Source organism: Domibacillus aminovorans, from assembly GCF_001643235.1.
Taxonomy (GTDB): Bacteria; Bacillota; Bacilli; order Bacillales; family Domibacillaceae; genus Domibacillus; species Domibacillus aminovorans.
In genome coordinates, this window is record NZ_LQWY01000017.1 from 1 (window position 1) to 47,071 (window position 47,071).

Here is a 47,071-nt window from a genome sequence, read left to right on the forward strand (position 1 = left end):
CTTTTTCTGTTTATTCATTTACACAAGATATTTTACGCTCTCACAGGTGGAAATAGATGCTTTAAAAGACACACATAAAAAAGTAAAAGTAATCATTTTTGGTGAATACATGTTTGAAGAGCTTGAAAAAGTGTTGAAACCTTAATGAACAGCACGATAAAAAGCAACTATTCGAGGATAAGAATAGTTGCTTCAAAGAGCGAGGCTTTTAAAATAGGAGGGAGAATGAACTCCTATCTGTTCTTAGCATATTCAGTGACGATTCAAGCAGTGAAAATGTAATCAGTTAAATGAACAATCCATCGATATTACAGCACAAAAAGCCGGGTTGCCCCGACTTTAAAAACCGGACACTAACACAGCAAAATGTTCCGGTTAACAACATTATTTCCATTTAATGAAAGTTTATACAAAAAAGCCGAGGGGAGCCAAGACCCTCGGCTGAGAGGAATGAAACTGTCATATGCAAGAGGGAATTCTCATGCAGTAACATTTTAACCAGTCAAGATAAATATATACAAAAAAGCTAAGGAAAGTCCCCAGCTCTTTAAATCGTGCTCGCAACTCTATTTTAACAGACTGGAGGCGTCCTGTGATATGAAGATTGACCATGAAAAAATGACAGCTGAAATAGATCTAATGAATGATAAAACAATGTACGTGGTGAAGGACAATCGGCTGATTCCTCATACGCTGTCGGATTATGGTGAAACAGTCGTCATTACAATGGGTGGAAAGGTGGACCGATTCGAGACCAAAGAGAAAAGGAAAGTGTAGCAATGGAACTCTTTTTCGAACATCCGTGGTGGACGAGGCTATGGATAATCCTTATTTTTGATCTTTTGGGCGAAATGAAGATCGGTACGAGGAAAGATGGCTGATCAACAGTAGAAATAAACTTTTGAATCAAGCTCGGGGACATGGTATTCTGTTTCACAAGAGAGGTCAACTTGTAAATCTTTGGTCGCTTTACAATTTATTGTTCATTTAAGAAATATTACTTATCATTAACACATATGATTAAATATTAACTCTTTATAGAAACAGGAGAACATAAGTGGGATTAAAAGTTGATAACGTATTGAGCTATAGGGGTAGGATTATAAGTGTAGTATTTATTGCCGTCATTTATTTGTTCATTAGGGGAATAGCGATAATGTACTTTGGACGAGCACTTTATCCATTTCCAATACCAGTGCTTATTCCATTAGTTATAGCCTGGTATTTTGGAAAGCAGTATGATAAATATGTGCATTTATCTATGAGAGATACTCTCACAGGATTATATAACAGACGCTATGTATTGGATAAGTTCCCTCGAGTAATGACATATGTTAATAGAAGAAAGTTAAATATCGCTATATTGCTGTTAGATGTTAATGAATTTAAAGCAATAAACGACAATTATGGACATGACTACGGAGATCAAGTGCTTGAGCATCTATCAAAAATTTTATGCAAATCTTTTGGACAAAAAGATATTATCGCTAGATGGGGTGGGGATGAATTCCTCATACTTTCCACATTTTCCGATGAAAAATTAGTAATAAATAAAATAAATCAATTTAAAAATGAGATAAAAAGGGAGGATTGGCAGCATAAAAGCGACATATCCGTTTCCATAGGTAAAGCGACATATCCTTCAGATGCTGACAGTTTAAAAGATTTAATGGCTAAAGCCGATTCTAATATGTATGAATTAAAAATGAGTGATAAACAAATGAGTGCAACAAAAAGGGAAGAATCCATGTTGCACTAATTTGGAGGTGCGTGCTTTTGTTACTCCTTTCGCTCTCATCACTCCTAAGTAATGATGAGTAATTATGTAATGTGATTCCTCTAATTTGTTCAACCGTATTGTGTTGGTTGGAGTTTTTTCTATCCACATTCGAATACCCATTTTAGCATAATAGATTGGCGGAAAAATCATATCCTTTTGCTTAGTAAGAAGTCAACAACAAAGCATAAAATCGTCTAGTGCTTAGAAAATTAATGCACAGCATGACAATAAGGTGAACGGAATATTTTAGCCTAACGGAAAAACCGAGGGCACTGGATGAACGCACAAGATGCGTTCGTTTGGTGCTCTTTTTTTATTTGCCAAAAAGGGATGATCGTGATGAATCCAAGTTTGAAAGAGCAGCTGTAACAATGGAAGAAGGATCACCAGGAAGTGAAGCAAGAACGAAAGAAAATCCGCTGCAGAAAAAGCAAGAGAAGTTGTCTGAGCGTGATTGGAAAGAAATCATGGGAATGGGTCGAACACGATTGAGTAGCGTCTGGTGGATTCTTCGTTAAATGAACCGACCGACCTCCTGTGAAATGAAGCAATTGATTTTATTGACGCGACATTATTCGACATGATTTAATGTATATAAATACTTAATGAAAAAGGCAAACTTATCGAAAGGTAAGGACGCAAAACTACGGGTCTAACATTCTTATGGATTATGACAGCCAGGTTGCCAAATAGGGCTTTAACTCCGTATTTGGACCAATAACTGTTTAAGGTGGGTGAAAAATGCGGGGAGAAACAAATGAATTAAAAATGAACGTTGAAAAGTTTTTTTTGTTATTGCAAAACTATCCCGATGACTTTGATTCGACATCAGTATTTGTGCGGTTTTTGCGCTCTTTTTTAAGGATAAATGTTCAAGAAAGAGTGTTACCTACTATTGAAGTAATAACATTAATAAAAGAACAGAAACCCAATATCTTCCGTTCGATAAGAAAACTTTCAGAAGAAGATAACATGTTAGCATTTTTGACTGGTTTATCGATGGATTCTCAAGAAGCAGAAAGCCGACTTCAATCCATTTACGAAGGTAGAAGGGGAGAACGATAAAAATGGGAGGCTAATAGTAAGGTTTTGAGCGTGTGAAAAAGAGTGAATATTCCGTGAGTACTCTTTTTTGTCGTACAGATGCCGCATATATGAGCAAGTAAAAAATAAAAGGATACAGGTGCTATCTTTACGGCAGTGTATTGTTTTGAAGGAACAGGATTCCCTTTATAGAAACGAGTGAAGGTTGATTAAAAAAGAGGCAAGGGGATAGATGGGTTACTATAGAGTACGATGATAACCTTTTATTTCCTGCATCAATGGACGAAGTAGTACCAGATAGAAGAAAAAATTTTTAGTAAATAAAAAACGGCGGGTTTCCCCGCCATTTCCCTACCCGTTTTTTGACGGGTTTTTATTTATTTTGAGGAGTGCTTTTTCAAAAAAATTGATATACCAGTGTTTTCAGATTAATCTTACCTAAGATTATTCCTCATCCATTATGATATTTATACATCCATAATACACCGGACTTCAAGAATCGTGCGACACGCCCTGTAATGGCGCGATCCGCTACAAACCCAAAGCCTTGCTTTTTGCCGAGTGAACCAAGTACGCCTTTTAGTTTCATTTCTGGCATTTTCTCAGGAAGCGGTTCACCTTTCCAACGTTTCTGTAAAACGTCGACGATTTGCTCAGCTTGTTCCTCAGCCAGCTGTGCGCTTGGTGCATGCGGCAAGCTTGCACAGTCACCTACAACATAAACGTGTTCATTGCCCGGCACATTATGATGAGACGTCAATATAACACGGTCGGATCGGTCTTTTTCAACATTCATTTCACGTACGACATGGCTAGGTTGAATACCCGCTGTCCAGACGATCGCATCCATCGGGTATACATCTTCATGATTGTAAAGGCGATTCGGCTCCACACGCGTAATATTTGCATCGCTAATGACATCAACACCGTGATCGGTAAACCATTTTTCAATGTAGCGGCTCAGTCTTTGCGGGAAGTCTTTCAAAATGCGCGGTCCACGGTCAAAGAGTTTAATGTCAAGATCTGGGCGGCTTTCACGCAGCTCACTTGCCAGTTCGATACCGGAAAGGCCAGCGCCGACAATGCCGACTTTGGAGCCTGCAGGCATGTTATTGAGTGTTTGGTACGTTTGACGCGATTTATGAATGGTTTGAATGCTGTGTGTATGCTCGGCAGCACCTGGCACGTTATGAAATTTATCTTCACAGCCTAGACCAACAATAAGATCATCGTAGGCAAGTGCACCGTTCGTTTCTAATACAATTTCTTTTTTATCGACATCAATTGCTGTAATTTCATCATAAATAAGCTTTAATTTTTCGTGTTCTGGAAATGACACACGCACTTCATGATCAGATGCAGTTCCAGCCGCAAGCGCATAATATTCCGTTTTTAAACAGTGGTATGGCACTCTGTCCACGAGTGTAATCGTGACATCGTCGGGCAAATGGTTCGGAAGCAGCCTGAGAAGCACACGCATGTTTCCATAGCCTCCCCCTAGCAAAACTAAATTTCTCATAGGTACGACCCCTTTATTCAATATTATATGTATATAAGCCTGTTCGTTTATTCACACCAAGTATAACCAAAACAGCATTATTATACAACCAGCACAGGGGAAACTTGTGGCTTTTTTCAAAATGAATTTGGTAGTACAATGAAACAGAAGAGGTGAACTTATAGTATGAAACCAATCATCGAATTTTGCGTCAGCAATTTGGCAAACGGATCGCAAAAAGCGTTTGAACAATTAGAGCGTGATTCTAATCTTGATGTGATCGAATACGGCTGTCTCAGCTACTGTACACGATGTTCGGAATCGCCATTCGCACTCGTCAACGGGGAAGTTGTCGGCGGAGAGACGCCGGACGAACTCGTTGCTAATATATATACATTTATAGACGAAACATGGCTGTTTTAAACGTCAAAAAACCGGGGTATATGCGGCACCCCGGTTTTTCTTAGGCTGATTGTCCCTGTGCTTTCATATGCTTGCGAAGCTCATGCCAACGTTCACGCGCCATTTCAATAACTTGCTTTTCATTCGAATTGCGTTGCCGTTCAATGACATTTGAGAAAAAGGACACGGCTTTGTCGAATTTGCCGAGCTTGTGATTTAACTCCCCGAGTAAATACAACACTTTGATTTCTGACATTTTCGCAGAAACATCTTCTTTAGAAAATGCTTCTTCATATTCACGAGCAGCAATGGACATAAATCGTTTTTCTTCTTTATTTCGTCCAAGATCGCGGTAAATCCATGCGATTCGAAGTGCAAGCCCTGCAAGCGTCAGATGCTTTTCCTTTTTCAAAACGCCTGAGTATAAAGCGAGTTTAAAGCTTTTAATCGCTTTTGAAGAGGTTCGTTCTCCGCTGTAATCTTGTTCCACCCAATGGTCGGATATAGAGGCACGTAGCACGTCAGCCGTTCCAGGCGCAAAATAAGGCGCAAAGTCTTCGGTAAAGGAATAGCCACAATGACGACAAACAGACACGTTGTAAAAGGAGGGGTTAATTTGGCCATCTTCATAGATCGGTTTTAAATCTGTGTCATGTCCAGCAACTTTAATGGTGCTTTTACGTACTTTCGTCGTATTAAATGTTTGTTGACACAATGCACATTTTGTTTCTTTATGATAAAACGGGTGGATATTTGTCATTTTTTAAGCCTCCTGATGGTTAATATAAGGTCTTTGTGCTTATTTTATTATACATACGAATAAGGTAAAAGGGATTACTTTTCTAAAAAAATCAGCAAACAGTTCAGTTGAGGATTCGGCTGATACACCGTATACTAGAGGAAAAGGAAAGGGGAGATTTCGTTTGTCTGAACAACAAATTGTAACCATTACGGAAGCGGCGGCTTTTCAAATAAAAGATATGATGAAACAAAATGAAGAAGAAGGTGCAAACTTGCGTGTTGCGGTGCATGGCGGCGGGTGCAGCGGTCTTTCATACGGAATGGGCTTTACGCCTGATGTGGAAGAAACGGATCTCGAACTTGACCAGTACGGCATTCACATTGTCGTTGCGAAAGAAAGTGTACCAATTTTAAACGGTACGGTCGTTGATTATAAAGAATCGCTCATGGGTGGCGGCTTTACAATTGAAAATCCGAACGCCATCGCATCATGCGGCTGCGGTTCTTCATTCCGTACAGCGACCAACACTGGCACGCCGGAGGAATGTTAACGTTAAGTAATCCGCTAAGTTAATCGGTGAGGCTTACGTATTCAATTTGCGGGGGCTTTCGTTGTAAGGCTAGCGCCTTGGCTATATCGAGCTATTTATTTTTACGCTTCTTGACGTATTTAACGATACGTTGGGAGGCGTTTTTTTATGTCGGAAGAACGATCAATCAAGCGAAGACGTACGAAGGTGGAAAAGAGAGCGAATCAGTCAACGGATATTCAACCGATGGTACTGGAACCGGCGTTTCATTATTTCATTAACGCGAAGATAGGAGAAGGCATCCGTGATCGGACCCGTGATGATTACTCGAACACATGGCGTTAAGTTCCGTCAGAGTGGCCTTAAAGAGTGCGATGTTAGAAGCGATGGAATGACGGAATTACAGAAAAGCGGTGTTCCCATTGCGTTTAAATCGATGTCTATAAACGTGTATGTCAGCGGTATTAATACGCCATGTGAACGAGGATCGAGTTGCGCCAAACGCAATGTTGGTGCGGGCTATGAGGCGCTGAGAGCCGTTGTAATAGCTACCGAAGACTAAACGTATCAAGAAGAGCCTACTGGGCTTCTATAATGGCGTGCTAGATCGTATATTAGATAATCTTTATCTTAAACAGCTGCAAAGTAATTAAACTTTGGAGGTAAGAAAATGAAGTCTATTTTGATTCGGGTACCTTTTAAAAATATAAAGTGCCGTTTAAACCACTCTACAAATAGTGATGTTTATCCGTATTTATGGGAGATAAATATTCCTATTTTGCCTGCCTTTTCTCTTGGATACTTCTCAGTTCAAACTGGTGCTTTGTCAAACGTATCCAATGAAGAGGGCAGAATGGAAGGTAACAAAATAATTATTGCAGCAGAATATCAACTAATGAGGCATGTAGATAGTCTGTTAATAGCTTTACATTATCATGGAATAAAGGATTACAGTTTACTCTTTCCTTGGGTAAAAAATAATTCTTTAAGAAAAAGACTGGGTAATTTTTATGAAGAAGCCGAGAAAAACTTTGAACAAGGTGCTTGGCTTTCATTTGCTCTTCTGTGCGGTGCTGTTTTCGAAGGAATGTTGCATGCTAAATTGAATCCTCCTGAGAACGGAAGGACGTTTGAGGATATGACATCCGACGCATTTGCCAAAGGAATTTTGAATAAGGCACAACATGACATAATGAAAAAAGTGAGGAAATCTAAAAATTTGGTTCACCCAAATATGATTAATATTCCTTATGTTACGAGAAGAGACGCGATGGACATAAGAGTAACTTTAGACAAATTAATAAAGAATTTTAGTGGGCTAAAGTAAGTTTTAAACGATGCTAATAAAGGATCAAGGTTGCGCCAAACGCAACGCTGGTGCGGGTTCAAGGCGTGTTTACCTTTTGCGGAATGATACGGTAGCAGTATCAAAATGCGAGAAGGAGCGCGCCGATATGAGTAAGAAAAAGAAGAAGCAAAAAAAGGGGAGCAAGAAGACAATATCATTCCTAAGACAAATACGGTTATTAATAATACGTATAAGTCTTCGCCGTGCCGACCGTTTTACCGTCGTTTTAAAGAGTTCATTTCGAATACTATCGGCGGCGATAATCAACCGCTCATTAGCCGTCTGTACGGAGTGTATAAGGCGCATTCTACGCCGTTAACTAAGTACGGATCATTCGAACGGGCAGACGTTGAACATGCCGGATATGAAGCATTGCGGGCGTCAATAATGGCGATGAAAGCGAGCGTGTTCTTGCGGAAATGTAGGCCGCAAATCGACGACAAAAACACATGGCTGTATCGGTATTAGTCGGTTTGATGGCCGCACAATTAACGCGATACCTCTCTGTACAATATATTGCGTAATACAGACAGGAGCGCCATTTCAGCGATCGAGAACTCCCGGGGGAATCGTTGAAATGGCGCCTGATCATTTAAATTAGTATTTCATGAATGAAGCACCAACAATGATTAAAAGAATGAACAACACTACAATCAGCACAAAGGTGCCGCCGTAACCACCGCCGCCGCAACCGCCGTAACCGCCTTGGTAACCACCCATATCATTTCAACTCCTTTACAGAAAGGTAGCGAAGCAATTATATAAATCAATATCTCTAATATCTTTTAATTGATCTATAATAATTGGATCTATCTTACAAGATATGAGCAGAGAAACGTATTGGATTAAGCATTTGTCCCCACTGATAATCTTTTTTTGTGAAGAGAATAATAAGTTGATTCGTTTTACCGGCACCAAGCCTCTAACGGACAAGCCTCGAAACACTTTGGCGATGCAGTTTAGTTCAGTTTTTACATGCACACGGTTCCAAACGTAGAGTCATCGGGAATTTTTGAACGCCGAAATAATACGTTGTCAGCCTTCCGATTTCGTAATATTTCAGTATGATCCGTTGTGATTTTCATCGGCTGGATGGTCGCTGGACAGACGTGCTCCAAAAACTCAGGGGGGTGCCGATTATTTCCGATTTTTAGCGATCATCGGGGGCTGCTATTTCGTCCATTCTAACCATTTTCATTTCCTCCTTATCCTGTGTAAGTTCCGATTACTACAAGTACACTTATATTATTACAAGTATAGTATAAATTTATAAACTAGTTAGATAATGGTAATGTTACTTTTGGTGTCGGAGATGAAAAAATATTATCCATGGAATCAATAGAAAATGAAAGAAAGGAGTAATTTAAATGTCTCTATCTCTATATTTACCACTTGCCCTCGCCGTGTTGTCGTTCGTTTTATACAATATCTTCCAAAAATCTATAGCTCCCAACGCCGACCCATATCTGTCTCTTATAGTTACATATATTGTCGCTGGAATAACAGCTGCCATTGCTTATTTTGTGTCAAAAGGCGATGCGGTAAGGGTTTTTCAGGATTTTCGACAACTAAACTGGGCCACCTTTGCGTTGGGGTTTGCCGTAGTTGGCATTGAACTCGGCTTCTTGTTTGCTTACCGCAACGGCTGGAATATCAGCGTAGCCAGCCTGCTGGTTAATGTTTCTGTGGGCCTGATATTAATCCCTGTGGGCCTGCTTTTCTTTCGGGAACATATTGCCCCAGCTAATTACATAGGTATTGTTCTTTGTATAGCTGGACTTATTCTGATTGCGAAAAATTAACAGGTAACCAAATTGGAAAAGAAAAACTGGCTGAGGTGTGGACTATATACGGAAAATAGCATTTATCTCACCTATCATCCATGTGTGTTTGTTTAACAAGAGTATCCTTTTTTTTGGATCCTTTTTTATTGTCTAAAAAACGAACGATTTATCAACTCCGTCAAAACACCGCAAATCCACGTTTATAAACCCGTACGTTTGTTTATAAAGTCGTTTATAATTCAAAGTTAACTTCTTCATAAGCAATGGGGCGTGCTATGTTCGGAATGATAGGGGTAATGGCGGAATTAGAGAAGGATATGATCGTAGAGCGTACACAGGCAGGCTTACAGACTGCACGAGCACGTGGCCGTAAGGGTGGAAGACCGGCAGCCAATCACGATGTACGATAGCAACGATTACCCAATCGCTCAGATAACGGAAGCAACAGGCATCAGCAAAGCGTTATTATATAAAGAATTAAATAAGCGTAATGAGTGATATTAAACAAAACTTCGAATCTATGTTACAGGCATTTGAGCAGACGCAGGATATTTCATCAAGACAGCCAACGCTCGTCGCCAGGACAGTACAAACAATGTTCGACGCAAAACAAAAAGAGCCGTACCTGGCGAAACAGATTGCCGATGAGTTTGCTGGCCTTGCAACGAATGTTATCAATGGCTCGGGGAATAGCCCGCAGGTAAAGCAAAAGTTGAGTGGCGTGTACCAAGCTGTTTCGGAAAAGGCGATGATGCCGGAACAACAAAAAGCGCTTGAAATCGCTGGATATGTCAGCGAGGCAGTCGGCCGGCTGTTATTCCGTGATAAATCAATCGAGATTGAAGCGCTTGACCGTATCATCGGACCGGAATTTACGCGCCATGCAAATAAGCCGCATCTGTACGTTGACCTGGAAGCAAAAGCAGAGTAAATAAACACGCGCGATTGAATGGCAGCTGAATGAAAAAAAAACAGACGCAAACAGTCGTAGCCTCAACACCGGGCGAATATCTTGTAATGACCGGCATGTCCAGCTCAGACGCAGCATCGGAAGTGGGGCATGTTCAGCCGGAATTCGAAAGTGCGGAAGGAGGGCTGAGGCATGAAACAACGGTGGAAAAGCTACGGACTGTGGATCGCATTGGCGGCGCTTGTCGGTATGGTACTGCAGGATTTTGGTGTAATGGTCCCATCGGAAAGGTACGATGCTTACGTAGACATCTTGCTAACGATCGCAGTGCTGGCCGGTATCATCAACAACCCGTCAGGATTAAAGGGATAAGAAAAATAACGAGCGGCCTCCGGGCGGCTCTTTTTTATTTAACTGGGAAGGAATGATAAACGACGAAAATTGATAATAAGGCACTGGCGCGTGCGAATATGCTTGTAAAATTCGGGCTGATTTTAAAGAACTTATCTCCGGCCACAAAGCCTCAAAAAGTCGAGCGATTCCGTCCGTATCTTGAACGGATGTGTGATCAAGGCATCCTGCACGACATAGCTGTAAAACATTTAGAGGTACTGGATTCGACGTTAAAGTATATTGAGAGTGGCGATGAATCTCATTTAAAACAGGGCGAGGCCCATTACGAAGAGGCTGCTAAATTAATGGATGCGCTGTCTGAGGAAGTGTTGAAACATGATTAACCTTGTCGCACAGCTTAATATGCAGAACAACATGACCGGTCCTTTGCGTCAAGCTACGCGACAGATGAATCAACATTCCGTACAGCGAAAGTAGCCGGTACATCAGAGAGTTGTTAATTGAAGAATGATCTTTAAAAACAGGCAGATGATACATTCTGCCTGTTTTTTTACCTTTAATAGCGTTTTTTAGTGGAAGCTGAGTAAAGTGAACAGAAGTTGAGTAACGTGGATGAAGAGGGAGTAAAGCAACATACAAATAGACAAAAACCGGCAGAAGCCGGTTTTCATCACACTTGTTTCAACGCTTCGCTGATTGGCACACTGCCCGCCACTAGTTCAAATACACGGCCTTCTGTTTCCGGTGACAATAGGCATTGGACAATCACTTCTGCGACATCTGCACGGGAGACGGTGCCGGTTCGATCAGGAACTTGGACAGCAGCGGTCACTTTTCCAGTAGGCGGATTATTCGTCAATTCACCAGGCCGGACAATGGTGTAGTTCAATCCACTTTTCATTAAATGAGCGTCAGCAGCTTGTTTCGCTTCCAAATATGGCTGAATAAACGCAGGGAAGGCGTCGGGCTGATCGGCTCCAATTGAACTGAGCATAATAAACCGTTTAATTCCATGTTTGACAGCGAGATCAACCGCTTTGACAGCTCCATCTAGGTCAACAGCAATCGTTTTGTCATGGCCGGTTGAAGATCCTGAACCGGCTGTGAAAATAACGGCGTTTACATCATTCATAGCATAGCTGAAATCCTGTTCCAAATCAGCGAGTATTGGCTTTGCGTCTAATTTTTCCATCTCGCGCATTTGATCTGTTTTTCGCACCATTGCTTTAACATGGTGCTGAATGTTTTCGGCTAAGCTTTTGACGACGAGACGGCCTATATTGCCGGCCGCACCGATAACGAGTACATTCATAATGGGATCACCCTTTTTAATAAATACTTTACCCGCACCAATGAAATTAAAACAAGGAAGTGCTGTGAAGCGGCTGTACTTTCGCTGACGGATCAATGTAGGATTTGGCATTATTAACGGCGGTCGGTGCTTCTCCAAAACCGGTCGCAATCAATTTGACTTTCCCATCATAGGCGGCGATATCACCTGCTGCATAAACGCCTTCTATATTCGTTTCCATGCGTGTATTGACGGGAATTTGATTTTTGACGATATTTAGACCCCAATTTTTCATCGGGCCAAGAGATGAAACAAATCCATAATTTACAATTAAATCATCAATTTCCAGCGATTCAGTACGGTCGCCTTTCACTTCATCAAGACGAAGCACCGTCCCGTCAAACGAAACGGGTATAAATGGTGTCACAACCCGCACGCTTGAGTTATTCAGCTGTTCGACGCTATGTTCATGTGCACGGAATTTGTCGCGGCGGTGGATAATCGTCACTTCTTTCGCAACAGGTTCAAGCATCATCGCCCAGTCGACCGCTGAATCGCCGCCGCCCAAAACGGCAACACGCCGCCCAGCAAATTTTGTTAAATCCGTCACAAAATAGTGAACATTCGGTAAATGTTTAGTCCCTTCAATCTCAAGAAGACGTGGCTGAAATGCCCCGTTTCCAGCGGTAATAATAACGGCTTTCGTAAAATGTTCTCCTTTATCCGTCATAAGACGTATGCTGCCGTCTGTTTGTTTCTCTAATACTTCAACAGATTCTTCTAGACAAATTTCGACTGGAAACCGGTTCATCTGTTCGACGAGCCGATCAACTAGCTCCTGCGCCCGTACAGTTGGAAAACCAGCCACATCATAAATAAACTTTTCAGGGTAAAGGGCTGAGAGCTGTCCGCCCATGTGAGGTAGACTATCGATAATCTTAACAGATGCCCCGCGCATTCCAGCGTAAAATGCAGCAAACAGTCCAGTAGGACCAGCACCAATAATTGTAATATCTGTCATTGATTTATCCCTCCTTTTTCTCATCATACAAAACTTTTCACCTCCTGTCGCGTCGGAAAATTCTTGATGAAATAGCTTGAAAAAAGGAATGAAAACGTCTATGATTAAAACAGTTATGCAAATATAAACATTTTGTGACAAATGAAAGATGTTTTTTACAATCATACGTGAAGAGTATCACATTCTTTACGCTAATATTTTAAAATAGAGGTGGATAAATAACATGACAGTGAAAAAGCCGAAAATTGTAGTATTAGGCGCCGGTTATGGTGGTCTCGTTACTGTAACACGTCTTCAAAAAGCGTTATCCGTCGATGAAGCAAACATTGTACTCGTAAACAAAAATGATTACCATTATGAAACAACATGGCTTCATGAAGCATCGGCAGGTACATTGCATCACGACCGTGTACGTTACGATGTAGATTCTGTTATTAACCGCAGCAAAGTAGAATTTATCCGTGCAGAAGTACAGGATATTAAACCTGATGAAAAGAAAGTCATTTTAAACACAGGTGAAGTGGAATACGATTACCTCGTTGTAGCACTTGGCGGTGAAGCGGAAACATTTGGAATCGAAGGACTAAAAGAACACGCTTTTACCATCTCGAACGTCAACACGGCGCGTCAGCTGCGGGATCATATTGATTATCAATTCGCTACATATGCACTGGAAGAAGATAAAAAAGACGAGCGCTTAACGATTGTTGTCGGTGGTGCTGGTTTTACAGGCATCGAATTCCTTGGCGAGCTTGCGAACCGCGTTCCTGAGCTTTGCAAAGAATACGACATTGATTATTCAAAAGTTCGCATTTATTGCGTAGAAGCTGCACCGATGGTTCTTCCTGGTTTCGATCCGGAACTTGTGAAATATGCGGTTGCATTGCTTGAGAAAAAAGGCGTTGAGTTCAAAATCGGTACGCCGATTAAAGGCGCAACTCCAGAAGGCATCATTGTTGCCAAAGGTGAAACAGAAACAGAAGAAATTAAAGCCGGTACCGTTGTATGGGCCGCTGGTGTTCGTGGAAGCAGCATTATCGAAAAATCAGGTATCGAAAATATGCGTGCTCGCGTAAAAGTAAATCCTGATCTTCGTGCGCCAAATCAAGAAGACATTTTCGTCATCGGTGATTGCTCACTGATGATTAATGAAGAAATTAACCGTCCATACCCACCAACTGCGCAAATTTCGATGCAGCAAGGTGAAACAGTTGCCCGCAACATTGTGAAATTGCTCAAAGGCGAAGGTGATCTTGAAACATTTACACCAGATATTAAAGGTACTGTATGTTCACTTGGTGATGACGATGCGATCGGCGTTGTATTCGACAAGAAACTGACTGGTACAAAAGCATCATTCATGAAGAAAATGATTGATAACCGTGCGCTCTTCATGATCGGTGGACCATCTCTTGTATTGAAAAAAGGTAAATTTAACGTACTTTAATAAACAGAGGGCTCTGAATTTTAATTCGGGGCCTTTTTTTATTTTTAGAAAGGAAGAGATCACGTGAAGAGGGGCAAAGTATGGTTAGCAGCAGCTGGGGCTGTCATTGACAGTCAAGGACGCTGGCTCGTTGTGAAAAAATCATATGGCGGATTAAAAGGGCAGTGGTCATTGCCAGCGGGGTTCGTTGATGCAGGGGAGCGTGCGGACGAAGCGGCTGTGCGTGAAGTGAAAGAAGAAACGAATATTGACGCTACTGTATGCGGTGTAGCAGGCATTCGTTCAGGGGTCATTAAAGGTGATGTCAGCGATACGATGATCATTTTTCATATGACACTTAACGAAGAGAAAGAACCGACTGCACATGCGGGAGAGCTGTTTGCTGCGCGCTGGATGACCGTAAAAGAACTGGAAGAAAGTGCGGACACATCGGTTTTGCTTCGAAACATCGTTACTTTATTCGAAACAGCCGGTCTCGGCTGTACAGAAATTCCCGATCCTGGTCCTCAATTTGGCTATACGTCATACCGGTTTTTCATTTAAAATGGGTATTTTAATGTACAATAATGGAAGTTTTGAATTAATAAAAAAGTAATCATGGAATAAAAAGAGATGAAATTGGATATACTATTTAAGAAGAAGTTTATTTCCGCCTTCGTTCAAAGAAGAAATGGAAATGCTTTTGTAAAGCATCGGCAACGATTCCCCCTCGTTGCCGGTGCTTTTTGTCACAGTTTCGTTGATTGACCTTTTTTGTATCGTTCAGTAAACTAGTAAGGAATGAGTTTAGGGGGAATCGTTTCATGCATATTGCAACTGTACTCGTGTCGTCACTACTCTTTTTTGTACTCTTTTTCGGCATCGGGTTTATTTTAAACATGCTGCTGCGTATGACGTGGGTCATGGCGGTTATTTATCCGCTCGTTACGATCGCGATTGTCGATGGCATTAGCACATTTGACTACATATTTAAGACGAATGAATCATTTGGCATTCTTGGCGAAAGAATCGTTGGACTGCAGCCTGTTGACATTACCATTTTATCAATCGGTTTTCTCGGTGCTGTTACGAGTGGATTTGTCATGCGTCTTTTGCGTGCAAAAGGGTACCAAATGTTTTAAGACGATCCTGCTGGGGTCGTTTTTTTATTTTCCGTTTAAAACGTTGTCCAATTGTTCAAGCCCGACAAGTAGCTGAGGCGACGGGCGGCAAAAGTATTTTTCTTCCATTACATAAATCGGCACGCCATCATACCCTGGCCGTTTCTTTACAACATCCGTATTCACTTTGTCTGTCATCACACCAACCCACGCAAGCAACAGGACATCAGGCTTTTTCGACACAACCGTTTCCCAGTCTGTCTGTACACTTGCTTCTTTATGATCTGCAAACACATTTTCAGCTCCGCACAACTCGCTCATTTCTGTCAGCCAGTTAGCGTGTCCAGGTGTAAACACCGGCTTCGGCCACCATTCCCAGTATACGCGCACTAAGCGATTCCAATTACGTGAACGGTACGTGTCAAGCGACTGCTGCCACCGCTGCTTAGCTTCTGATCCATTTACACCGCACGCCTCGCCAATCTGCATGATTGATACACCGATATCATCCAGCGAATTTGGATTCGTCACAATATGAGGAATACCGCGCTGCTTAAGCTCTGCCACATTTTTCTCCATCCCTGGCACACTAAGTGATGCCAGCACGATATCCGGTTTCAAAGCTTCGAGCTTCTCCATATCAATTGATAAATCCGGCCCGAGCCTCACCCGCTCCAAATCCGAATAATCATCGACTCCGACAATCTGATCTTCAATACTTAAATACTCGCACACTTCCGTATTGCTCGGACAAATAGACACAATCCTCACTCAAAATTCCCCCTTTATTCTCTCCATTGTATAATAATATGGAGGTGATAAACATGTTTACCATTAAAAACGGATCATTCACAGAAACGAAGTCAGATGCACTCCTCGTTGGACTATTTGACAAGCCTTTGAAATTTGAAGGCGTTTTACAAACGCTTGATGATTCCTTTAAAGGAAACCTTACTGAGCTTGTCAAAAACGGCGATCTTTCTGCCAAAAAAGGACAGGGAGCTGTTGTTCCAACGATGGGCCAAATTCAAACGAAGCGCATCATTTTTGCAGGAATTGGCAAAGAAAAAGAAGCAGATTTTCATACGATTCACGAAGCAGTGACGAATGTGGCTAAGCAGTCAAAGAAATATGGACTCGAATCCATTGCTGTTGCACTTGATTCATTTGTGACAGAAAACGTGACGGCTGTTGAAGCAGCCGAAGCGATTTTTGAAGCATTTTTCATGGCACGGTTTCAGTACACGGGCTACCGGACGCCGGGCAACGAACCGGAGAAAATCTTGAAATCGATTGACGTATGGACAGAAGCAGATGTGGTCGAAGCGATGGCGGCGTGTGTTGTCGGTAAAGCGATGGCAGATGGGACGAATACGGCAAGGCGCCTCACGGCGACACCGCCAAATATGATGACGGCTGCCGATCTTGCGGCCCATGCGCAAAAACTTGCCGATCAATATGGGTTTGAGATTGAAATTTTAGAGCGGGCGGATATGGAGAAAATCGGTATGGGGTCATTCCTCGCTGTTGCGCAAGGTTCTGTTGCTCCGCCGAAAATGATTACACTTAAGTATAAGCCGAACGAGGAATGGGAAGATGTGCTTACCTTTGTCGGCAAAGGCGTCACGTTTGATACAGGCGGCTATTCGATTAAATCGAAAGACGGCATTGTCGGCATGAAAACAGATATGGCGGGTGCAGCAGCTGTTCTTGGCGCAATGGAAATCATCGGCGAACTGCGGCCAGATCAGCCAGTGATGGCCGTGATTCCGGCAACTGACAATGTCATTAGCGGCCATGCATTTAAGCCGGATGATGTGATCACGTCGCTGTCAGGCAAAACAATTGAAGTGAAAAACACGGATGCAGAAGGACGGCTCGTGCTGGCAGATGCGATCACATATGCGAAACAGCAGCGCGCGGGCCGAATTGTCGATGTCGCCACATTGACCGGCGGTGTGATTATCGCGCTCGGCAAAGACAAGACGGGCGCATTGACAAACAATAAACCGTTTTTTGAACAGGTGCTCGAAGCATCACACGAAGCGGGCGAATTTATTTGGCAGCTGCCGCTCACCGAATTTGATAAAAAACAAATCCGGCGCAGTGACGTTGCCGATTTAAACAATTCGCCGGGACGTGATGGACACGCGATTATGGGCGGCGGCTTTATCGGTGAATTTGCTGAGAATATCCCGTGGGTTCATCTTGATATTGCCGGAAGTGCAGAAATGTCGCCAGGTGTCATGACACGAACACTGGCAATCCTTGCATTATCGTAAAAAGCATTGACAAGTGAGCGGGCGCTTTGCTATTGTGTAATACGGCTTTTTAGTCTATTAGCACAGTAAAGGAAAAGAGGTACATGTTGATGAATGCAGTAGTTATTGCCGTTCTCATTATGCTCGTTCTCAGCCTGCTCCGCGTCAATGTTGTTTTTTCACTCATTACGGGCGCATTTATAGGCGGATTGATCGGCGGGCTTGGAATGGATGGCACAATCACCGCTTTTTCAGACGGTGTGGGCGGCGGCGCGAACGTAGCGCTCAGTTATGCGATGCTCGGTGGGTTTGCGGTCGCGGTTTCAAGTACCGGATTGCCGGAAGCACTCGTTGATTTCATTTTAAAGTATATTGGCAAAAAAGAAGAGGCACGTTCGCAAAAACTGCCGAAAGCACTTATTCTCATTGTCATTTTGCTAATGGCTTGTTTTTCTCAAAATGTTGTGCCGGTGCACATTGCGTTTATTCCGCTTTTGATTCCGCCATTGTTAAAAATTATGGATGAACTTCGAATTGACCGGCGATTGACTGCTTGTGTTTTAACGTTTGGTCTTATTACACCGTATATGCTTTTACCGGTCGGATTCGGACAAATATTCCAAGGGATTATTGCGACGAATATGACCGCAAGCGGACTTGAAGTAACACTGGATCAAGTGCCGAAAGCGATGTTATTACCCGCTGCGGGCATGCTGGTCGGATTATTGATCGCGGTGTTTTTCTCGTACCGAAAGCCACGTGATTATGAAGATTCACATTTACCGGTTCTAGTTGAATCAGAAGCACATGCCGGTTACACAAAACATGGTTTAATTATCGCAGGTATGGCTATTGTTGCTGCGCTCGCCGCGCAACTATGGACTGAATCAATGGTATTTGGTGCACTTGCCGGGATCATTGTACTGTACGTATTCCGTGCTGTACGCTGGAGTGAAGCGGATCAGCTGCACACAAATGGCATGCGCATGATGGCGTTTATTGGATTTGTCATGATTGCCGCATCTGGTTTTGCGAGCGTTATGGGGGCGACAGGGGACGTTGAGACACTTGTTGAAAATGCAGCGGCGGCAATCGGCGGCAATCGTCCGCTCGGTGCCTTGTTAATGCTCCTTGTAGGCTTACTCGTCACGCTTGGGATCGGTTCTTCGTTTTCAACAGTTCCGATTATCGCAACGATTTTTGTACCGCTTGCGCTCGAACTCGGCTTCAGCCCGATGGCAGCTATTGCGCTCGTCGGAACAGCCGGTGCGCTCGGGGATGCCGGGTCACCTGCGTCAGACAGCACGCTCGGACCGACGTCAGGTTTAAATGCGGACGGACAGCATGATCATATTTGGGATACCGTTGTTCCGACATTTATACATTACAATATTCCGGTCATCATTTTTGGCTGGATCGCAGCGATGGTGCTGTAATTGAAGTGCCCGCTTCCTAAAAAGAACGGGCGCTTTTTTAATTTTTAGGAGGAATGAACATGAAGTTTCAAAGAGAAGGAACATTGATCGCAGCGCTCGGTATGGAGATTGTCGAGATAATCGAAGGACGAGTGGTGATGACCATGCCGGTAGATGAACGGACGCGTCAGCCGTTCGGCTATTTGCATGGTGGCGCATCGGTTGCACTTGCTGAAACGGCGGCAAGTTTAGGTGCAGCGGCACTGATCGACCCTGAAATGGAATTAAGTTTTGGACTAGAAATAAACGCGAATCATATTAAATCAAAGCGTGACGGGATTGTAACAGCGACGGCTGAAATCGAGCATCGAGGCCGGACGACGATGGTGTGGACTATTAAAATTACAGATGAAGAGGGCGCACTGATCTCCTTATCACGCTGTACAATGGCGGTTGTGGAAAAAAGATAGTGTTTACTTGATAGTCAGCAGGGAAAGGTTTAGATGAAGGAGGGACTTCTAATGCCATGGAGCAAAAAGGAGTATCCTGATTCGATGAAAAATTTACCAGAAGATGTACGAGCCAAAGCGATTGAGATTGCCAATGCACTTCTTGAAGTAAGAAAAAGCTGCCAGGAAAAATCACTTTTCAGGCAGCCTTTTTCTTATTATTTCTTATCTTTTAAATCATCCCGGACACTTTTATCCCACATTTTCACCCCGGAATTGTAGGCAGCGCGGCTAATTAAGTGGCCGGCAACCGGAGCGGTAATGAAGAAAAAGGCGATCCCGAGCAAGAGACGGGAGCTGAAAAAGCCGTCTTCAACAAGAAAATAAAGAAATGTCGCCAGAAGAATACACATAACACCAAGTGTGGCGCTCTTAGAGGCCGCATGGTTGCGTGTATAGACATCAGGGAAACGGATGACACCAAATGCCGCAACGAGACTGAAAAACGCGCCTATGAGCAAAAGAAACGCGATGAACACGTCACTGATCACGGTCATATTCGATAATCTCTCCTTTCTCCAAAAACTTCGCATACGCCACCGTTCCGATAAAGGCCAAAATACCAATGAGCAAAATGACATCTAAAAAGTTGCTTGTACCTAGTATCATAGAAAGAACAGCAGTAATCGATACGAGGATGACACCCATCGCATCCAGCGCTACGATGCGATCGGGCGTCGTCGGTCCTTTAACGAGCCGGTAAATAAATCCAAGCATAGCGATGGCCAGCAGGACAAGCGTTATTTTCAACACGATACCTATCATCCTCGGCTCACCTCCATAATGGCTTTTTCAAATGAATTTTTAATGCTATCAATGGCTTCTGACACTTCGCCGATATCAATCGCGTGAATATACAGTGTTTTATTGTCATCCGATACATCAATGACGAGCGTACCCGGAGTCAATGTAATTAAGTTGGACAGCAAAGTAACTTCCCAGTCTGATTTCAATTCCGTCTCCATAGCAAAAATACCTGGACGCATCGTGAGTTTTGGACTGAGTACGAGCTTTAATACGTCAATATTCGCTTTAATCAATTCGATTAAAAATAAGAAAAACAAATACGTAACGGCCCAGACGCGGTGTATGTAAAATCGGTGTATGAAAAATCGGCGCATACAGAACATGACGAGCAGCCCTAGTAAATAGCCAATAATGAACGTTCGTGCACTAAATGAAACTTGCAAAAACATCCAGAGAAACGCTAAAAACACATTTAATAAAATTTGGAATGCCATACCATCTACTCCTTTAACACGGCGTCGATGTAGATTTCCGGATGGATGAGCGTATCAACAGCCTGCATCACATAAGGATATACCGCTTCTGTTCCAACGCCATACAAAACAGACAGCAAGACGAGTACTGCAGCTGGAATGAACAATGAACCTGTCTGCTTTTTCACATCAGGCAAAGGCGTTTCAGGTGTTTTCCAGAAAGCCTCCATAAAGAGATTCACAACGGAATACAAGACAGCTAAACTCGACAGCAAGACGACAATTGAACCGACATATTCTCCTTCTGAAAAGCCAGCGCGAACGATTAACAATTTACCGGTGAATCCAGATAACGGTGGAATACCGGCCAGCGCAAAGGAGGCGAGTAAAAAGGTCCAGCCAAGTGCTGGATACTGACGGATCAGCCCACCCATTTTCGTTAAATTGGACGTGCCGGCAATGTAAATAATGATTCCGCCGAGCAGGAAGAGTGCTGCTTTAACGATCATATCATGAATGAGATAAAACAACGTTCCAGCAATGGATTCTTCGGTCATCGTGGCAATTCCGAACAACAGCACGCCGACCGCAATAATAATGTTATAAATCAAAATTTGTTTTACATCACGATATGCGAGAGCGCCGATGACACCGGCCACAATCGTCAAGAGCGCAAGAAGTGACATTAAGTCATGCGTAAACGGCTGATCGTGATAAAAAAATAGCGTATAGGTCCGCAAAATCGCGTAAATTCCGACTTTTGTAAGAAGAGATCCAAACAAAGCAAGAATGGGCGCAGGTGGTGCAGCGTAAGAACCAGGCAGCCAGAAATAGAGTGGGAAAATAGCCCCTTTTAAGCCGAAAACGATTAAAAACAAAACAGCGAGTACCGTAATGATCGGCTCCGTACTAATCTCAGAAATTCGTGCTGAAATGTGTGCCATATTCAGTGAACCGGTGACGGAATATAAAAATCCGACGGCAATAACGAAAATGGCAGATGAAATGACGTTCACAAGGATGTATTTAATTGATTCACGAAGCTGTATTTTTGTGCTACCAATGACGATTAACACATAGGACGACATGAGCATAATTTCAAAGAATACGAACAAGTTAAAAATATCACCTGTCGTAAATGAACCATTCACACCGAGCAGCAAAAACTGGACGATCGGATAGTAGTAAAATCGTTCACGCCCGTTTCCAATTGAACGGAATGAATAGAGAACGACACATAAGGTAATGATCGATGCCGTTAAGACGAGTAAAATGCTCAGCATGTCCGATACGAGTGTAATACCGAACGGTGCCGGCCAACTGCCCATATCGACGGTTTGAATGCCGTCAGATTTTACTTTTGCCATTAGGATCAGCGCAGACACGACAGTCGAAGCTGAAGCAATAACGGACACGACTCGCTGAGCAAGGACACTTTTAGAGACAAACAGCAAGACAATCGCAGCAATAAGAGGAATGAGAATCGGCAAAACAGGTAAATTAATCATCTGCTTCTGTTCCTTTCAATTGATCCATATTGTCTGTGCCAAGCTCTTGATAGGCGCGATAGGCAATAACAAGGAACAGAGCTGTGACGCCAAAACTGATGACGATCGCGGTTAAAATAAGCGCCTGCGGAACCGGATCCGTGTACGATGCGGCATGTTCACCTAGAACAGGTGCTGCGCCTGTTTTCAGTCCGCCCATCGTCAGCAGCATTAAATGCGTGCCGTGGCTGAGGAGTCCAGTACCAACAATAATTCGGAGCAAGCTTTTTGAAAGCATTAAATAGACAGCCGCTGCAAACAGCAGACCGGCAACAATACACATTAAAATTTCCATTATTCACTCTCTCCAATCGTTTGAATAATGGTCATGGTTACACCAATGACAACAAGGTACACACCAAGGTCAAACAGCATCGCGGTGTGCAGCGATGTTTTGCCGAAAAGCGGCAGTTGAAAATAGTCGTATGCATGTGTGAAAAACGGAACATTAAAAATCAATGATCCGGCGGCTGTACCGGCTGAAAACAATAGGCCGAGACTAATGAGCCATTTAAAATCAACCGAAAATCCTTGTTTAACCGTTTTCATATCAAATGCGAGCATTAATAAGACAATCGCCCCTGAAGTGAGCAGCCCGCCGACAAATCCGCCTCCCGGGTAATAGTGTCCGGCAAAGAAAAGATGAACGGCGAAAAAGATAATCATAAAGAAAACGACTTTGGCGACAGTTTGAAAGATCACATCATTCGTTTTCATTCTGTTCGCCGCCTTTCTCCAAACGTAATTTAATCAATCCATAAATACCGAGTGCTGCAACAGACAGCACTGAAATTTCAAACAATGTGTCAAAGCCGCGGAAGTCAACGAGAATCACATTGACCATATTTTCGCCGCCCGCTTTCGTGTGCGTGTTTTCAATGTAATATTCATTGATCGATGGAAATAGTTTTGTGCTGTGCGCTGAAATTCCGATCAGCGCCACGATGAGGCCGACACCAGCGGCAATGACCGCATTGCCAATTTGGAAACGTCTTTTTTCCTCATGACGTGACAATTTTGGCAAATGATAAAAACAAAGTAAGAATAAAGCTGTTGAAACCGTTTCAATGACGAGTTGTGTCAACGCAAGATCCGGCGCGCGGAAAATGACGAAGAAAAGCGATACACTGTACCCGACTGCACCAAGCGAAATAATCGATGTAAGACGTGATTTGGCCATTAAAATGGTAGCTGTTGCGATCAACAGGGCAATAAGCAGTCCAACTTCATAAAAGCCAATCGATGCCGTATTTGATGAATCAAATCGGAATGCATCTTTCACCCAGATTGTAAAGCCAAGAATGGCAATGAAAAAAGCAAAAATATAAACGAGGTAGCTGCGGATAAACCCAGTCATATATGACTTTGTCAGCGAGTGTGAACCGCGCTCTGCAGTATACAAACTGGCGTTATACAGTTTATTGAGTGTGACTCTTCCCGGGAAATAATCGTACATTCCGATCCATTTCGGCAAAAATTTGTACAAGATCATCCCAATAACGACAACCCCAATTGTCATCATTAATTCCGTCGTAAACCCGTGCCAGAATGAAATATGTACGTCGAGCTGGCTGCCGTTTGGAATAATGGATGGCACGATGGCGGCGGCAGCTGGTTGAATTAAGCTGTATGACAACAAATTCGGAAATAAACCGAATATGATCACAAGAGCTGCGAGCACAATCGGTGAAATTAACATCCCAACCGGTGCTTCATGCGGCTTTTTCTCCAGTTTTTCTGGCTGAAATTTACCGCCGAATACTTTGAAGACGATAATCATGCTGTAAATGAACGTGAACACACTGCCGATCCATGCTAGAACAGGGAATAGAAGTCCCCACGTTTCCAGATTGAACAAATTCAGTTCAGCTAACTGTACCATTGATAAAAGAAACATTTCTTTACTTAAAAACCCATTGAATGGCGGCAGACCAGCCATTGAAAAGGCACCGATTACAGATAAAGTGAATGTTATCGGCATCAAGCTCATTAATCCGCCAAGGCGCCGAATATCGCGCGTCCCTGTTTCATGGTCAATAATACCGGTCACCATAAACAGACTGCCTTTGAACGTCGCATGATTAATTAAATGGAACACGGCCGCAATAACGGCTGCTGTGTACAAGTTATCATCCAGGGAGTCAAAGTGAAGTGCTGCTGAACCGGCACCGAGTAGCGACATAATTAAGCCGAGCTGACTGACCGTTGAAAACGCGAGAATCCCTTTTAAATCCGTTTGTTTAATGGCATTGAAGGACGCCCATACCATCGTGAATAACCCAACTGCGCCGACAATCCAGAACCAGTAGCCAGAAAAAGCAAAAATAGGACTGAACCGGGCAACAAGGTAAATACCTGCTTTCACCATCGTCGCTGAGTGCAAGTACGCACTGACAGGAGTAGGCGCTTCCATTGCATCAGGCAGCCAGATGTAAAAAGGAAACTGTGCCGACTTCGTAAACGCACCGAGCAAAATGAGGATCATCGCCAGTAAAAAGAGCGGATGATTGTTCAGTTCTGGTGCCTGAGCAGCGAGCTCACGAATACTGAACGTATCGCCCATAATCGATAGAATGAGAAAACCACCGAGCATCATCAATCCACCGAATACGGTAATAAGCATTGATTTCAATGCGCCATAACGGGAGCGGTCGCGGTCAAACCAGTACGCAATTAAGAGGAAGGATGAAATAGATGTCAATTCCCAGAACATGTACAGCGTAATTACGTTATCCGATAAAACGACACCGAGCATCGCCCCCATAAACATAAGCAAATACACGTAAAAATGCTGTAAACTTTCTTTTGTTTTGGACAAATAGTAAATAGAGTACAGCACAACGAGTGCCCCGATTCCGGTAATGAGAAGAACAAATAGTAAGCTAAGGCCATCTACATACGCCGTGAAATCAATACCGAGCGATGGAATCCAGGCAGCTGTTTGCATAATGGAGCCATTATTCATCGTTACAGGAAGATATTGAAGAAACGAAACAAACAGAACGACCGGCAAGATCAAAACGAACCAGCCTGTATGTATAGCTGCTGCTTTTTTTCGCACGAAAGGAACGAATGAGGCCATAATAAAAGGAGCGAGTATGGCCCAGTGAAGCAAAGACAATGAAATCCCTCCTAAAGTATAGTATATGTTTAAAAGTATAGCGTAAAAAAAATGATTGTGCATCGCATAATTTAGGATGTGTGTGAAAACGCAATCATTATAATAAATATGAAGGAGATCGGTGATTTCAATTAAATAAAAAAATTTAAATATAGTGAAACTATGCAAAATTTGCTAGAGTTTGTGCCTATTATCCAAAAAATATCGAAAATTGCTTGTCATAGCAACCATCCTCTTGCATAATGAACAGTGACTGACTGTGACAGGGGAGAATCAATTTAATGAAAAATACATATTTAACCGGCTATATGCCGCTTCTTGCTATTTTACTTTTTAGCTTGTCGCTCGCTATGTATGGACAAGCTCTCGTTGTTGAAGTGCTTCAAAAAGCGAACTTATATAGCGGAATGCTCGATTTCTTTACAAAAACGGAAATGAATCTTGTGGTGATCGGCGGCCTTATGCTTGTATTCACAATGCTTTTCTCCACGCTTAAGTTGCTGGCGAATACAGCGAATGAACTCGCCCTTTTATTTTTTTCAAAAGATACAGAAGGCGAATTGTTGAAAAAAGCACGGTTTGGTGCTGTTATTTTTTTCATCGGCGGGCTTGTCTCTCTAATTAGCTTTTCGTCTGCTGCTGGTATTCTTATTATTTTTCTCGTAACGGCAATGGCTTACATCGGTTATTTCGTTTACAAATTAAGCCCCCATATTACGACACCGCAAATGATTGGTATTATCGTTTTTGAAGCACTGTTCTGGATTTTCTTCGGCTTGTTGCTTGCTTTAATTATCATGAAACTATACAACGGCATTTTAGCGTCTCTGCCATTGTGAAAAAGAACGGTCTCCGGAAAATTCCAGAGACTTTTTTTATGATTGTGACGAAGTGCAGGTACGTGTAAACAAACGTGTCCCGACTGGCCATTTAGCCGGGCGGGACACGTTTGAAATTAGGCAAATAATGCGGCAATCGATGCTTTATCCGGTTTAATAATCCCTTTTTCCGTCACGATACCTGTGATCAAGTCAGCAGGTGCAACGTCAAACGCAGGATTGAACACATTCACGCCGTCTGGTGCGATATTTACTCCGTTCACATGCGTAATCTCACTCGGGTCGCGTTCTTCAATCGGAATCGCGTCGCCGTTTGGCGTATCAAGATCAAAGGTTGACAGTGGAGCCGCGATGTAAAATGGAATGCCAAATGACTTTGCTAGAACCGCCAGACCGAATGTGCCGATTTTGTTGGCAGAGTCACCGTTAGCTGCAATCCGGTCTGCACCGGTAATGACGGCTGAAATCTGTTTCATTTTCATCGTGTGTGCGGCCATGCTATCCGTAATGAGTGTTACGTCGATATCTGCTTGCATTAATTCCCACGTTGTCAGACGAGCACCTTGAAATACAGGACGCGTTTCACATGCGAAAACAGACAGATGGATGCCACGCTCTTTCGCTAAAAAGAAGGGAGCAAGCGCTGTGCCGTATTTTGCCGTCGCAATGGAACCCGCATTGCAAATTGTCATGACCCGGTCGCCGTTTTGAAACAATGTAAGCGCATGTTCGCCGATCGAGCGGCACACTTCTGCATCTTCTTTTTGAATCGTCAGCGCTTCCGCCAATACGTTTTCACGCAATGACTGAGCGGTATTTGATCGTACGACCACTTCATTCATTCGGTTCAGCGCCCAAAATAAGTTGACGGCCGTCGGACGTGACTGCGACAAATAGCCGCTGTCCATAAATACTTGCTCTTTCAGTTCATGAACATCCTCTGTCTTACATGTGAGTGCTGATAAGGCAACACCGAACGCTGCTGCAATGCCAATCGCCGGAGCACCTCGTACAGCAAGCGATTTAATCGCTTCAAATACAGATTCTACCGTTCCAAGCGTCAAGTATTCCGTTACATGCGGCAATTTGCGCTGATCTAACAGCCGAATCGTATGATTTTCCCAACTAACAGATTGTGGGATAGTCATTAAAGCCCCTCCTTAAACGCCGCGACGAGCTGATCCGCAGACGTATAACGGGCCCGTTCTTTTACAAAATGCGCACCCATCGACAAAGACTGGCGTTTTGCTTCTAAACGCGTTGCTTCATCTTCTATGCTATCGAGATCTTTCACATGGGCAAGACCAATCGTCCGACGTATCATTTCAAGCCCCATAAAACCGGTCGCTTGCTCAAAAATATCAGCCAAAAGCCATTCCAGATAACCATCTGTTTGAGCAAAAGCTTCTGTATTGTTTTCATTCCACAAACGTGTAAACTCAGCGGTAAACACATCCCACACTGTCACAACATGCGCATATAACGGTGCGCGGCGTGACTCTTCGCGAGAAAAGGCATTCATAAATAAGTTTGCTGTAAAATGGGCAATATCAAACCCGAACGGTCCGTAAAACGCAAACTCTGGATCAATCACTTTCGTTTCGGTCCCGCTTGCGAAAATACTGCCTGTATGAAGGTCACCATGCAAAAGCGCATCACCCGACGTTAAAAATAATCGTTTTAACTGTGCGGCATGGAGCTTCAAATTTGAATCTTGCCATAATTTTTCTACATCCGGCCGAAGCCCTTCTTCAAAATCATTTGTGTCGGCATCAAAAAACGGATCTGTAAACACAAGTCCTTCAGTAATATCACACAGCTCGGGATTGCAAAACGTATTTTGTAACTTTTTCTTTTCCTGCGGCCCGAGCGCAAAGTCGGATGTGCCGTAAAGCGTGCGGGCGATGAATTCACCAGTATGCTGCGCGATGAGCGGATAATCTTCACCATTAATAAGGCCTGTACGGGCAATTTCTAAATAGGATAAATCTTCCATCATTGTAATAGCCAAATTCTTATCAGAATAGTAGATTTTAGGGGTATAATCAGGTGCGAATTGACCTTGCAAACGGAGTGCCCGATTTTCGATATCAGCTCGTTCAAGTGTAAGCGGCCAGCTTTCGCCAACAACTTTTGCATAAGGAAGTGCCTGTTTGACGATGACGCTTTTTTCTGTTCCTTTTATATGGAACACGTAGTTTAAATTCCCGTCGCCAATTTCTTGACAAGAAAGGGTTTCAGATTCAGCAAATAAGCCAAGTTTTTTCACAAGGGAAACAGCTGATTCGGTCGTTAACGCTTCATATAAAGACATGTTTATCCCTCCGAATATATTTACAATTCGACAAATAGCATATATATTAATGACTGAAATTGCAAGAACAATTTAAGTAGGTGTATAAATGACTCAATTTGATCAATCGACATTGTTAAATACGCTGCCGAAACAGTTTTTTGCGGCGTTGACGAAAAAAGCAGCACAGTATGTGAACGCAGGACACGACGTCATTAATCTCGGACAGGGAAACCCGGATCAGCCGACCCCTCAGCATATTGTAGACTCGCTGAAAACCGCGGCGGATCACTCTGATTTTCATAAGTATCCCCCGTTTCAAGGACAGCTGTTTTTAAAAGAAGCAGCTGCCGAATTTTACAAGCGAGAATATGACGTAGACCTCGATCCAGAAAAGGAAGTCGCTATTTTGTTTGGCGGAAAAGCCGGACTCGTCGAATTGCCGATATGTTTATTGAACCCAGGTGATTACATGCTCGTGCCGGACCCCGGCTATCCGGATTACTGGTCAGGGGCAGCGCTGGCCGGAGCGAAGATGGATTACATGCCGCTTACAGCCGAAAACGGCTTTTTGCCAGATTACAGTGTGATGGACAGTGAACAGCTGGAGCGGGCAAAGCTTTTGCTACTAAATTATCCGAACAATCCGACCGGTGCCCAGGCAAATCCGGCCTTTTTTGATGAGACAGTTCATCTTGCTAGGCAGCATAACATATGTGTTGTGCACGATTTCGCTTATGGCGGTGTTGGATTTGATGGTGTTAAGCCACCGAGCTTTTTACAAGCAGAGGGGGCAAAAGACATCGGTGTAGAAGTGTATACATTATCGAAAACATACAACATGGCTGGATGGCGTGTTGGCTTTGTCGCAGGAAATAAAAGTGTCATTTCAGCGATTAATTTATTGCAGGATCACATGTATGTGAGCTTGTTCAGTGCGATTCAAAAAGCAGCGGCGGATGCATTAACCGGTCCGCAAGACTGTGTCCGTGAACTTACGGACATGTACGAACGCCGCCGCAACGTGTTCATTCAGGCGTGCAAGAAAATTGGCTGGGATGTCACTGCACCAGCGGGTTCCTTTTTCGTCTGGCTTCCAGTGCCAGCACCCTATACATCGGTTGAATTTGCCGATGTACTTTTGGAAAAAGCCCATGTCGTCACGGCACCAGGAATTGGATTTGGCACATATGGAGAAGGCTACGTGCGTGTGGGGTTATTGACGGATGAGAATAGACTGTTAGAAGCCGTTGAACGAATCGGAAAGCAGGAGCTCTTTGTTGACAAAATGAGAAAAAAATGACATAATCCCAGTAAACTAGTTGGCATTCAGAATGGAGAACGAGTGATGAGTGAAGTGATCGCAACGTACCGGCTGTTTGATAAAGGCGGCCAATTTGAAAAAAAAGCAGAAGGTATCGCACTCGGTTTGACAATCGGTTCATGGACTGACTTGCCGCATCTTGAGCAGGAGCAGTTAAAGAAGCATAAAGGGCGAGTCATATCGATTAAAGAAACGGGACGTGAAACGACAGAAGGACGGGAAGCAGATGTTACAATTGCGTATCCCGCGGCAAACTTCAGCACCGATTTGCCGGCTATTTTGGTAACGGTATTTGGTAAATTATCATTAGATGGTGTCATCCGGTTAATGGATCTTGATTTTTCAAGTGATTTGGCAAGATGGTTTCCGGGTCCGAAGTTTGGTGTACAAGGTATTCGTGAATTAACAGGTGCCTATGACCGTCCACTCGTTATGAGCATATTTAAAGGCGTCATTGGCCGTGACCTGTCGTATATGGAAAGACAGCTAAGAGCGCAGCTTAATGGCGGCATTGACATTATTAAAGACGATGAAATTTTATTTGAAAATAAGTTGACGCCATTTGAAGAGCGATTGAAGCTTGGCAAACAGGTCATCGTGGAAAGCGGTAAAAAAGCGTTGTATGCGGTGAATTTAACTGGACGCACGTGTGACCTAAAAGAAAAAGCACGCCGCGGCATTGAACTCGGTGCAACAGCCTATCTATTTAACGTATTCGCATATGGGCTGGATGTGTTACAGGAACTCGCAGAAGACCGCGATATTCCGGTGCCGATTATGGCGCATCCGGCTATATCCGGCGCATTTACATCCGCACCGCATCACGGTATATCGACAGAATTGATGCTCGGCAAGCTCGTCCGTATGGCAGGTGCTGATTTCACATTGTTCCCGTCGCCATATGGATCGGTGGCACTGGAGCGGACCGCAGCTTTGAAAACAGCGGAAATGGCGCTTGAAGACAGCATTTATAAACAGACGTTTCCAGTGCCATCTGCTGGTATTCATCCGGGGCTTGTGCCTGTACTGTATGAGGATTTCGGAATGAATTCAATCATTAATGCAGGCGGCGGCGTTCACGGCCATCCGAATGGTGCAGCAGGCGGCGGACGTGCATTCCGTCAAGCTGTAGATGCGGTCGTATCTGGCTGGACGATTGAAGAAGCAGCAAAGCAACACGAAGACTTACGTGTCGCACTTGAATTGTGGGGAACAGGTAAGTGATGAAGAATACTGTACTCATTTGTGATTTTGACGGCACGATTACAAAAAATGATAACATTATCGCCATCATGAAACAGTTTGCACCAGCCGGTTGGGAAGAGTTAAAAGATGGTGTACTCACGCAGCAGATTTCGATTAAAGAAGGCGTCGGGAAAATGTTTGCGCTCCTTCCATCATCGCAAAAAGAAGAAATCACTGACTTCATTTTACATGATGCGAAAATTCGTGAAGGCTTTGCGGATTTTGTGGCGTATGCGAAAGAGGCTGGAATTCCGCTTTATATAGTAAGCGGGGGGATGGACTTTTTTGTGAAGCCGATATTAAAGGGCTTTGTCCCAGAAGACTATATCTATTGCAATACGGCTGATTTTTCGGGTGAATACATTCATATTGACTGGCCTCATTCGTGCGATGAGCATTGTCATAACGAGTGCGGATGCTGCAAGCCTTCGATCGTTCGTGATATTGCAAAAGGGAAAGATATTATCGTGATTGGCGATTCGATTACGGACCTGGAAGCAGCTAAACTCGCCGACTTTGTGATTGCACGTGATTTATTGCTCGAAAAAAGTCGTGCACTTGGTTTGACCCACAAGCCGTTTGATACATTTTATGAAGTCATTGATCATGTGAAAGAGGTAGTCAAATGAATACAATGCAATTACGTTGGAATGATCTGGCGGATGTGAAGCGGGAGCTTGCGGCGCGTGACTGGTTCCCGGGGACGAGCGGCAATTTATCGATTAAAGTGGATGATGCGTCGTTCCTTGTCACGGCAAGCGGAAAAGATAAGCGGAAAGAAACGAAGGAAGACTTTTTGCTTGTAGACTCACAAGGTGCAGCGATTGAAGGCTTTGCCGGCAAGCCATCCGCTGAAACGCTTTTGCATGTAGAAGTGTACGGTAAAACGGACGCCGGGTGCAGCCTGCATGTGCATACGATTGACAACAATGTGATTTCGGAATTGTATGGTGACAAGGGTGAAGTGACGTTTACCGGACAGGAAATTATTAAAGCGTTCGGTATATGGGAAGAGCATGCGTCGGTGACTGTGCCCATTATACCAAACTATGCGAACATTCCGAAGCTTGCTGAAGAGTTTGGCAAGTACGTGTCAGCCGACGCCGGTGCCGTATTAATTCGTAACCATGGCATTACCGTTTGGGGCCGCGATGCGTTTGAAGCGAAAAAGTTTTTAGAAGCGTATGAATTTTTATTTTCATGGCATATTAAATTACTTATCCTGAAAGGAAGATGAACAAATGGCATCTATTTATTTTCAAGAAACAGGTGAACGTGTAACGGATCGAAATGCAGTCAGTGCTTTTTTAACAGGGCAGGAAGTTATTTATGAAAACTGGGATATTACGAAGCTTCCCGAAAATTTGCGTGAAAATTATTCGTTGACAGATGAAGAGAAGCAACAAGTACTTGATGTATTCAAGCCAGAACTTGACGATATTTCTGAACGACGCGGCTATCAGGCACGTGATATCATTTCTTTATCAGACAGCACACCGAACCTCGATGAATTGTTGAAAAAATTTGAAAATATTCACATTCATACAGATGATGAAGTACGCTTTATTGTGAGCGGACATGGTATTTTCGCGATCCAAGCGAAAGATGGCCAATTTTTCAATGTAGAGCTTGAGCCGGGCGATTTAATTTCAGTTCCGGTCAACACACGTCATTACTTCACATTAATGGAAGATCGTAAAGTAGTGGCCGTCCGTGTCTTCGTTACTCAAGAAGGATGGGTGCCGATTTACGACGACGAGCAGAAAAAAGCATAAATATAAACGTGAAGAACCGGAACAGCTGACAAAGTGTTCCGGTTTTTTTTGAAAAAAATACCCCGCAGCCAGATTGCGGTGCGGGGATGATTCTAGTAATCTATTACCTCATGATACGTTTCCAGATGAGCTGCTGAGGGCCATAGGATTCCATGTAGTGGATGTTATCGTATTGATTTTCATATTTGTCCTTCCCAACCCATACACCAGCTGTATAGCCTTCAGTCAGTCCGACGAACCAGAGATCGTGGTAATTATTCGTCGTCCCTGTTTTCCCGCCAATATAAGTGGTCGCAAAGTTTGCTTTTTTACCGGTCCCATTTTTTACAACGTTTGTAAGCATGTCACGCATTTTATATGCTGTAGCGGATGACCAGACACGAACAGGTTCAACTTTCCAAGCGTAAAGCGTGTTGCCTTCAAAATCGGTTACACGTTTAATCGCATGCGGCTTCGTAAATGTACCATCGATAAATGAGGTGTAGGCACCAGCCATTTCAAGAGATGTTACACCAGGATCGATTCCACCGAGTGAGGCGGCGCGCACGTGATCGTCTTCATCGACACGGTTAAAGTCAAATTTATCAAGATAAGAAAATGAACGCTCGATGCCTGTCCGCATGTACGCACGAACAGCGGATGTATTGTGTGATTTCGTTAATGCTTCTTTAATCGTGACCATTCCGTATTCTCTACCACTGTAGTTGTTTGGACACCAATCTCCAACACAGTATTTATCAGCGGAAATAAGATCATTTACACCAGCGCCAAACGTTTCCATGTAAGGTGCGTAATCAAGCAAGGGCTTAATCGTTGATCCGGGCTGACGGTACCCCTGGTGTGCCCGGTTAAATTGTGTCACATCAAAGTCTCTCCCGCCCGACAATGCGACAATGTCACGTGACTGATTTCCGACGACAGCAGCAGATCCTTGCACGGATGAACCAGCGAGTACGTTGTTCACCGCACTGACCGCTTTTTCTTGCATAGAAGGATCAAGCGCCGTATGAATAATAACACCAGAGGCCAGCACTTCTGCTACGCGTGCGTTCAACTTTTCTTGAATCGCTTTGCGCGCATCACCTTCTGCATTAATAAGCTGCTGATCAAATCCTTCTGTTTCAGAGATTAAATCACTGAATTCATCCCTAACATATGTGGAGTAGTCGGGATATTTGTCGAGACGATTGCGTACATTCAGCGTGATTTTTTCGTTTTTAATCTGTTCGGCTTCATCTGCTGTAATAAATTCTTCCCGCGCCATAATGTCAATGAGGCGTTCTTGGCGCTTTTTCGTATTATCAAAGCGTTCCAAAGGATCATAAAGGGACGGATTGTTTGGAATCGCTGCTATAAACGCCATTTGTGCTTTTGACAGCTTGTCCACCGGCTTTTGGAAATAAAACTGCGCCGCGGCTTCCACGCCGTACACGTTATGGTTGAAGTAAATAACATTTAAATATAAATTCAAAATGTCATCTTTTTTGAGCTTTTTCTCAATTTGATACGAGTAAAGTACTTCTGATATTTTCCGAGCCAGTGTCCGGTCCTGCGTTAAATAAATGTTGCGGGCAACTTGCTGAGTAATTGTACTTGCACCTTGCTCGATCTCATCTGACTGGGAATTGACTAAAAACGCCCGCATGACAGCGGCCGCATCGATACCGGAATGCTCATAAAAATGTTTGTCTTCCGATTGTAAAAATAATTCCTTTAAAAAGGCAGGAACTTTTTCACCGTCAACGACAATTCGATTTGGTTGATGAAGCTCGACATACGTGTTGCCATTTGTATCTTTTATCTTGCTTGCCTGTGGCAAATCAACTTCTTTAATAATAATTTTTTCTTCTACATAATCATCAAAAATTTGCACTTTACCTGCTTCGGCATCGGCGTAATAAAACGTCATAACGGATGCAGGGATAAGCAAAATAATGAGGACATACCCAAAAACCGTTCTCATTCACTAACCGCCTTTTTCTGAGGTTTGACTTTTCTTTCTTATGTATAATCATAAAGGAAAAAAAGATGGAAATAAAGGGCTGTTTTTCAAATGAATGAGCTATTCGAACGAAACTTTGTACATAAGTTCGTACTCTTTTTTCACCGATTGGAGTGCTTGTAAGCTGCGGACCGTAAATGCATCATCCTTCGCGATAAGCCGGTTTTCAATTTTAACGACAGCAGCCAGAAGCGAATCGGTATAATTCGCCGCTTCGCCATCGAACGGGTGAACGGCCGATTCGGCGATATTAGCCTGTTCACCTAGGGCAAGTGCTTTCCGCTCGTGAAAAAACGGGACGTCTGCAACGTTTGGATTGTGCAAGTCTCCTTGGACAGGGTGACGCAGCACTGATGATATTTTGACCGTGTAAACACCGGGACGAAAACCTGTAATCGTTCCTGTATATTTGCCTGATTTATAATGCGCTGTTACCGGATCACCAATATTCAATAAAATCTCCTCCTTAAAGATTCATTGTATCAATTTTCCTCATTTAATGGAAATGACACAATCATGATGTTGGATTTATGATGTTCTCTTGCTATAATATACGGGTACGATAGAATGGAGGCATGCAGTGTGCTGACTAATTTGATGCTTGGTTTCGGCAACTTTTTATACTTTCCTGAAGATAAATCTGAGTATATTCCAGCCGCAATATCAATGAGTGTATTCGTTTTAATGGCTGTCGCCGCCTTTTACTTTATTAAACGGGTGTCGAAAAAGGAAGAACAAAAAACAAAACAATTTGAAGAGCAGATCAGTAAGATGAATAAACAAAATAAAGGATAAATGAAAGAAGACATTCCGCGATATGCGGGAGAGGTTCGCGAACTCCCTCTATAAAAAACTAAGAAAAAACCGGCATGTGACGGTTTTTTTCTGTTGTCTTCGCGAGCTTTTTCTTCTTTTTTATATGAATAGAAAGAAGGAAAATAAAGATGCTAAAAGATGAAAAGGCCGTTGTTGTATTTAGCGGCGGCCAGGACAGTACAACGTGTCTGTTCTGGGCAAAACAAACATTTAAAGAAGTGATTGCGGTGACGTTTGATTATGGACAACGTCACGATGCAGAAATTGACGTGGCGAAAGAAATCGCGGCTCATCTTAACGTACCGCATCACATATTAAATATGGGGCTATTAAATCAGCTGGCACCGAACGCGTTGACGCGCACGGATATTGCCATTGAAGAAAGAGAAGGAGAGCCGCCGTCCACATTTGTTGAAGGGCGCAACTTGCTGTTTTTATCGTTTGCAGCTATTCTTGGCAAACAGTACGATGCCCGCCATATTGTGACAGGCGTCTGCGAAACAGATTTCAGCGGCTACCCGGACTGTCGCGATTCGTTTGTCAAATCACTTAATGTGACGCTTAATTTATCAATGGATCATGAGTTTGTTATTCATACACCGCTTATGTGGCTCAATAAGAAAGAAACATGGGCACTGGCCGATCAGCTCGGTGCATTTGAGTACGTACGTGAAAACACACTAACGTGCTATAACGGTGTAAAAGGTTCAGGATGCGGCGAATGCCCTGCCTGCAAACTGCGTCAAAATGGACTCGATCAATACGTTGAGCAAAAAGGGGGAGACGTGTGATGATGCAGCAAATTTATCCGGCTCCGGCGCACGATTTCCGTTATGAGTTAAATAAAGACTTTCAATTTGCTGCGGCGCATTACGTACCGCATGACGAAGCGGGAGCATGCCGGAAGTTACATGGCCACACGTATTTTGCCAACGTGACGGTCGCCGGTGATGAGTTAAACGAATCAGGCTTTCTGACCAACTTTCAATTGATTAAGTCGCTTATACATAAGCGCTTTGACCATACTGTACTAAATGACGATATGTTATTTTCTGAAGACATATCGGAGCGCTTCCCGACAACAGAAGTCGTCGCACGCGTCATTTGGGAAGTTATTCAAAAAGAACTCAATGAAACACCAAATAAACCGAAATGCTTGCAAGTCTATTTGCGCGAAACACCGACAAGTTACGTTGTTTATCGTCCGAAACAAGAGGATTTCTCATGATTCCTGTACTTGAAATTTTTGGTCCGACTGTACAGGGCGAGGGGGCTGTGATTGGCCGGAAAACGATGTTTGTACGGACAGCCGGCTGCGATTACCGTTGTTCCTGGTGCGATTCAGCTTTTACCTGGGACGGCAGTGCGAAAGACGATATCCGTAAAATGACACCTGAAGACATTTATGAAGAACTGCTGGCAATCGGCGGCGACACGTTTGATCACGTGACGATTTCCGGTGGCAACCCGGCACTTTTGCCTCACATTGCCGCCTTGCTCGATTTGTTTAAAGAAAAAGGGATTGTTTCAGCACTTGAAACGCAAGGCTCCAAATTCCAATCGTGGTTTCGTGACATCGACGAGCTGACTATCTCACCGAAACCGCCAAGTTCTGGAATGGACACGGATTTTGATAAGCTAGGTGATATTATTGAACGAACAGCAGGGCAACAGGTCAGTTTAAAAGTCGTTGTCTTTAACGAAGAAGACTTAGCCTTTGCAAAAAAAGTTCATCAGTTTTTTCCGGGCATACCTTTTTACATTCAAGTCGGAAATGATCGTCTCGAGGAAGTAGACGATGAAAAATTGCTCGTCTACTTGGCGGGACGCTATGAATGGCTCATTAACCTTGTGATGCCAGACCCCGAATTTAAACAGGTCCGTGTTCTTCCTCAGCTTCATACGTTTGTATGGGGAAACAAAAAAGGCGTATAATGAACGGCCAGATAATATAAATACCCCGCTGCATGTGCAGACGGGGTATTTGTGAAGAACTAGCTCAATTTTATCGCAGATTAACGGACAGTAAGACCCCCGCTTTAAGAATTAGAAAAAGGATAAGTGTAGGAAAAAAATTCCAGTAAAGGCCCGATGGGTTCGGACCGGCAGGAAGCCGGTCACTCAGGTATTACTGCAGGACACGGCGCTTTTTACCTAGGTTCCTTTTTATTTAGTGGAGAGATAGCAGAATGCAGACTAAGATCGGCACGTCCTGTGACAACGTCTGCATGACCCACATTCTGTGGGCCTAAAACCCCCACTGATGGAAGATTCACTTTATTGAGTCTACTGCTTTTTTCATTCGTTCTACACCGTCCTGCACGAGCGACCGCGGGCAAGCAACATTTATGCGCATAAAGCCTTCGCCGCCAGGTCCGTATTTCGCGCCATTTCCAAGCGCAATGCCAGCGTCTAAAAATAAGGCGAGCAGTTCTTTGTCTGAAAGGCCAAGTTTCCGGCAGTCGATCCAAACGAGGTAGCTGCCTTCCGGCTCCATGACTGTAAGTTCGGGGATTTCCGCTTCCACATACTCCTTCACAAGGCGGTTATTTCTTTGAATGTAGTCAATCGCTTCGTCAAGCCACTCGTGCCCGTAACGATACGCCGCCTCCATTGCTGCAATCCCAAGTCGATTCAGCGTAAATGCCCCCTGACGCGCAAATACTTTTTGAATTTTCGTCCTTACTACATTATTTGGAATGATGAGAGCAGACGCTTGCAGCCCTGCTAAGTTAAATGTTTTGGACGGCGCGATTAATGTGACCGTAAACGCTGAATAGTCTTCAGGTAATGAACTGATCGGTACATGTTTATGAGGTTCCCGGGTTAAGTCGGAATGGATTTCATCGGATACAATATATACACCGTGCTTTTGACAAATGTCTGCAAGCCGCGTTAATTCCTCTTTCGTCCAAACACGGCCTCCGGGATTATGGGGCGAACATAGGACAAACATTTTCGCTTTTTCTGAAATGATTTTTTCTTCAATATCGGCAAAGTTCATTTCATAACGATTATCTTGAAGGAGGAGCTCACTATGAACGAGTTTTCGCTCATTTTTTTCAACCATGTCGAAAAACGGGTTGTAAACAGGAGGCTGCACGATGACCGCGTCGCCTGGCTTTGTTAATGCTTCAATAGCAGCGCCAATTGATGGAACGACGCCGTGATTAAACAGCAGCCATTCTTTTTGAATGACCCAGTTATGGCGAACACTCATCCAAGCAACGATGGATTCACGCGCGGAGTTTGGCACGAGCGTATATCCATAAATACCATGAGCCGCTTCTTTTTGTACCGCTTCTATGACAGCATCCGGTGCTTTAAAGTCCATATCAGCCACCCACATTGGCAGCACATCTTCTTTTCCAAACACAGCTTTCAATTCATCCCACTTCACGGCATTCGTTCCGCGACGCTCGATGACTTCATCAAATCTTGACATCAAATCCACTCTCCTTGACAATAAAGTTACTCCCATTATGTTAATGGAAAACGAAAGGTGATACAAATGAACGAAACTGCACAACTTAATTTTGCGCTAGCTGACGTCCTGAATGGCTTCGATCCATTTGATGCTGGACCAGGCTTTTATGATACGGAAATTGCGGACTCTATTTATGCGGTTCACCGTTTGGACGAAATCAACAAACTCGCTGCAGCGATCCGATCCATTTATGAACATTCTTTTGATGCGCCGATGCCGGGTGGAAATCCAACGGTACTTGCGGAAAAGTTGCTTATGATTAAAAATAACTCTTCATGTTATTTGTGAAAATTCACAAAAATAATCGAAAATTTTATCAAAATGCACAAATGAGCAATGGATTTGTTATAATGAAACATGTAGTTTTTTACATACTTGAGGAGGCTCATCATTATGAAGCTGAATGAAAAAGAAGTGGAAATCCTTGAAATTCTGCAAAAAGACGCACGTTTTGAAGCCGCCGACATTGCGAAAATGATCGGACTTGCGGAAGCGGCAGTAGTGGAGATGATCCGCCGTCTTGAAGAAGAAAAAGTCATTGTTCATTACGCGACGCTTGTAGATTGGGCAAAAATGGACAATTATACTGGCGTAACTGCAATGATTGATGTGAAAGTAACACCGAAGCGCGGCGTGGGCTTTAATGAAGTGGCAGAAAGAATTTACCGTTTTAAAGAAGTCAGCTCGGTTTATTTAATGTCGGGTGTATACGATTTATCGGTGACTGTTGAAGGAAAATCGATGAATGAAATTGCCCGTTTTGTTTCTGAGAAATTATCGACACTTGATTCTGTCGTATCGACAACTACTCATTTCCAATTAAAAAAATATAAGCATGACGGCATGATTTACACATCAAATAAGCAAGATCATCGAATTGTGGTGTCTCCGTGATGACGATGACGAAAAGCTACATTGCTAAATCAGTCGAAAGTATGCGCCCATCTGGTATTCGTAAGTTTTTCGATTTGGCTGCGACGATGGAAGGTGTTGTGTCGCTCGGCGTTGGCGAACCGGATTTTGTCACATCATGGTCGATTCGTGAAGCAGCTATATCTTCATTGGAAAGCGGATTTACCTCCTATACAGCGAATGCGGGATTAATTGAATTGCGCCGTGAAATTTCGCATTATATGAGCAGCCGTTTTCATGTAAACTATTCGCCGCAGGATGAAATCATTATCACAAACGGTGCCAGTCAAGCGCTCGATATCGCGATTCGTGCGATCACTGACCCAGGCGATGAAATTATTGTTGTAGAGCCGTGTTTTGTTTCGTATGCACCGCTAGTGGAACTTGCTGGCGGGAAAGCAGTCACGATTGGTACGACCGGTGAAACAGGATTTAAATTGCAGCCGGAACAGCTTGAAGCGGTCATTACACCGAAAACGAAAGCGATTCTTCTTTGCTATCCGAATAATCCAACAGGAACACAGCTCGATACAGCCGATTTACAGCTTATAGCCGACATTGTAAAAAAGTATGATTTGCTTGTGATTGCGGATGAAATTTATGCAGAACTTGCCTACGATAAAGATCATACATCGATTGCGACACTTGATGGCATGCGTGAACGGACGATTTTAATTAATGGTTTTTCAAAAGCATTTGCTATGACGGGCTGGCGTCTCGGTTTTACATGTGCACCTGAAGATATTTCCAGCGCAATGCTGAAAATTCATCAGTATGCGATGATGTGTGCATCGACACCGGCACAATATGCTGCGGTTGAAGCATTGCAGCATGGCATGGCGGATGTTGAAAGTATGAAAAAGGATTACCGGCGGCGGCGCAATTATCTCGTCCAATCATTGAATGAAATTGGTCTTGACTGTCATTTGCCGGGCGGGGCATTTTACGTCTTCCCATCGATTCAGTCAACAGGTCTTACATCCGAGCAATTTGCGGAACAATTGCTGCTTGAAGAAAAGGTAGCTGTTGTACCGGGTTCTGTTTTTGGTGAAGGTGGGGAAGGGTACATTCGCTGTTCGTATGCTTCTTCTATGTCTCAATTGCAGGAAGCGATCAAACGAATCGGCCTTTTTATCGAAAAAAGAAACATGAATGAAGTTGCCTTAGAAAAATGATAGAAAAATAAAAAAGGAAGAGCGGAATTTTTAGCTCTTCCTTTTTTATGTATCAAATACATTGCTGTACTGCTTTTTTGCGAGGAAAATGAGTCATTAATATCAAGTCATATGAAAGTGTGGTATAATATCGCGACGCATAAAACAAGAAAACAAGAAAACAATTAAAACTGGAGAGATTTGATGGAACAAAAATTTGAACCAGGACAGATTGTCACTGGGAAAATCACCGGTATCCAGCCATATGGTGCGTTTGTCGCACTTGAACATGGCCGTCAAGGACTTGTTCACATATCGGAAATTACCCACGGGTTTGTGCGGGACATTAACGATTATTTAACAATCGGTGAAGACGTAGCGGTCAAAGTGCTGTCGGTTAACGAAGACGAAAGTAAAATCAGTTTATCGATTCGCGCAACAGAAGAAGGCGGTCGGCGTCAGCGTCGGGGCATCTGTATTGATGATGATGGGGACGGCTTTCATCCGTTGAAAGACAAGCTGCAGGAGTGGATTGAACAGTCTGTCAGAGAAGAACGGAAAAAAGGCTGATTGTAAGGCTTGCGAATGGACTGTTTGCCGGCGTACAATGAAGGCGGAAGCACACATGATCAAGTAATGATAAAAATGATGATAAAAGAGGTGAATGTAAATGGCTGAAAATCTAAACTTATTCACATCGACCCAGAATGTCATTAAAGAAGCATTAACAAAATTAGGTTATACAGAAGAAATGTACGAGCTTCTTAAAGAACCACTCCGTATGTTAACGGTACGTATTCCGGTTAAGATGGATGATGGATCAGTCAAAATTTTTACAGGCTACCGTGCACAGCATAACGATGCACCTGGACCGACAAAAGGCGGCGTCCGTTTCCATCCTGAAGTGAATGAAGAAGAAGTGAAAGCGTTATCTATGTGGATGACGTTAAAAGCGGGTATCGTTAATCTACCTTATGGCGGCGGAAAAGGCGGTGTTGTGTGTGATCCACGGCAGCTGTCTATGCGTGAAGTCGAAAATATCAGCCGTGGCTACGTGCGGGCGATTAGCCAAATTGTTGGCCCGACAAAAGATATTCCAGCGCCGGATGTATATACAAATTCGCAGATTATGGCATGGATGATGGATGAATACAGCCGCATCCGTGAATTTGACTCGCCAGGCTTTATAACAGGTAAGCCAATCGCACTTGGCGGATCGCATGGACGTGAAAAAGCGACTGCACAAGGCGTGACCATCTGCATTCATGAAGCGGCGAAAAAACGGGGCATCGATATTCAAGGTGCTCGTGTCGTCGTGCAAGGCTTCGGCAACGCCGGCAGTTACTTAGCAAAATTTATGCATGATGCAGGCGCGAAAGTAGTCGGAATTTCCGATGCATACGGGGGCCTTCACGATCCAGATGGACTAGATATCGATTACTTACTGGACCGCCGCGACAGTTTCGGTACAATTACGACATTGTTTGACAATACGATTACGAACCAGCAGCTGCTTGAGCTTGATTGTGACATACTTGTACCAGCAGCGATTTCCAATCAAATTACCGAGGAAAATGCGTATAACATTCAAGCATCGATCATCGTCGAAGCAGCAAACGGTCCGACATCACTTGAAGCCACGAGAATTCTAACGGAACGCGGAGTTTTGCTCGTGCCGGACGTACTCGCAAGCGCTGGCGGCGTGACCGTTTCTTATTTTGAGTGGGTGCAAAACAACCAAGGTTACTACTGGACGGAAGAAGAAGTGAACGAAAAACTGCATGAAAACTTAATTCAAGCATTCAATAACATTTACGAAGTATCACAGACGCGCGGTGTCGACATGCGTCTTGCCGCTTATATGGTCGGTGTTCGCCGTGCAGCGGAAGCTTCGAAATTTAGAGGATGGGTGTAAACCGGCTGAATTCCAGCCGGTTTTTTTGAATCAAGTTCAATAATTTGAAAAAGATATGATTATTAAGCACAATAAAAAAAGAGAAGGAGTGAAAATAAAATGAATGAATTTGTATACTGGAATCCAGTAAAGTGGATTTTTGGCAAAGATACAGTAAATCAATTGAGAAGCAACGTTGCTTTTTACGGTGAAAATATACTACTCGTATATGGCGGTGGGAGTATGAAAAAAAGCGGTTTGTACGACATTGTTTTAAAAGAATTGCAAGGCTTTAACATAACGGAACTGTCGGGAGTAGAACCGAATCCACGCCTGACAACGGTCAAACGCGGAGCAGAACTATGCCGAGAAAATAATGTCGAATTTATTTTGGCAGTGGGCGGTGGCAGCGTTATTGACTGTGCAAAAGCGGTGGCAGCGGCAGCGAAATTCGATGGAGAGCCGTGGGATTTGGTGACAAGAAAAGCACCTGTTGAAGATGCTATCCCATTTGGTACGATTTTAACATTGGCGGCAACCGCATCTGAAATGAATTCAGGGTCGGTTATTACGAACTGGGAGACGAATGAAAAGCTCGGATGGGGGAGTCCTCATGTATTCCCGAAATTTTCAATATGTGATCCGTTCTGGACGACGACAGTTCCGCGTGATCAGACTACATATGGCATTGTCGACATGATGACGCATATGCTTGAGCAATACTTCCATAATGCGGATCAAACGGATGTGCAGGACCGAATGATCGAAGGAACGCTTAAAACAATTGTCGAAATAGGTCCGAAATTGATGAGTGATCTACAAAATGAAAAATTGCGCGAAACAATCATGTTTGCAGGTACAATCGGTTTAAACGGTATGCTGCAAATGGGATACAAGGGCGACTGGGCGACACACAATATTGAACATGCCGTGTCCGCTATATACGATATTCCACATGGGGGTGGCCTGGCGATTTTATTCCCGAATTGGATGGAGCATACGATTGACGTGAAGCCAGAGCGTTTTAAACAGCTGTCTGTCCGTGTATTTGAGATTGATCCGGAAGGAAAAACGGACAAAGAAGCAGGAATGGAAGGCATTAAAGCGCTACGTGATTTTTGGACATCAATTGAAGCACCTGTCCGCCTGTCAGATTATGATATTGATGACAGCCGCATAGATGAAATGGCGGAAAAAACACTTTTTAACGGCCCGTTCGGTCATTTTACGAATTTAGATCGTGATGATGTGAAAGCTATTTTACGTGCATCTCTTTAACTGGGCAAAAATAAGCCCGATTTTTGCCGTTTTTTTTTCTTGCGAAACTGTGTACAGTCGTATACAGTAAAGTGGAAAATACAGTTAGACGGAGGTTTTTTGAGGATGACGCACATTCAATTTGATTATTCAAATGCTCTTTCGTTTTTCGGCGAACATGAAGTCGCATATTTACGCGATGCCGTAAAAGTAGCGCACCATTCCCTTCATGAAAAAACAGGACAGGGACAGGATTACCTAGGCTGGATTGATTTGCCTGAAGATTATGACAAAGAAGAATTTGTCCGTATTCAAAAAGCGGCGGAAAAAATTCGCAAAGATTCTGACGTGCTTGTTGTCATTGGAATCGGCGGTTCCTACCTTGGCACCCGTGCGGCAATTGATATGCTAAACCATAGCTTCTATAACGTCGTATCATCTGAAAAACGTAACGGTCCACAAGTGGTTTTTGCCGGCAATAATATCAGCTCTACATATATGAGTGACTTGATTGACTTACTTGACGGGAAAAATTGGTCTATTAATGTGATTTCAAAATCGGGTACAACGACAGAACCAGCGTTAGCTTTCCGTATGTACCGTGATTTGCTTGAAAAACAATACGGAAAAGAAGAAGCGAAAAACCGTATTTATGCAACGACAGACCGGGCAAGAGGCGCATTGAAAACGGTTGCAGATGAAGAAGGTTACGAAACATATGTTATTCCAGATGACGTTGGCGGCCGCTATTCCGTCTTAACTGCTGTTGGTTTACTTCCAATTGCAGCAACAGGAGTGGACATTGAAGCAATGATGCAAGGTGCTCGTGATGCACGTGCAGCATACAGCTCGTCTGAACTTGAAGAAAACGGAGCATATCAATATGCAGCAGTTCGAAATATCCTTTATAACAAAGGGAAAACAATTGAAATGCTCATTAACTATGAACCAGGTCTTCAATATTTCTCTGAATGGTGGAAGCAGTTATTCGGCGAAAGTGAAGGGAAAGATGGTAAAGGTATTTTCCCATCATCCGCTAACTTCTCAACAGACCTTCATTCACTTGGTCAATACGTGCAGGAAGGACGCCGCGACTTATTTGAAACAGTCATCCGCGTTGAAAATTCACGTAAGTCATTGGTTGTTGAAAAAGCAGAAAATGATCTGGATGGCTTAAACTACTTAGCTGGTCAAAAGGTTGATTTTGTGAACAACAAAGCATTTGAAGGAGCGCTTTTTGCTCACACAGATGGAGGCGTGCCGAACTTGACTGTGTCTATTCCAGCGATGGATGCATACACATTCGGTTACCTAGTCTATTTCTTTGAAAAAGCATGCGCCCTCAGCGGTTATCTACTTGGTGTCAATCCATTCGATCAGCCGGGTGTAGAAGAATATAAAGTGAATATGTTTGCTCTTCTTGGCAAACCAGGCTATGAAGAAAGAAAAGTAGAATTAGAAAAGAGACTCCGTGGGGAATAATCCCCCCGGAGTTTTTTTATAAAAAGAGTTGCAAGTCTTGGTGAAAGCATTATAATATAATCTAGACATAAAAACGGGGGCATTAGCTCAGCTGGGAGAGCGCTTGCATGGCATGCAAGAGGTCAGCGGTTCGATCCCGCTATGCTCCATATAAACAGCCTGTTTGTGCAGTGGATGAAAAACCTCCTTTCCGGATAACGGGAAAGGAGGTTTTTCATGGCCCTTCAATGTCGACATGCTGTATGTTTGGGATTTCAGAAATGGTACAGTATATTTCAGTCGTCCGCCTTTTAAAATGAACACGGGCTGTGAGTTCGATCAAATGAGCATGATTTGTTTCATCGTATCGAATATGGATACGTTTCACGTCAATATCTTCACGTTCAATGGCTTTTAGAATATCTTGTACGTTATGGTGGCTCGCTGTCATTATCTTGATATATAATAACTTTTCTTTCAAACGTCCAGGTCCGAAGAAACGAATGATGCCGGGTAAAATTTGAACAGCCAATAGTAGCATAATCACACCGGCAATGGCAGCGGAATAAAAACCCGCACCGACGACAATACCTATACCTGCTGCGCCCCAGATCATTGCAGCTGTCGTCAAACCAGAAATGCTGTCATTCGCTCGGTGTAAAATAACGCCTGCGCCAAGAAAGCCGATACCTGATACAATTTGGGCGGCTAGCCGGAGCGGATCCATCGTAATATTGACATCACTGCTGCCAGGATAGCGGTAGACGGATTCAACAGAGACAATCGTGAGCAGACAGCTGATAATTGAGATGACAAGGCTTGTTTTTAATCCGACTGGTTTTTGCTTTAATTCACGTTCCAGCCCGATAATGGCTCCAAGCGCGGAAGAGAGTCCAAGCTTTACAAGCAGATGAGCATCTATAATCCATTCCATGAACAGGTACCTTCTTTCTATAAGAATTTATTCTATTTAAACATAAAAGGTGGTTATTGGGTGGAAAGCGGGTGGTCTTCATGTCTTTTTTTGAAAAAATAAAAACTTTTTCGGAAAAAGACTTGCGTAATGTTAAAAGAACATGTTATATTATTTCTTGTCCGCTAGAGACGCGGCGATAAAAACTTTTGACAGCAGGTAAACGTCGTGTTAAATTAGTGAAACGGCGCTACTAAGATTGAACATTGAAAACTGAACAAAATCAATAAAAACGTCAACGTTTTAGTTTTAAATCTTATCTGGCAGATGCTTGTCATCTGCAGATAAACAAATGAGCAAGTCAAACACTTTTTGG

Annotated in this window: 56 protein-coding genes, 1 tRNA gene, 1 pseudogene and 2 riboswitches; of the genes and pseudogenes, 39 read left to right on the forward strand and 19 right to left on the reverse strand. The window is 43.3% G+C overall.

Annotated elements, in window-relative coordinates; all coding sequences use genetic code 11:
- Positions 1-597 precede the first annotated feature (597 nt).
- The 4 genes from AWH49_RS07970 (at position 598) to AWH49_RS07985 (ending at position 2,845) form a co-directional block, all read left to right on the forward strand.
- A complete protein-coding gene (locus AWH49_RS07970; protein ID WP_063965269.1) occupies positions 598-777 on the forward strand; it encodes a DUF3954 domain-containing protein in 180 nt (59 codons plus the stop codon).
- Between the two features lie 280 nt (positions 778-1,057).
- Positions 1,058-1,759, forward strand: a complete 702-nt coding sequence (locus AWH49_RS07975; protein ID WP_063965270.1) for a GGDEF domain-containing protein — start codon at positions 1,058-1,060, stop codon at positions 1,757-1,759.
- A 338-nt stretch (positions 1,760-2,097) separates the two neighbouring features.
- The gene (locus tag AWH49_RS20315) at positions 2,098-2,298 is read left to right on the forward strand and encodes a hypothetical protein (protein ID WP_169815982.1); all 201 of its coding nucleotides are present in this window, start codon (positions 2,098-2,100) and stop codon (positions 2,296-2,298) included.
- Between the two features lie 85 nt (positions 2,299-2,383).
- Positions 2,384-2,470: riboswitch (cyclic di-GMP riboswitch) on the forward strand.
- Positions 2,471-2,521: 51 nt separating this feature from the next.
- Positions 2,522-2,845: a hypothetical protein gene (locus AWH49_RS07985; RefSeq protein ID WP_034286424.1), complete on the forward strand. Its 324-nt coding sequence runs from the start codon at positions 2,522-2,524 to the stop codon at positions 2,843-2,845.
- A gap of 430 nt (positions 2,846-3,275) precedes the next feature.
- On the opposite strand, the gene AWH49_RS07990 is transcribed toward AWH49_RS07985, so the two are convergent.
- Positions 3,276-4,343, reverse strand: a complete 1,068-nt coding sequence (locus tag AWH49_RS07990; protein ID WP_063965272.1) for an NAD(P)/FAD-dependent oxidoreductase — start codon at positions 4,341-4,343, stop codon at positions 3,276-3,278.
- Between the two features lie 165 nt (positions 4,344-4,508).
- Between AWH49_RS07990 and AWH49_RS07995 the strand changes: the two genes are divergently transcribed.
- On the forward strand, positions 4,509-4,745 hold the full coding sequence (locus AWH49_RS07995; protein ID WP_018394283.1) for a YuzB family protein: 237 nt from the start codon (positions 4,509-4,511) through the stop codon (positions 4,743-4,745).
- A gap of 40 nt (positions 4,746-4,785) precedes the next feature.
- Here AWH49_RS07995 and AWH49_RS08000 read toward each other — a convergent pair whose 3' ends face one another.
- The gene (locus AWH49_RS08000; protein WP_063965273.1) at positions 4,786-5,484 is read right to left on the reverse strand and encodes a DUF2225 domain-containing protein; all 699 of its coding nucleotides are present in this window, start codon (positions 5,482-5,484) and stop codon (positions 4,786-4,788) included.
- Between the two features lie 163 nt (positions 5,485-5,647).
- On the opposite strand from AWH49_RS08000, the gene AWH49_RS08005 reads away from it, so the two are divergent.
- The 4 genes from AWH49_RS08005 (at position 5,648) to AWH49_RS08015 (ending at position 7,322) form a co-directional block, all read left to right on the forward strand.
- Entirely contained in the window at positions 5,648-6,016 is a 369-nt protein-coding gene (locus AWH49_RS08005) for a HesB/IscA family protein (protein WP_034286421.1), read from the forward strand.
- 147 nt (positions 6,017-6,163) lie between these two features.
- The gene (locus AWH49_RS19955) at positions 6,164-6,340 is read left to right on the forward strand and encodes a hypothetical protein (RefSeq protein ID WP_157723688.1); all 177 of its coding nucleotides are present in this window, start codon (positions 6,164-6,166) and stop codon (positions 6,338-6,340) included.
- Positions 6,300-6,557: a hypothetical protein gene (locus AWH49_RS08010; protein WP_157723689.1), complete on the forward strand. Its 258-nt coding sequence runs from the start codon at positions 6,300-6,302 to the stop codon at positions 6,555-6,557. Before AWH49_RS19955 ends, AWH49_RS08010 begins: the two co-directional genes overlap by 41 nt.
- 108 nt (positions 6,558-6,665) lie before the next feature.
- Positions 6,666-7,322, forward strand: coding sequence for a hypothetical protein (locus AWH49_RS08015; RefSeq protein WP_063965275.1), 657 nt, complete (start codon positions 6,666-6,668; stop codon positions 7,320-7,322).
- 618 nt (positions 7,323-7,940) lie between these two features.
- Here AWH49_RS08015 and AWH49_RS08020 read toward each other — a convergent pair.
- Positions 7,941-8,063, reverse strand: coding sequence for a YjcZ family sporulation protein (locus AWH49_RS08020; RefSeq protein ID WP_034286418.1), 123 nt, complete (start codon positions 8,061-8,063; stop codon positions 7,941-7,943).
- A 647-nt stretch (positions 8,064-8,710) separates the two neighbouring features.
- Between AWH49_RS08020 and AWH49_RS08025 the strand changes: the two genes are divergently transcribed.
- The 5 genes from AWH49_RS08025 (at position 8,711) to AWH49_RS08040 (ending at position 10,774) form a co-directional block, all read left to right on the forward strand.
- A complete protein-coding gene (locus AWH49_RS08025; protein WP_063965276.1) occupies positions 8,711-9,145 on the forward strand; it encodes an EamA family transporter in 435 nt (144 codons plus the stop codon).
- A gap of 257 nt (positions 9,146-9,402) precedes the next feature.
- Positions 9,403-9,537, forward strand: a complete 135-nt coding sequence (locus tag AWH49_RS20680) for a recombinase family protein (protein WP_244886780.1) — start codon at positions 9,403-9,405, stop codon at positions 9,535-9,537.
- 80 nt (positions 9,538-9,617) lie between these two features.
- Entirely contained in the window at positions 9,618-10,058 is a 441-nt protein-coding gene (locus AWH49_RS08030; protein ID WP_211268386.1) for a hypothetical protein, read from the forward strand.
- Positions 10,059-10,229: 171 nt separating this feature from the next.
- Entirely contained in the window at positions 10,230-10,409 is a 180-nt protein-coding gene (locus tag AWH49_RS08035; RefSeq protein ID WP_063965277.1) for a hypothetical protein, read from the forward strand.
- Between the two features lie 98 nt (positions 10,410-10,507).
- Positions 10,508-10,774 carry a hypothetical protein gene (locus AWH49_RS08040; protein WP_063965278.1) on the forward strand — a complete coding sequence of 89 codons (267 nt, stop codon included), beginning with the start codon at positions 10,508-10,510 and terminating at the stop codon, positions 10,772-10,774.
- A 287-nt stretch (positions 10,775-11,061) separates the two neighbouring features.
- Here AWH49_RS08040 and AWH49_RS08045 read toward each other — a convergent pair whose 3' ends face one another.
- Together AWH49_RS08045 and AWH49_RS08050 are read right to left on the reverse strand one after the other, a co-directional pair.
- A complete protein-coding gene (locus tag AWH49_RS08045; RefSeq protein WP_063965279.1) occupies positions 11,062-11,703 on the reverse strand; it encodes an SDR family oxidoreductase in 642 nt (213 codons plus the stop codon).
- A 46-nt stretch (positions 11,704-11,749) separates the two neighbouring features.
- Positions 11,750-12,727 carry an NAD(P)/FAD-dependent oxidoreductase gene (locus AWH49_RS08050; protein ID WP_063965299.1) on the reverse strand — a complete coding sequence of 326 codons (978 nt, stop codon included), beginning with the start codon at positions 12,725-12,727 and terminating at the stop codon, positions 11,750-11,752.
- A gap of 205 nt (positions 12,728-12,932) precedes the next feature.
- Between AWH49_RS08050 and AWH49_RS08055 the strand changes: the two genes are divergently transcribed.
- The 3 genes from AWH49_RS08055 (at position 12,933) to AWH49_RS08065 (ending at position 15,271) form a co-directional block, all read left to right on the forward strand.
- Entirely contained in the window at positions 12,933-14,150 is a 1,218-nt protein-coding gene (locus tag AWH49_RS08055) for an NAD(P)/FAD-dependent oxidoreductase (protein WP_026221721.1), read from the forward strand.
- A 63-nt stretch (positions 14,151-14,213) separates the two neighbouring features.
- Entirely contained in the window at positions 14,214-14,693 is a 480-nt protein-coding gene (locus AWH49_RS08060) for an NUDIX domain-containing protein (protein WP_034286412.1), read from the forward strand.
- Positions 14,694-14,953: 260 nt separating this feature from the next.
- Positions 14,954-15,271, forward strand: a complete 318-nt coding sequence (locus AWH49_RS08065) for a YuiB family protein (protein ID WP_018394267.1) — start codon at positions 14,954-14,956, stop codon at positions 15,269-15,271.
- A 24-nt stretch (positions 15,272-15,295) separates the two neighbouring features.
- Here the strand turns inward: AWH49_RS08065 and AWH49_RS08070 are convergent, their stop codons facing one another.
- Positions 15,296-16,021 (reverse strand): cobalamin-binding protein, encoded by a 726-nt coding sequence (locus AWH49_RS08070; RefSeq protein WP_018394266.1) that lies wholly within the window; start codon positions 16,019-16,021, stop codon positions 15,296-15,298.
- Positions 16,022-16,074: 53 nt separating this feature from the next.
- Here AWH49_RS08070 and AWH49_RS08075 point away from each other — a divergent pair, with 53 nt between their 5' ends.
- The 4 genes and pseudogenes from AWH49_RS08075 to AWH49_RS21440 form a co-directional block, all read left to right on the forward strand.
- Positions 16,075-17,532, forward strand: a complete 1,458-nt coding sequence (locus AWH49_RS08075) for a leucyl aminopeptidase (RefSeq protein WP_063965280.1) — start codon at positions 16,075-16,077, stop codon at positions 17,530-17,532.
- An 89-nt stretch (positions 17,533-17,621) separates the two neighbouring features.
- Positions 17,622-18,947 carry a Na+/H+ antiporter family protein gene (locus tag AWH49_RS08080; RefSeq protein WP_063965281.1) on the forward strand — a complete coding sequence of 442 codons (1,326 nt, stop codon included), beginning with the start codon at positions 17,622-17,624 and terminating at the stop codon, positions 18,945-18,947.
- 59 nt (positions 18,948-19,006) lie between these two features.
- Positions 19,007-19,396, forward strand: a complete 390-nt coding sequence (locus tag AWH49_RS08085) for a hotdog fold thioesterase (protein WP_018394263.1) — start codon at positions 19,007-19,009, stop codon at positions 19,394-19,396.
- A gap of 51 nt (positions 19,397-19,447) precedes the next feature.
- Positions 19,448-19,543, forward strand: a pseudogene (locus AWH49_RS21440) (DUF2188 domain-containing protein); the annotation flags it as partial.
- Positions 19,544-19,593: 50 nt separating this feature from the next.
- Here the strand turns inward: AWH49_RS21440 and mnhG are convergent.
- The 7 genes from mnhG to AWH49_RS08120 are packed head-to-tail and all read right to left on the reverse strand — an operon-like array spanning position 19,594 to position 25,323.
- Positions 19,594-19,932, reverse strand: coding sequence for a monovalent cation/H(+) antiporter subunit G (mnhG, locus tag AWH49_RS08090; RefSeq protein WP_034286410.1), 339 nt, complete (start codon positions 19,930-19,932; stop codon positions 19,594-19,596).
- Positions 19,916-20,200 carry a Na(+)/H(+) antiporter subunit F1 gene (locus AWH49_RS08095; RefSeq protein ID WP_034286409.1) on the reverse strand — a complete coding sequence of 95 codons (285 nt, stop codon included), beginning with the start codon at positions 20,198-20,200 and terminating at the stop codon, positions 19,916-19,918. Before AWH49_RS08095 ends, mnhG begins: the two co-directional genes overlap by 17 nt.
- Positions 20,197-20,676: a Na+/H+ antiporter subunit E gene (locus AWH49_RS08100; RefSeq protein ID WP_018394260.1), complete on the reverse strand. Its 480-nt coding sequence runs from the start codon at positions 20,674-20,676 to the stop codon at positions 20,197-20,199. The genes AWH49_RS08095 and AWH49_RS08100 overlap by 4 nt, the downstream gene beginning before the upstream one ends.
- Before the next feature lie 5 nt (positions 20,677-20,681).
- Positions 20,682-22,163, reverse strand: a complete 1,482-nt coding sequence (locus AWH49_RS08105) for a Na+/H+ antiporter subunit D (protein ID WP_063965282.1) — start codon at positions 22,161-22,163, stop codon at positions 20,682-20,684.
- Positions 22,156-22,497, reverse strand: coding sequence for a Na(+)/H(+) antiporter subunit C (locus AWH49_RS08110; protein WP_018394258.1), 342 nt, complete (start codon positions 22,495-22,497; stop codon positions 22,156-22,158). The genes AWH49_RS08105 and AWH49_RS08110 overlap by 8 nt, the downstream gene beginning before the upstream one ends.
- A complete protein-coding gene (locus AWH49_RS08115) occupies positions 22,497-22,919 on the reverse strand; it encodes a Na(+)/H(+) antiporter subunit B (protein ID WP_063965283.1) in 423 nt (140 codons plus the stop codon). The genes AWH49_RS08110 and AWH49_RS08115 overlap by 1 nt, the downstream gene beginning before the upstream one ends.
- On the reverse strand, positions 22,906-25,323 hold the full coding sequence (locus AWH49_RS08120; protein WP_063965284.1) for a Na+/H+ antiporter subunit A: 2,418 nt from the start codon (positions 25,321-25,323) through the stop codon (positions 22,906-22,908). Before AWH49_RS08120 ends, AWH49_RS08115 begins: the two co-directional genes overlap by 14 nt.
- 281 nt (positions 25,324-25,604) lie before the next feature.
- Between AWH49_RS08120 and AWH49_RS08125 the strand changes: the two genes are divergently transcribed.
- Positions 25,605-26,162: a DUF5366 family protein gene (locus AWH49_RS08125; RefSeq protein WP_063965285.1), complete on the forward strand. Its 558-nt coding sequence runs from the start codon at positions 25,605-25,607 to the stop codon at positions 26,160-26,162.
- A gap of 116 nt (positions 26,163-26,278) precedes the next feature.
- Here the strand turns inward: AWH49_RS08125 and mtnA are convergent, their stop codons facing one another.
- Both mtnA and mtnK read right to left on the reverse strand, forming a co-directional pair.
- Positions 26,279-27,310, reverse strand: a complete 1,032-nt coding sequence (mtnA, locus tag AWH49_RS08130; RefSeq protein ID WP_063965286.1) for an S-methyl-5-thioribose-1-phosphate isomerase — start codon at positions 27,308-27,310, stop codon at positions 26,279-26,281.
- Entirely contained in the window at positions 27,310-28,476 is a 1,167-nt protein-coding gene (gene mtnK / locus AWH49_RS08135) for an S-methyl-5-thioribose kinase (protein ID WP_063965287.1), read from the reverse strand. Before mtnK ends, mtnA begins: the two co-directional genes overlap by 1 nt.
- A gap of 88 nt (positions 28,477-28,564) precedes the next feature.
- Between mtnK and AWH49_RS08140 the strand changes: the two genes are divergently transcribed.
- From AWH49_RS08140 to AWH49_RS08160, 5 genes are read left to right on the forward strand one after another with little or no spacing between them, the layout of a single operon-like run.
- Positions 28,565-29,758: a pyridoxal phosphate-dependent aminotransferase gene (locus tag AWH49_RS08140; RefSeq protein ID WP_063965288.1), complete on the forward strand. Its 1,194-nt coding sequence runs from the start codon at positions 28,565-28,567 to the stop codon at positions 29,756-29,758.
- A 45-nt stretch (positions 29,759-29,803) separates the two neighbouring features.
- Positions 29,804-31,003 (forward strand): 2,3-diketo-5-methylthiopentyl-1-phosphate enolase, encoded by a 1,200-nt coding sequence (locus AWH49_RS08145; protein WP_063965289.1) that lies wholly within the window; start codon positions 29,804-29,806, stop codon positions 31,001-31,003.
- Positions 31,003-31,653: a 2-hydroxy-3-keto-5-methylthiopentenyl-1-phosphate phosphatase gene (locus tag AWH49_RS08150; RefSeq protein ID WP_063965300.1), complete on the forward strand. Its 651-nt coding sequence runs from the start codon at positions 31,003-31,005 to the stop codon at positions 31,651-31,653. The genes AWH49_RS08145 and AWH49_RS08150 overlap by 1 nt, the downstream gene beginning before the upstream one ends.
- Positions 31,650-32,261, forward strand: a complete 612-nt coding sequence (locus AWH49_RS08155; protein WP_034286398.1) for a methylthioribulose 1-phosphate dehydratase — start codon at positions 31,650-31,652, stop codon at positions 32,259-32,261. Before AWH49_RS08150 ends, AWH49_RS08155 begins: the two co-directional genes overlap by 4 nt.
- A 4-nt stretch (positions 32,262-32,265) precedes the next feature.
- Positions 32,266-32,799 (forward strand): 1,2-dihydroxy-3-keto-5-methylthiopentene dioxygenase, encoded by a 534-nt coding sequence (locus AWH49_RS08160; protein ID WP_018394248.1) that lies wholly within the window; start codon positions 32,266-32,268, stop codon positions 32,797-32,799.
- A gap of 103 nt (positions 32,800-32,902) precedes the next feature.
- On the opposite strand, the gene AWH49_RS08165 is transcribed toward AWH49_RS08160, so the two are convergent.
- Together AWH49_RS08165 and kapB are read right to left on the reverse strand one after the other, a co-directional pair.
- Positions 32,903-34,762: a transglycosylase domain-containing protein gene (locus tag AWH49_RS08165; RefSeq protein WP_063965290.1), complete on the reverse strand. Its 1,860-nt coding sequence runs from the start codon at positions 34,760-34,762 to the stop codon at positions 32,903-32,905.
- A 99-nt stretch (positions 34,763-34,861) separates the two neighbouring features.
- On the reverse strand, positions 34,862-35,254 hold the full coding sequence (gene kapB, locus AWH49_RS08170; protein ID WP_082862726.1) for a kinase-associated lipoprotein KapB: 393 nt from the start codon (positions 35,252-35,254) through the stop codon (positions 34,862-34,864).
- 129 nt (positions 35,255-35,383) lie between these two features.
- Between kapB and AWH49_RS08175 the strand changes: the two genes are divergently transcribed.
- The 4 genes from AWH49_RS08175 (at position 35,384) to queE (ending at position 37,552) form a co-directional block, all read left to right on the forward strand.
- On the forward strand, positions 35,384-35,596 hold the full coding sequence (locus tag AWH49_RS08175; RefSeq protein ID WP_082862727.1) for a hypothetical protein: 213 nt from the start codon (positions 35,384-35,386) through the stop codon (positions 35,594-35,596).
- Between the two features lie 24 nt (positions 35,597-35,620).
- A riboswitch (PreQ1 riboswitch) is annotated at positions 35,621-35,664 on the forward strand.
- Positions 35,665-35,745: 81 nt separating this feature from the next.
- Complete coding sequence (gene queC, locus AWH49_RS08180) at positions 35,746-36,408, forward strand: 7-cyano-7-deazaguanine synthase QueC (protein WP_063965292.1); 663 nt, start codon at positions 35,746-35,748, stop codon at positions 36,406-36,408.
- On the forward strand, positions 36,408-36,845 hold the full coding sequence (locus tag AWH49_RS08185; protein WP_018394243.1) for a 6-pyruvoyl trahydropterin synthase family protein: 438 nt from the start codon (positions 36,408-36,410) through the stop codon (positions 36,843-36,845). The genes queC and AWH49_RS08185 overlap by 1 nt, the downstream gene beginning before the upstream one ends.
- On the forward strand, positions 36,842-37,552 hold the full coding sequence (gene queE / locus AWH49_RS08190) for a 7-carboxy-7-deazaguanine synthase QueE (protein WP_063965293.1): 711 nt from the start codon (positions 36,842-36,844) through the stop codon (positions 37,550-37,552). Before AWH49_RS08185 ends, queE begins: the two co-directional genes overlap by 4 nt.
- A gap of 337 nt (positions 37,553-37,889) precedes the next feature.
- Here the strand turns inward: queE and AWH49_RS08195 are convergent, their stop codons facing one another.
- Positions 37,890-39,062 (reverse strand): MalY/PatB family protein, encoded by a 1,173-nt coding sequence (locus tag AWH49_RS08195; RefSeq protein WP_063965294.1) that lies wholly within the window; start codon positions 39,060-39,062, stop codon positions 37,890-37,892.
- A gap of 66 nt (positions 39,063-39,128) precedes the next feature.
- Between AWH49_RS08195 and AWH49_RS08200 the strand changes: the two genes are divergently transcribed.
- The 8 genes from AWH49_RS08200 (at position 39,129) to AWH49_RS08235 (ending at position 45,952) form a co-directional block, all read left to right on the forward strand.
- Positions 39,129-39,392 (forward strand): DUF1871 family protein, encoded by a 264-nt coding sequence (locus tag AWH49_RS08200; RefSeq protein ID WP_018394240.1) that lies wholly within the window; start codon positions 39,129-39,131, stop codon positions 39,390-39,392.
- 105 nt (positions 39,393-39,497) lie between these two features.
- Positions 39,498-39,998 (forward strand): Lrp/AsnC family transcriptional regulator, encoded by a 501-nt coding sequence (locus AWH49_RS08205; RefSeq protein ID WP_018394238.1) that lies wholly within the window; start codon positions 39,498-39,500, stop codon positions 39,996-39,998.
- The gene (locus tag AWH49_RS08210; protein ID WP_018394237.1) at positions 39,998-41,191 is read left to right on the forward strand and encodes an aminotransferase; all 1,194 of its coding nucleotides are present in this window, start codon (positions 39,998-40,000) and stop codon (positions 41,189-41,191) included. The genes AWH49_RS08205 and AWH49_RS08210 overlap by 1 nt, the downstream gene beginning before the upstream one ends.
- A 183-nt stretch (positions 41,192-41,374) precedes the next feature.
- The gene (gene yugI / locus AWH49_RS08215) at positions 41,375-41,740 is read left to right on the forward strand and encodes a S1 domain-containing post-transcriptional regulator GSP13 (RefSeq protein ID WP_018394236.1); all 366 of its coding nucleotides are present in this window, start codon (positions 41,375-41,377) and stop codon (positions 41,738-41,740) included.
- A 100-nt stretch (positions 41,741-41,840) separates the two neighbouring features.
- Positions 41,841-43,085 carry a Glu/Leu/Phe/Val family dehydrogenase gene (locus AWH49_RS08220; RefSeq protein WP_063965295.1) on the forward strand — a complete coding sequence of 415 codons (1,245 nt, stop codon included), beginning with the start codon at positions 41,841-41,843 and terminating at the stop codon, positions 43,083-43,085.
- A gap of 99 nt (positions 43,086-43,184) precedes the next feature.
- Positions 43,185-44,342: an iron-containing alcohol dehydrogenase gene (locus tag AWH49_RS08225; RefSeq protein ID WP_063965296.1), complete on the forward strand. Its 1,158-nt coding sequence runs from the start codon at positions 43,185-43,187 to the stop codon at positions 44,340-44,342.
- 105 nt (positions 44,343-44,447) lie between these two features.
- A complete protein-coding gene (locus AWH49_RS08230) occupies positions 44,448-45,803 on the forward strand; it encodes a glucose-6-phosphate isomerase (RefSeq protein WP_063965297.1) in 1,356 nt (451 codons plus the stop codon).
- Between the two features lie 76 nt (positions 45,804-45,879).
- Positions 45,880-45,952: transfer RNA gene (locus AWH49_RS08235), tRNA-Ala, on the forward strand.
- Between the two features lie 65 nt (positions 45,953-46,017).
- Here AWH49_RS08235 and AWH49_RS08240 read toward each other — a convergent pair.
- The gene (locus AWH49_RS08240) at positions 46,018-46,716 is read right to left on the reverse strand and encodes an MgtC/SapB family protein (protein ID WP_063965298.1); all 699 of its coding nucleotides are present in this window, start codon (positions 46,714-46,716) and stop codon (positions 46,018-46,020) included.
- Between the last annotated feature and the right edge of the window lie 355 nt (positions 46,717-47,071).

What these genes read in the sequence shown, in the direction of transcription:
- AWH49_RS07970 (WP_063965269.1), top strand. Translation starts at nt 598, where the DNA reads ATGAAGATTGACCATGAAAAAATGACAGCTGAAATAGATCTAATGAAT.
- AWH49_RS07985 (WP_034286424.1), top strand. Translation starts at nt 2,522, where the DNA reads ATGCGGGGAGAAACAAATGAATTAAAAATGAACGTTGAAAAGTTTTTT.
- AWH49_RS07990 (WP_063965272.1), bottom strand. Translation starts at nt 4,343, where the DNA reads ATGAGAAATTTAGTTTTGCTAGGGGGAGGCTATGGAAACATGCGTGTG.
- AWH49_RS07995 (WP_018394283.1), top strand. Translation starts at nt 4,509, where the DNA reads ATGAAACCAATCATCGAATTTTGCGTCAGCAATTTGGCAAACGGATCG.
- AWH49_RS08000 (WP_063965273.1), bottom strand. Translation starts at nt 5,484, where the DNA reads ATGACAAATATCCACCCGTTTTATCATAAAGAAACAAAATGTGCATTG.
- AWH49_RS19955 (WP_157723688.1), top strand. Translation starts at nt 6,164, where the DNA reads ATGTCGGAAGAACGATCAATCAAGCGAAGACGTACGAAGGTGGAAAAG.
- AWH49_RS08015 (WP_063965275.1), top strand. Translation starts at nt 6,666, where the DNA reads ATGAAGTCTATTTTGATTCGGGTACCTTTTAAAAATATAAAGTGCCGT.
- AWH49_RS08020 (WP_034286418.1), bottom strand. Translation starts at nt 8,063, where the DNA reads ATGGGTGGTTACCAAGGCGGTTACGGCGGTTGCGGCGGCGGTGGTTAC.
- AWH49_RS08025 (WP_063965276.1), top strand. Translation starts at nt 8,711, where the DNA reads ATGTCTCTATCTCTATATTTACCACTTGCCCTCGCCGTGTTGTCGTTC.
- AWH49_RS20680 (WP_244886780.1), top strand. Translation starts at nt 9,403, where the DNA reads ATGTTCGGAATGATAGGGGTAATGGCGGAATTAGAGAAGGATATGATC.
- AWH49_RS08030 (WP_211268386.1), top strand. Translation starts at nt 9,618, where the DNA reads ATGAGTGATATTAAACAAAACTTCGAATCTATGTTACAGGCATTTGAG.
- AWH49_RS08035 (WP_063965277.1), top strand. Translation starts at nt 10,230, where the DNA reads ATGAAACAACGGTGGAAAAGCTACGGACTGTGGATCGCATTGGCGGCG.
- AWH49_RS08040 (WP_063965278.1), top strand. Translation starts at nt 10,508, where the DNA reads ATGCTTGTAAAATTCGGGCTGATTTTAAAGAACTTATCTCCGGCCACA.
- AWH49_RS08045 (WP_063965279.1), bottom strand. Translation starts at nt 11,703, where the DNA reads ATGAATGTACTCGTTATCGGTGCGGCCGGCAATATAGGCCGTCTCGTC.
- AWH49_RS08050 (WP_063965299.1), bottom strand. Translation starts at nt 12,727, where the DNA reads ATGAGAAAAAGGAGGGATAAATCAATGACAGATATTACAATTATTGGT.
- AWH49_RS08065 (WP_018394267.1), top strand. Translation starts at nt 14,954, where the DNA reads ATGCATATTGCAACTGTACTCGTGTCGTCACTACTCTTTTTTGTACTC.
- AWH49_RS08075 (WP_063965280.1), top strand. Translation starts at nt 16,075, where the DNA reads ATGTTTACCATTAAAAACGGATCATTCACAGAAACGAAGTCAGATGCA.
- AWH49_RS08080 (WP_063965281.1), top strand. Translation starts at nt 17,622, where the DNA reads ATGAATGCAGTAGTTATTGCCGTTCTCATTATGCTCGTTCTCAGCCTG.
- AWH49_RS08085 (WP_018394263.1), top strand. Translation starts at nt 19,007, where the DNA reads ATGAAGTTTCAAAGAGAAGGAACATTGATCGCAGCGCTCGGTATGGAG.
- mnhG (WP_034286410.1), bottom strand. Translation starts at nt 19,932, where the DNA reads ATGACCGTGATCAGTGACGTGTTCATCGCGTTTCTTTTGCTCATAGGC.
- AWH49_RS08095 (WP_034286409.1), bottom strand. Translation starts at nt 20,200, where the DNA reads ATGATAGGTATCGTGTTGAAAATAACGCTTGTCCTGCTGGCCATCGCT.
- AWH49_RS08100 (WP_018394260.1), bottom strand. Translation starts at nt 20,676, where the DNA reads ATGGCATTCCAAATTTTATTAAATGTGTTTTTAGCGTTTCTCTGGATG.
- AWH49_RS08105 (WP_063965282.1), bottom strand. Translation starts at nt 22,163, where the DNA reads ATGATTAATTTACCTGTTTTGCCGATTCTCATTCCTCTTATTGCTGCG.
- AWH49_RS08110 (WP_018394258.1), bottom strand. Translation starts at nt 22,497, where the DNA reads ATGGAAATTTTAATGTGTATTGTTGCCGGTCTGCTGTTTGCAGCGGCT.
- AWH49_RS08115 (WP_063965283.1), bottom strand. Translation starts at nt 22,919, where the DNA reads ATGAAAACGAATGATGTGATCTTTCAAACTGTCGCCAAAGTCGTTTTC.
- AWH49_RS08125 (WP_063965285.1), top strand. Translation starts at nt 25,605, where the DNA reads ATGAAAAATACATATTTAACCGGCTATATGCCGCTTCTTGCTATTTTA.
- mtnA (WP_063965286.1), bottom strand. Translation starts at nt 27,310, where the DNA reads ATGACTATCCCACAATCTGTTAGTTGGGAAAATCATACGATTCGGCTG.
- mtnK (WP_063965287.1), bottom strand. Translation starts at nt 28,476, where the DNA reads ATGTCTTTATATGAAGCGTTAACGACCGAATCAGCTGTTTCCCTTGTG.
- AWH49_RS08140 (WP_063965288.1), top strand. Translation starts at nt 28,565, where the DNA reads ATGACTCAATTTGATCAATCGACATTGTTAAATACGCTGCCGAAACAG.
- AWH49_RS08145 (WP_063965289.1), top strand. Translation starts at nt 29,804, where the DNA reads ATGAGTGAAGTGATCGCAACGTACCGGCTGTTTGATAAAGGCGGCCAA.
- AWH49_RS08150 (WP_063965300.1), top strand. Translation starts at nt 31,003, where the DNA reads ATGAAGAATACTGTACTCATTTGTGATTTTGACGGCACGATTACAAAA.
- AWH49_RS08155 (WP_034286398.1), top strand. Translation starts at nt 31,650, where the DNA reads ATGAATACAATGCAATTACGTTGGAATGATCTGGCGGATGTGAAGCGG.
- AWH49_RS08160 (WP_018394248.1), top strand. Translation starts at nt 32,266, where the DNA reads ATGGCATCTATTTATTTTCAAGAAACAGGTGAACGTGTAACGGATCGA.
- AWH49_RS08165 (WP_063965290.1), bottom strand. Translation starts at nt 34,762, where the DNA reads ATGAGAACGGTTTTTGGGTATGTCCTCATTATTTTGCTTATCCCTGCA.
- queC (WP_063965292.1), top strand. Translation starts at nt 35,746, where the DNA reads ATGCTAAAAGATGAAAAGGCCGTTGTTGTATTTAGCGGCGGCCAGGAC.
- AWH49_RS08185 (WP_018394243.1), top strand. Translation starts at nt 36,408, where the DNA reads ATGATGCAGCAAATTTATCCGGCTCCGGCGCACGATTTCCGTTATGAG.
- queE (WP_063965293.1), top strand. Translation starts at nt 36,842, where the DNA reads ATGATTCCTGTACTTGAAATTTTTGGTCCGACTGTACAGGGCGAGGGG.
- AWH49_RS08195 (WP_063965294.1), bottom strand. Translation starts at nt 39,062, where the DNA reads ATGTCAAGATTTGATGAAGTCATCGAGCGTCGCGGAACGAATGCCGTG.
- AWH49_RS08200 (WP_018394240.1), top strand. Translation starts at nt 39,129, where the DNA reads ATGAACGAAACTGCACAACTTAATTTTGCGCTAGCTGACGTCCTGAAT.
- AWH49_RS08205 (WP_018394238.1), top strand. Translation starts at nt 39,498, where the DNA reads ATGAAGCTGAATGAAAAAGAAGTGGAAATCCTTGAAATTCTGCAAAAA.
- AWH49_RS08210 (WP_018394237.1), top strand. Translation starts at nt 39,998, where the DNA reads ATGACGATGACGAAAAGCTACATTGCTAAATCAGTCGAAAGTATGCGC.
- yugI (WP_018394236.1), top strand. Translation starts at nt 41,375, where the DNA reads ATGGAACAAAAATTTGAACCAGGACAGATTGTCACTGGGAAAATCACC.
- AWH49_RS08220 (WP_063965295.1), top strand. Translation starts at nt 41,841, where the DNA reads ATGGCTGAAAATCTAAACTTATTCACATCGACCCAGAATGTCATTAAA.
- AWH49_RS08225 (WP_063965296.1), top strand. Translation starts at nt 43,185, where the DNA reads ATGAATGAATTTGTATACTGGAATCCAGTAAAGTGGATTTTTGGCAAA.
- AWH49_RS08230 (WP_063965297.1), top strand. Translation starts at nt 44,448, where the DNA reads ATGACGCACATTCAATTTGATTATTCAAATGCTCTTTCGTTTTTCGGC.
- AWH49_RS08240 (WP_063965298.1), bottom strand. Translation starts at nt 46,716, where the DNA reads ATGGAATGGATTATAGATGCTCATCTGCTTGTAAAGCTTGGACTCTCT.